The organism is Micromonospora sp. CNZ303 (assembly GCF_004345505.1).
Window position 1 is genome coordinate 115,344 of record NZ_SLVT01000003.1, and the last position, 56,409, is coordinate 171,752.

General features: G+C 72.7%; 55 protein-coding genes and 2 pseudogenes (2 of these 57 running past the window's edge). 42 read left to right on the forward strand and 15 right to left on the reverse strand.

Annotation, left to right across the window (positions count from 1 at the left end; translation table 11 throughout):
• A protein-coding gene (smc, locus tag EV374_RS06645) for a chromosome segregation protein SMC (protein ID WP_132232654.1) crosses the window boundary here: on the forward strand, positions 1-845 show its end. The gene continues 2,767 nt to the left of window position 1, outside the view; 845 of the gene's 3,612 nt are visible here — the last part of the coding sequence; its start codon lies off the left edge, out of view; it ends in the stop codon at positions 843-845.
• A complete protein-coding gene (locus EV374_RS06650) occupies positions 845-1,465 on the forward strand; it encodes an HAD-IA family hydrolase (protein ID WP_132232656.1) in 621 nt (206 codons plus the stop codon). The genes smc and EV374_RS06650 overlap by 1 nt, the downstream gene beginning before the upstream one ends.
• Positions 1,466-1,492: 27 nt before the next feature.
• Here EV374_RS06650 and EV374_RS06655 read toward each other — a convergent pair whose 3' ends face one another.
• From EV374_RS06655 to EV374_RS06665, 3 genes are all read right to left on the reverse strand, one after another.
• Positions 1,493-2,014: a DinB family protein gene (locus tag EV374_RS06655; protein WP_132232658.1), complete on the reverse strand. Its 522-nt coding sequence runs from the start codon at positions 2,012-2,014 to the stop codon at positions 1,493-1,495.
• A gap of 226 nt (positions 2,015-2,240) precedes the next feature.
• A complete protein-coding gene (locus tag EV374_RS33255) occupies positions 2,241-3,737 on the reverse strand; it encodes a peptidoglycan recognition protein family protein (protein ID WP_486485613.1) in 1,497 nt (498 codons plus the stop codon).
• 505 nt (positions 3,738-4,242) lie between these two features.
• A complete protein-coding gene (locus EV374_RS06665) occupies positions 4,243-5,955 on the reverse strand; it encodes an alkaline phosphatase D family protein (RefSeq protein ID WP_132232660.1) in 1,713 nt (570 codons plus the stop codon).
• 150 nt (positions 5,956-6,105) lie between these two features.
• On the opposite strand from EV374_RS06665, the gene ftsY reads away from it, so the two are divergent.
• The 8 genes from ftsY (at position 6,106) to EV374_RS06705 (ending at position 15,610) form a co-directional block, all read left to right on the forward strand.
• On the forward strand, positions 6,106-7,293 hold the full coding sequence (gene ftsY, locus EV374_RS06670) for a signal recognition particle-docking protein FtsY (protein ID WP_132232662.1): 1,188 nt from the start codon (positions 6,106-6,108) through the stop codon (positions 7,291-7,293).
• 7 nt (positions 7,294-7,300) lie between these two features.
• A complete protein-coding gene (locus EV374_RS06675; RefSeq protein WP_192581443.1) occupies positions 7,301-8,164 on the forward strand; it encodes an aminoglycoside phosphotransferase family protein in 864 nt (287 codons plus the stop codon).
• A 193-nt stretch (positions 8,165-8,357) separates the two neighbouring features.
• Positions 8,358-9,809: an ammonium transporter gene (locus tag EV374_RS06680; protein ID WP_486485614.1), complete on the forward strand. Its 1,452-nt coding sequence runs from the start codon at positions 8,358-8,360 to the stop codon at positions 9,807-9,809.
• A 25-nt stretch (positions 9,810-9,834) separates the two neighbouring features.
• On the forward strand, positions 9,835-10,173 hold the full coding sequence (locus EV374_RS06685; RefSeq protein WP_176733926.1) for a P-II family nitrogen regulator: 339 nt from the start codon (positions 9,835-9,837) through the stop codon (positions 10,171-10,173).
• 16 nt (positions 10,174-10,189) lie between these two features.
• On the forward strand, positions 10,190-12,499 hold the full coding sequence (locus EV374_RS06690) for a [protein-PII] uridylyltransferase (RefSeq protein ID WP_132232664.1): 2,310 nt from the start codon (positions 10,190-10,192) through the stop codon (positions 12,497-12,499).
• A 177-nt stretch (positions 12,500-12,676) separates the two neighbouring features.
• A complete protein-coding gene (ffh, locus tag EV374_RS06695) occupies positions 12,677-14,236 on the forward strand; it encodes a signal recognition particle protein (RefSeq protein ID WP_132232666.1) in 1,560 nt (519 codons plus the stop codon).
• A gap of 24 nt (positions 14,237-14,260) precedes the next feature.
• Complete coding sequence (locus tag EV374_RS06700) at positions 14,261-14,461, forward strand: hypothetical protein (protein ID WP_486485615.1); 201 nt, start codon at positions 14,261-14,263, stop codon at positions 14,459-14,461.
• 69 nt (positions 14,462-14,530) lie between these two features.
• Positions 14,531-15,610 (forward strand): amidohydrolase family protein, encoded by a 1,080-nt coding sequence (locus tag EV374_RS06705; protein WP_132232668.1) that lies wholly within the window; start codon positions 14,531-14,533, stop codon positions 15,608-15,610.
• 94 nt (positions 15,611-15,704) lie between these two features.
• Here the strand turns inward: EV374_RS06705 and EV374_RS06710 are convergent, their stop codons facing one another.
• The gene (locus tag EV374_RS06710; RefSeq protein ID WP_132232670.1) at positions 15,705-16,307 is read right to left on the reverse strand and encodes a TetR family transcriptional regulator; all 603 of its coding nucleotides are present in this window, start codon (positions 16,305-16,307) and stop codon (positions 15,705-15,707) included.
• A 103-nt stretch (positions 16,308-16,410) separates the two neighbouring features.
• Here EV374_RS06710 and proS point away from each other — a divergent pair, with 103 nt between their 5' ends.
• The 12 genes and pseudogenes from proS (at position 16,411) to EV374_RS06770 (ending at position 24,987) form a co-directional block, all read left to right on the forward strand.
• Positions 16,411-17,817 carry a proline--tRNA ligase gene (proS, locus tag EV374_RS06715; RefSeq protein ID WP_132232672.1) on the forward strand — a complete coding sequence of 469 codons (1,407 nt, stop codon included), beginning with the start codon at positions 16,411-16,413 and terminating at the stop codon, positions 17,815-17,817.
• 151 nt (positions 17,818-17,968) lie between these two features.
• The gene (locus EV374_RS06720) at positions 17,969-18,616 is read left to right on the forward strand and encodes a ribonuclease FAU-1 family protein (protein WP_132232674.1); all 648 of its coding nucleotides are present in this window, start codon (positions 17,969-17,971) and stop codon (positions 18,614-18,616) included.
• 310 nt (positions 18,617-18,926) lie between these two features.
• A complete protein-coding gene (gene rpsP, locus EV374_RS06725; RefSeq protein WP_132232676.1) occupies positions 18,927-19,409 on the forward strand; it encodes a 30S ribosomal protein S16 in 483 nt (160 codons plus the stop codon).
• Positions 19,384-19,644, forward strand: a complete 261-nt coding sequence (locus EV374_RS06730) for an RNA-binding protein (protein ID WP_172862164.1) — start codon at positions 19,384-19,386, stop codon at positions 19,642-19,644. The genes rpsP and EV374_RS06730 overlap by 26 nt, the downstream gene beginning before the upstream one ends.
• Entirely contained in the window at positions 19,644-20,336 is a 693-nt protein-coding gene (rimM, locus tag EV374_RS06735; protein ID WP_132232678.1) for a ribosome maturation factor RimM, read from the forward strand. The genes EV374_RS06730 and rimM overlap by 1 nt, the downstream gene beginning before the upstream one ends.
• Before the next feature lie 20 nt (positions 20,337-20,356).
• Positions 20,357-21,130 (forward strand): tRNA (guanosine(37)-N1)-methyltransferase TrmD, encoded by a 774-nt coding sequence (gene trmD / locus EV374_RS06740; protein ID WP_132232680.1) that lies wholly within the window; start codon positions 20,357-20,359, stop codon positions 21,128-21,130.
• A gap of 142 nt (positions 21,131-21,272) precedes the next feature.
• Positions 21,273-21,629 (forward strand): 50S ribosomal protein L19, encoded by a 357-nt coding sequence (gene rplS / locus EV374_RS06745; protein WP_089001547.1) that lies wholly within the window; start codon positions 21,273-21,275, stop codon positions 21,627-21,629.
• A 184-nt stretch (positions 21,630-21,813) separates the two neighbouring features.
• Positions 21,814-22,688, forward strand: a pseudogene (gene lepB, locus EV374_RS06750) (signal peptidase I).
• A 9-nt stretch (positions 22,689-22,697) separates the two neighbouring features.
• Complete coding sequence (gene lepB / locus EV374_RS06755) at positions 22,698-23,318, forward strand: signal peptidase I (protein ID WP_132232684.1); 621 nt, start codon at positions 22,698-22,700, stop codon at positions 23,316-23,318.
• A gap of 48 nt (positions 23,319-23,366) precedes the next feature.
• On the forward strand, positions 23,367-23,861 hold the full coding sequence (locus tag EV374_RS06760) for an NUDIX hydrolase (protein WP_132232686.1): 495 nt from the start codon (positions 23,367-23,369) through the stop codon (positions 23,859-23,861).
• Positions 23,855-24,667, forward strand: coding sequence for a ribonuclease HII (locus tag EV374_RS06765; RefSeq protein WP_132232688.1), 813 nt, complete (start codon positions 23,855-23,857; stop codon positions 24,665-24,667). The genes EV374_RS06760 and EV374_RS06765 overlap by 7 nt, the downstream gene beginning before the upstream one ends.
• Complete coding sequence (locus EV374_RS06770) at positions 24,664-24,987, forward strand: DUF2469 domain-containing protein (protein WP_007075222.1); 324 nt, start codon at positions 24,664-24,666, stop codon at positions 24,985-24,987. Before EV374_RS06765 ends, EV374_RS06770 begins: the two co-directional genes overlap by 4 nt.
• A gap of 132 nt (positions 24,988-25,119) precedes the next feature.
• Here the strand turns inward: EV374_RS06770 and EV374_RS06775 are convergent, their stop codons facing one another.
• Positions 25,120-26,226 (reverse strand): sulfite oxidase, encoded by a 1,107-nt coding sequence (locus EV374_RS06775; RefSeq protein WP_132232690.1) that lies wholly within the window; start codon positions 26,224-26,226, stop codon positions 25,120-25,122.
• Positions 26,227-26,431: 205 nt separating this feature from the next.
• Here EV374_RS06775 and EV374_RS06780 point away from each other — a divergent pair, with 205 nt between their 5' ends.
• On the forward strand, positions 26,432-27,187 hold the full coding sequence (locus EV374_RS06780) for a M23 family metallopeptidase (protein ID WP_132232692.1): 756 nt from the start codon (positions 26,432-26,434) through the stop codon (positions 27,185-27,187).
• Here EV374_RS06780 and EV374_RS06785 read toward each other — a convergent pair.
• On the reverse strand, positions 27,075-28,256 hold the full coding sequence (locus EV374_RS06785) for an aminotransferase class V-fold PLP-dependent enzyme (RefSeq protein ID WP_132232694.1): 1,182 nt from the start codon (positions 28,254-28,256) through the stop codon (positions 27,075-27,077). The two genes, EV374_RS06780 and EV374_RS06785, sit on opposite strands and share 113 nt — an antisense overlap.
• Before the next feature lie 132 nt (positions 28,257-28,388).
• Here EV374_RS06785 and EV374_RS06790 point away from each other — a divergent pair, with 132 nt between their 5' ends.
• Positions 28,389-28,973 (forward strand): GNAT family N-acetyltransferase, encoded by a 585-nt coding sequence (locus EV374_RS06790; protein WP_132232696.1) that lies wholly within the window; start codon positions 28,389-28,391, stop codon positions 28,971-28,973.
• Between the two features lie 200 nt (positions 28,974-29,173).
• On the opposite strand, the gene EV374_RS06795 is transcribed toward EV374_RS06790, so the two are convergent.
• A complete protein-coding gene (locus tag EV374_RS06795) occupies positions 29,174-30,238 on the reverse strand; it encodes a tyrosine recombinase XerC (RefSeq protein ID WP_132233220.1) in 1,065 nt (354 codons plus the stop codon).
• Between the two features lie 680 nt (positions 30,239-30,918).
• On the opposite strand from EV374_RS06795, the gene EV374_RS06800 reads away from it, so the two are divergent.
• Positions 30,919-31,254, forward strand: a complete 336-nt coding sequence (locus EV374_RS06800; RefSeq protein WP_132232698.1) for a hypothetical protein — start codon at positions 30,919-30,921, stop codon at positions 31,252-31,254.
• Positions 31,255-31,280: 26 nt separating this feature from the next.
• Here EV374_RS06800 and EV374_RS06805 read toward each other — a convergent pair whose 3' ends face one another.
• Together EV374_RS06805 and EV374_RS06810 are read right to left on the reverse strand one after the other, a co-directional pair.
• On the reverse strand, positions 31,281-32,489 hold the full coding sequence (locus EV374_RS06805; RefSeq protein ID WP_132232700.1) for a DNA-processing protein DprA: 1,209 nt from the start codon (positions 32,487-32,489) through the stop codon (positions 31,281-31,283).
• Positions 32,486-33,190, reverse strand: a pseudogene (locus EV374_RS06810) (ATP-binding protein); the annotation flags it as partial. The pseudogene EV374_RS06810 and the gene EV374_RS06805, both read right to left, overlap by 4 nt.
• Positions 33,191-33,240: 50 nt before the next feature.
• Here EV374_RS06810 and EV374_RS06815 point away from each other — a divergent pair.
• The 6 genes from EV374_RS06815 (at position 33,241) to EV374_RS06840 (ending at position 39,145) form a co-directional block, all read left to right on the forward strand.
• Positions 33,241-34,731 (forward strand): recombinase family protein, encoded by a 1,491-nt coding sequence (locus tag EV374_RS06815; protein WP_132232702.1) that lies wholly within the window; start codon positions 33,241-33,243, stop codon positions 34,729-34,731.
• Positions 34,732-34,961: 230 nt separating this feature from the next.
• Complete coding sequence (locus EV374_RS06820) at positions 34,962-35,219, forward strand: hypothetical protein (protein WP_132232704.1); 258 nt, start codon at positions 34,962-34,964, stop codon at positions 35,217-35,219.
• Positions 35,216-35,866, forward strand: coding sequence for a hypothetical protein (locus EV374_RS06825; RefSeq protein WP_132232706.1), 651 nt, complete (start codon positions 35,216-35,218; stop codon positions 35,864-35,866). Before EV374_RS06820 ends, EV374_RS06825 begins: the two co-directional genes overlap by 4 nt.
• A 58-nt stretch (positions 35,867-35,924) precedes the next feature.
• On the forward strand, positions 35,925-36,173 hold the full coding sequence (locus EV374_RS06830) for a hypothetical protein (protein WP_132232708.1): 249 nt from the start codon (positions 35,925-35,927) through the stop codon (positions 36,171-36,173).
• Positions 36,170-36,388, forward strand: a complete 219-nt coding sequence (locus EV374_RS06835) for a hypothetical protein (RefSeq protein WP_132232710.1) — start codon at positions 36,170-36,172, stop codon at positions 36,386-36,388. Before EV374_RS06830 ends, EV374_RS06835 begins: the two co-directional genes overlap by 4 nt.
• 177 nt (positions 36,389-36,565) lie before the next feature.
• Positions 36,566-39,145, forward strand: coding sequence for a hypothetical protein (locus tag EV374_RS06840; protein WP_132232712.1), 2,580 nt, complete (start codon positions 36,566-36,568; stop codon positions 39,143-39,145).
• Positions 39,146-39,552: 407 nt separating this feature from the next.
• Here the strand turns inward: EV374_RS06840 and EV374_RS06845 are convergent, their stop codons facing one another.
• From EV374_RS06845 to EV374_RS06855, 3 genes are all read right to left on the reverse strand, one after another.
• The gene (locus EV374_RS06845; RefSeq protein WP_132232714.1) at positions 39,553-39,756 is read right to left on the reverse strand and encodes a hypothetical protein; all 204 of its coding nucleotides are present in this window, start codon (positions 39,754-39,756) and stop codon (positions 39,553-39,555) included.
• Between the two features lie 305 nt (positions 39,757-40,061).
• Positions 40,062-40,265: a hypothetical protein gene (locus tag EV374_RS06850; RefSeq protein WP_132232716.1), complete on the reverse strand. Its 204-nt coding sequence runs from the start codon at positions 40,263-40,265 to the stop codon at positions 40,062-40,064.
• Positions 40,266-40,475: 210 nt separating this feature from the next.
• Positions 40,476-40,679: a hypothetical protein gene (locus EV374_RS06855; RefSeq protein WP_132232718.1), complete on the reverse strand. Its 204-nt coding sequence runs from the start codon at positions 40,677-40,679 to the stop codon at positions 40,476-40,478.
• Between the two features lie 972 nt (positions 40,680-41,651).
• Here EV374_RS06855 and EV374_RS06860 point away from each other — a divergent pair.
• From EV374_RS06860 to EV374_RS06875, 4 genes are all read left to right on the forward strand, one after another.
• The gene (locus tag EV374_RS06860; RefSeq protein ID WP_165947722.1) at positions 41,652-43,082 is read left to right on the forward strand and encodes a phage major capsid protein; all 1,431 of its coding nucleotides are present in this window, start codon (positions 41,652-41,654) and stop codon (positions 43,080-43,082) included.
• A gap of 76 nt (positions 43,083-43,158) precedes the next feature.
• On the forward strand, positions 43,159-43,425 hold the full coding sequence (locus EV374_RS06865; protein ID WP_132232722.1) for a hypothetical protein: 267 nt from the start codon (positions 43,159-43,161) through the stop codon (positions 43,423-43,425).
• Between the two features lie 85 nt (positions 43,426-43,510).
• Positions 43,511-46,888 carry a hypothetical protein gene (locus EV374_RS06870; protein WP_132232724.1) on the forward strand — a complete coding sequence of 1,126 codons (3,378 nt, stop codon included), beginning with the start codon at positions 43,511-43,513 and terminating at the stop codon, positions 46,886-46,888.
• Between the two features lie 160 nt (positions 46,889-47,048).
• Complete coding sequence (locus EV374_RS06875) at positions 47,049-47,576, forward strand: hypothetical protein (RefSeq protein ID WP_132232726.1); 528 nt, start codon at positions 47,049-47,051, stop codon at positions 47,574-47,576.
• Positions 47,577-47,661: 85 nt separating this feature from the next.
• Here EV374_RS06875 and EV374_RS06880 read toward each other — a convergent pair whose 3' ends face one another.
• Complete coding sequence (locus EV374_RS06880) at positions 47,662-47,880, reverse strand: helix-turn-helix transcriptional regulator (RefSeq protein WP_486485616.1); 219 nt, start codon at positions 47,878-47,880, stop codon at positions 47,662-47,664.
• A gap of 292 nt (positions 47,881-48,172) precedes the next feature.
• Here EV374_RS06880 and EV374_RS33260 point away from each other — a divergent pair, with 292 nt between their 5' ends.
• Positions 48,173-48,334 carry a hypothetical protein gene (locus EV374_RS33260; RefSeq protein WP_486485617.1) on the forward strand — a complete coding sequence of 54 codons (162 nt, stop codon included), beginning with the start codon at positions 48,173-48,175 and terminating at the stop codon, positions 48,332-48,334.
• A gap of 100 nt (positions 48,335-48,434) precedes the next feature.
• On the opposite strand, the gene EV374_RS33265 is transcribed toward EV374_RS33260, so the two are convergent.
• Together EV374_RS33265 and EV374_RS06895 are read right to left on the reverse strand one after the other, a co-directional pair.
• On the reverse strand, positions 48,435-49,997 hold the full coding sequence (locus tag EV374_RS33265; RefSeq protein WP_486485618.1) for a magnesium chelatase domain-containing protein: 1,563 nt from the start codon (positions 49,995-49,997) through the stop codon (positions 48,435-48,437).
• Between the two features lie 52 nt (positions 49,998-50,049).
• Entirely contained in the window at positions 50,050-50,409 is a 360-nt protein-coding gene (locus tag EV374_RS06895; RefSeq protein WP_121396090.1) for a YraN family protein, read from the reverse strand.
• A gap of 295 nt (positions 50,410-50,704) precedes the next feature.
• On the opposite strand from EV374_RS06895, the gene EV374_RS06900 reads away from it, so the two are divergent.
• The 6 genes from EV374_RS06900 to EV374_RS06925 all read left to right on the forward strand — a co-directional run.
• On the forward strand, positions 50,705-51,970 hold the full coding sequence (locus EV374_RS06900) for a hypothetical protein (RefSeq protein WP_486485619.1): 1,266 nt from the start codon (positions 50,705-50,707) through the stop codon (positions 51,968-51,970).
• A gap of 309 nt (positions 51,971-52,279) precedes the next feature.
• On the forward strand, positions 52,280-53,176 hold the full coding sequence (gene rpsB, locus EV374_RS06905; protein ID WP_132232730.1) for a 30S ribosomal protein S2: 897 nt from the start codon (positions 52,280-52,282) through the stop codon (positions 53,174-53,176).
• 135 nt (positions 53,177-53,311) lie between these two features.
• Entirely contained in the window at positions 53,312-54,142 is an 831-nt protein-coding gene (gene tsf / locus EV374_RS06910) for a translation elongation factor Ts (RefSeq protein WP_132232732.1), read from the forward strand.
• A gap of 162 nt (positions 54,143-54,304) precedes the next feature.
• On the forward strand, positions 54,305-55,072 hold the full coding sequence (gene pyrH / locus EV374_RS06915) for a UMP kinase (protein ID WP_132232734.1): 768 nt from the start codon (positions 54,305-54,307) through the stop codon (positions 55,070-55,072).
• 75 nt (positions 55,073-55,147) lie between these two features.
• Complete coding sequence (gene frr, locus EV374_RS06920) at positions 55,148-55,705, forward strand: ribosome recycling factor (protein ID WP_089001534.1); 558 nt, start codon at positions 55,148-55,150, stop codon at positions 55,703-55,705.
• A gap of 294 nt (positions 55,706-55,999) precedes the next feature.
• Positions 56,000-56,409, forward strand: partial view of a phosphatidate cytidylyltransferase gene (locus tag EV374_RS06925; RefSeq protein ID WP_132232736.1) — the 5' portion only. It continues 775 nt past the right edge of the window; the window shows 410 of its 1,185 coding nt (coding positions 1-410); the start codon lies at positions 56,000-56,002; the stop codon falls past the right edge of the window.

The following is a 56,409-nucleotide window of genomic DNA, read 5'->3' on the forward strand; positions in this document are numbered from 1 at the left end:
TCGAGCAGCTGGAGGCGAAGGCCGCCGAGGACTTCGGGCTGGACGTGGAGACGCTGGTCGCCGAGTACGGCCCGACCCAGCCCGTCCCGCCCACCCAGGCCGACGTGGCGGCGGCCGAACGCGACGGCCTGCCGGTGCCCGAGCCGGTCCGCTACGAGCGGCCCGTGCAGGAGAAGCGGGCCGCCAAGGCGGAACGGGAACTGGCCCTGCTCGGCAAGGTGAACCCGCTCGCCCTGGAGGAGTTCGCCGCGCTGGAGGAGCGCTACAAGTTCCTCTCCGAGCAGCTGGAGGACCTCAAGGCCACCCGCCGCGACCTGCTCACCGTGGTCAAGGACGTCGACGACCGGATCCTGGAGGTCTTCGCCAGCGCGTTCGCCGACACCGCGCGGGAGTTCCAGCAGGTCTTCACCGTGCTCTTCCCCGGTGGCGAGGGGCGGCTCGTGCTGACCGACCCCGACGACCTGCTCACCACCGGCATCGAGGTCGAGGCCCGCCCGCCGGGCAAGAAGATCAAGCGCCTGTCGCTGCTCTCCGGCGGCGAGCGTTCGCTGACGGCGGTGGCGATGCTGGTGGCCATCTTCCGGGCCCGGCCCAGCCCCTTCTACATCATGGACGAGGTCGAGGCGGCGCTCGACGACGTCAACCTGGGGCGGCTGATCACGCTGCTGGCCCAGTTGCGGGAGAAGAGCCAGCTCATCGTCATCACGCACCAGAAGCGGACGATGGAGGTCGCCGACGCCCTGTACGGCGTGACCATGCGCAACGGGGTGACCCAGGTGATCAGCCAGCGGCTCAACCGGGCCGACGGGGACGAGCGGCGTGGCCGCGGCGAGGAGAACGAGTAGTGGGTCGGGAACGGGCGACGGCGCTCCTGGTGGACTTCGACGGCGTCCTGCGCCGGTGGGACCCGGCGGTGGCCGCCGGGGTGGAGCGGGAGTACGGCCTGTCCGACGGCGTACTCACCGAGATCGCCATGCAGTGGGGGCGGCTCCAGCCGGTGCTGACCGGCCGGGTCAGCCACGCCGACTGGATGGCCAGCGTGGCCGACGCGCTTGCCGACTCCGTGGGCGGCCCCGAGCGGGCCCGGGCCGCCGTGGAGCAGTGGCAGCGCTACCGGGGCGAGGTGGACCCGGAGGTGCTCGCCTTCGTCCGCGAGGCGCGGGCCGGCGGCATCCGCGTCGGGCTCGGCACGAACGCCACGGACCTGCTCGACGCCGACCTCGCCGCGCTCGACCTGACGGACGAGTTCGACGTGGTGGTCAACTCGTCCAGGGTCGGGGTGAACAAGCCGGCGAAGGAGTACTTCCAGGCGGCCTGCGCGGCCCTGGAGACCCCGGCGGCCCGGGTGCTCTTCCTCGACGACGAGGACTGGGCGATCCGGGGCGCCCGCGTCGCCGGCCTGTCGGCGCTGCGCTGGAGCGGCCCGGCCGACCTGCGGTACGCGCGGGCCGCCCTGGCGTACTGACCGGTCTCCGTTCCGCCCCGGCGGGGGCTACTCGCCCGTGACGCCGTCGATGCGTTCGCGGATCAGGTCGGCGTGGCCGTTGTGCCGGGCGTACTCCTCGATCATGTGCACGTAGATCCAGCGGAGGTTGAACGTGCGGCGCTTCGGGCCGACCTCGGTGAAGGTCTCGTCGAGCGACCGGCCGGCGGCGGCGGCCCGGGCCAGCGCCACCTCCCGGTGGTAGGTGGCGAAGTCGGCCTCGGCGTCGGCGGTGCTGACGTCGTGGTCGGCGTCCGGGTTGTCGGACGTGAAATAGGGGTAGTCGACCTGCTGGCCGGCGAGGTTCTCCCGGAACCACCAGGCCTCCACCTCGGCCAGGTGCCGGACCAGGCCGAGCAGGGTGAGCCCGGAGGGCTCGACGCTGGGCGTCTTCAGCTGGTCGGCGGTCAGGCCGGCGCACTTGAGCAGCAGGGTCTGCCGGTGGTAGTCCAGCCAGCCCTCCAGCATGGTGCGCTCGTCGCCGACGTAGGGCTCGGGGGTCCGGTTGATCTCCGGTGCTCGCCAGGTCATGCCGGTCATCCTGGCGGGAACCCCCGACAGTCCGCGACCGGATTGTCGGGGGCGGCGGGACGACCAGCGCCTCCGTGAGCCGGGCGGAGCGGACGGGGCGACGGAGGACGGGCGCGTCGGAGTACGGCCGGCGTGGCCGTACTCCGACTGCTCGACGGTGATCTCCCGCGGTCGCTCCAGGTGGAGCGGCCCGGGTGCGGTCAGCCCTCGGGCCGAGGGTGCCTCGTCAGCCTCTTCCGGCGATGGTCACCTGGGCGGAGCCGTCCGGCATTCCGGCGATGCTGACGTTGCTGCCGGCGGCCGTGGTGGGCGTGCCCATCCCGGGCAGGGGCTGGAGCGGGTCCCAGGTGCCGTTGGGGTGGCGGATCTTGTGGTAGACGCCGTTGTCGGCGCCGATCATGAGTATGTGGGCGGAGCCGTCGGGCATGCCGGTGATGGCGACGTCCTTGCCGGCGGCGGGGGCGGTGGTGTGGTAGCCGGTGATGGGCTGGAATCCGGTCCAGGTGCCGTTGGGGTTGCGGATCTGGTGGTAGATGCCGCCGTTGGCGCCGACGATGAGGACCTGGGCGGAGCCGTTGGGCATGCCGGCGATGCTGACGCGGCTGCCGGCGGCCGTGGTGGGCGTGCCCGCGCCGGGCAGGGGCTGGAGCGGGTCCCAGGTGCCGTTGGGGTGGCGGATCCTGTGGTAGACGCCGTTGTCGGCGCCGATCATGAGTATGTGGGCGGAGCCGTCGGGCATGCCGGTGATGGCGACGTCCTTGCCGGCGGCGGGGGCGGTGGTGTGGTAGCCGGTGATGGGCTGGAATCCGGTCCAGGTGCCGTTGGGGTTGCGGATCTGGTGGTAGATGCCGCCGTTGGCGCCGACGATGAGGACCTGGGCGGAGCCGTTCGGCATGCCGGCGATGCTGACGCGGCTGCCGGCGGCCGGGGTGGGGGTGCCCGCGCCGGCGAGGGGTGCGAATCCGGTCCAGGTGCCGTTGGGGTTGCGGATCTGGTGGAAGACGCTGTTGTCAGCCCCGACGATGAGCACCTGGGCGGAGCGGTCCGGCATTCCGGTGATCGCCATGTCACGGGCCCGGCCGGGGTCGGTCGTCCGGTAGCCGGCCAGTGGCTGGAACCCGCTCCACGACCCGCTCGGGAACCGCACCTGGTGGAACATGATGCCGGCTGTCGAGCCGCCGCCCGCCATGGCGGCGGCGACGTCGCGGCGCATCGCGTCCAGGTCGATGAAGGAGGGGTCGATCTTTCCGGTGGTGCTGGTCTCGCGGTGACCCCGGGCGTAGCTGGCGTCGCGGCCCAGTCTGCGCAGGACCGCGGCGGTCGCCGCGACCGACGCGTTGTACTGGGCCTGGGTCATCGCCTGGTTGACACCGTTGTAGTCGATCTCCCAGCCGATCAGCATCGTGTTGCCGCTGCCCGCCGGGATCGGGCCGCTGCCCCGGCTGTTGCCGGCGTGGTTGGCGCGGTTGGCGGAGATCAGGTGGAACACGCCGTGGTAGTCCACGAGCGCGTGGCACAGCGGGCCGGGCAGGTCCGATCGGCCGTTGATGCAGACGCCCAGCGCCGGCGCGGGTCGGCTCGGGCTGGACGTGGCGGCGGTGTGGTGCCACAGCACGCCGATCGGGTCGAACGCGCCGCTGACGCCCCGCGAGCGCCAGTCACCCTCCTCGACGACCGCGACGCCGGCTGCCCGCAGGACGTCGGCGAGCCAGGGGATCCCCATCACGCGCTCCCGAGGTCGGCGAGGCACTCGACGGCGGGAGCGGCGAGCGCCGGCCGGTCGGTCAACGACACCCCTGCCACGACGGCGGGTACGGAGCCGATCAGAGCGCGCCGGCTGACGGTTCGGAGCGGGACGCGAGATGATGCCCGCGTTGTTTCGCGGGTTCTGGTGGTGGCCACGACGGGAGCCTTCCTGCCAGGGCGGCTGGCCTCTCACCTGGTGCGGTGGGGGCCACGGGAACGCATCGCGCCGGAACAGTCGCGGGTCGGCTCGACCGTGCTCGTGCCCCCAGGGCCGGCACGGCGTGCGCAGGCGTCGACGACAATGCCTTCCCGTCGTACGTGACGGGTGTCGTCGAGGTGCCGTTCCGACGAGACACGGATGAATGATCGCGACTGGATGTCTCGATTCGGCATCGACGATTGGGAATTAGTAAATCCGCCCACGTCGAAGCCGGTCAGTTCGGTGGTGGCGGTCCGCGCGGTCGCGGAAGGCTGCGGCGGGGTCAGCCGGCGGGGGTCAGCCGCTGGCGCATGACCTCGCGCAGGTGGCCGTCGCTGGTGGTGCCCTCGATCGTCACCTCGGCCGTCCGGCCGGCGTGCACCAGCGTGGCGACCGCGTTGCCGAAGTACGGCCCGGCCAGCCGCTTCCAGCGCAACGGCGGGCGGCGTACGCCGGCGGTGCGGGCCAGCGCCCGGGTGGCCCCGGACGGCCCGGACGACCAGCCGAGCTTCATCAGCGGGCGCATCCCGGCCGGAACCTGGTTGTGGATGGGCGAGCAGGTGAGCTGGTGCACCGGGGTGACCACGCTCCGGTCGTCGAACCGCGCCCGCGCCACGTACGAGTGGTGCACGTCGCCGGAGAGCACGCTGATCGACGCCGGTGGCGCGTACGCCGGGCCGGCCCCGACGCGCTCGCCGGGGCCGCCGGGGGTGCCGCTGCCGAGGCGGGCGAAGAGCGCGCCGAGCGCGTCGAACGAGCGGCGGAACGCGGCCCAGTGCTCCAGGTCCAGCCCCCGGCGCAGCTTCTCGGCCAGTTGGGCGACCCAGGGCCGCCGCGAGTCGGCCAGCTTCTCGTTCCACGCCTCCACGTGGTGGATGCCCGGCGGCAGCAGCCACGGCAGGGAGGCGCCGACCACCAGGTGGTCGTAGACGCCGTGGGCGCGGTCGAGGAACCACGACCACTCGCCCGGGGGCAGCATCGCCCGCTGGCCCGGCTCCAGCACCCGGCTGCACCGGTTGTCGAGCATGACCAGCCGGGTCCGGCCCAGGTCCAGCGCGTAGCTCCACTGGTACTGCACGGCGCGCCACCCCTCGGTGTCGTGGGCGAGGTCGGCCTCGGTGTCGACCCGCTGCCCGAACTCGCGCAGCACGCCGGTGGCGTCCTCCGCCGCGACGACCTTGGCGTAGACCGGGTCGGCGGCGATCTCGTCGGGGGAGAGGTTGCCCAGGTGCTGGTAGACCCAGTACGAGGCGAGGCCGCTGGTGATCCGCTCCGCCCACCACGGCTGCTCGCGCATGTCGGAGCGCCAGGAGGCCGAGGTGTTCCAGTCGTCGATGACCTCGTGGTCGTCGAAGATCATCACGCTCGGCACGGTGGAGAAGAGCCAGCGGATCTCCGGGTCCCGCCAGGACTCCAGGTAGAGCTTCGTGTACTCGTCGAAGCTGACCACCTGGTCGCCCGGCGCGCCCTTCGGCCGGCGGCGGCGCCGCTTCAGCAGCCGCCGGACCGTGGGCGAGGTCACGTCCGCGTAGACCTGGTCGCCGAGGAGCACCAGCAGGTCGGGCACCTCGGCCGGGTCCGGGTCGGCCATCAGCCGCCGGGCGTACGCGTCGAGGGCGTCCGGGGGCAGCCGACGGGTGGTGGCGTGCTGGGTGGTCTCCCGGCAGGACCCGAAGACCAACCGGACCGGCTGGTCGAGGTCGTCGGCCGCCCTGGTGCGGATCACACTGGGCGGGAAGTTGCTCTTCGGCACCGGCCAGGCGACCTCGTCGTCGATCAGCATCTCGTAGGTGGTGGCGCTGTCGGGGGTGAGCCCCTCCACGACGACGAGGGCGTAGTGGTGGTCGTACGCCGAGAAGGTGGGCGCGGTGCCGCCCGCGCCGTCGGCGGTACGGACGGTGACCACCGCGGGCGCGCTGGTCTCCACCCAGACGGTGGCCGACGTGCCGACCACCCTGCGGAGCAACGGGCCGATGAGCAGGTGTGCCGCGGGCATGGTCGACCTCCAGATGAGCGGACTTCATCTTTACTACCCGGCCGGCGGTCGCACCACTGCTAGCTGTGACCGAGCCTACCGCCGGCCTGCCTGGACGCGGTCGGGAGCGGTGGCTGGGACAGCTCCGCCGGCATCTGACAGGATTCCGGCATGACCGAATACCTCCTCATCGCACTCGCCCTGCTCGGCGTGCTGATCCTTGGCGGCATCGGGCTGGTCGTGCCGCGGCTGCGCCGGCGACCGGAGCCGCCGCTGCCCGAGACGGAGGTCGAGACCCGGGCCGAGGAGGACCTCGCCGGCCCGCCGGTGGAGGCGCCGGAGGCCGAGTTGTCCACCGGAATCCTGGTGGAACTGCCGGTCGTGGAGGCGCCGGCGCCGGTGCTGGAGGTCCCCGAGCCGACCGCCGGGCGGCTGGTCCGGCTGCGCTCGCGGCTGTCCCGCTCGCAGAACGCCTTCGGCAAGGGCCTGCTCGGCCTGCTCAGCCGCGACCACCTCGACGAGGACGCCTGGGAGGAGATCGAGGACAGCCTCATCACCGCCGACGTGGGCATCGACGCCACCCGGGAGATCGTCGACCGGCTGCGCGAGCGGACCCGCGTCCTCGGCACCCGGTCCGCGGGCGAGCTGCGTGCCCTGCTCGCCGCCGAGCTGGTCAACGCGCTCGACCCGACCCTGGACCGGTCCCTGCGGACCGCGCCCAAGGAGGGCGTGCCGGCGGTCGTGCTGGTCGTCGGCGTCAACGGCGCGGGCAAGACCACCACCTGCGGCAAGATCGCCCGGGTGCTCGTCGCCGACGGCCGCAGCGTGCTGCTCGGCGCGGCCGACACCTTCCGGGCCGCCGCCGCGGACCAGCTGGAGACCTGGGGCGGTCGGGTCGGTGCGGAGACGGTGCGGGGGCCCGAGGCGGCCGACCCGGCCAGCGTGGCCTTCGACGCCGTCAAGCGGGGCATCGACACCGGCGTCGACACCGTGCTGATCGACACCGCCGGGCGTCTCCAGAACAAGATCGGCCTGATGGACGAGCTGGGCAAGGTCAAGCGGGTGGTGGAGAAGCACGGCCCGATCGACGAGACACTGCTGATCCTCGACGCCACCACCGGGCAGAACGGGCTGGAGCAGGCCCGGGTCTTCACCGAGGTGGTCAACGTGACCGGTGTCGTGCTCAGCAAGCTCGACGGCACCGCCAAGGGCGGCATCGTGATCGCCGTGCAGCGCAAGCTGGGCATCCCGGTCAAGCTGGTCGGGCTCGGCGAGGGCAAGGACGACCTGGCCCCGTTCGACCCCGCCCAGTTCGTCGACGCGCTGCTCGGTACCGAGCCGCTCGCCCGGGACGCGTAACCTCGCAGTGACGACCGACGATCGCGCCTACGCCGGGTGGCGCGACCCCAGCCACCCGTCGACGGGCCTCGGGAGACCGTACGTGACTTCGCAGGAGATCCCGCTGCACGGCGGGAACGTCAGCACCGTCGTCCGGGTCGGCGACACGGTCCGGCGCAACGCCGGGCCGTGGACGCCCTCGGTGCACGCCCTGCTGCGCCACCTGGAGTACGTCGGGTTCACCGGCGCCCCCCGCGCGCTCGGCATGGACGAGCGCAACCGGGAGGTCCTGTCGTACCTGGAGGGGGAGTGCGGGGAGTACCCGCTGGCCCCGCACTGGGTCACCGACGAGGCGCTGGTGACCGTCGCCACCATGCTGCGCATGTTCCACGACGCCCAGTACGGCTTCGTCCCGCCGCCCGGGGCGGTGTGGCGCTCGTTCGGACCGCCGCCGCCGGACACCGAGGTGATCTGCCACCACGACGCCGCCCCGCACAACGTGATCTGGCGGCCCGACGGGACCCTGGGGCTGATCGACTTCGACCTCGCCTCGCCCGGCGCCCGGATCTACGACGTGGCGTACGCGGCCTGGACCTGGGTGCCGATCTTCTCCGACCGGGACTCGATCACGCTCGGCTGGAAGCACCCCGACCGGCCGCGCCGGCTGCGCCTCTTCGCCGACGCGTACGGGCTCATCCCCCGGGACCGGCACCGGCTGATCCGGACCATCCGCAAGCGGATCGTGGACCACGTGGAGGGCATCCGCCGGATGGCCGCCGCCGGTGAGCCGGCCTTCGTCCGGATCGTGCACAAGGGGCACCTGCGCCGGCCGATGCGGGACCTGCGGCTGCTCGACTACGAGCGCAACGCCCTGGAGTACGCGTTGCGCTGAGCGGTCCGCGCTGTCGGCCGCGCCGGCCGGCGGTGAGCTTCTCTTCACACGTCCGAAACAACCCGTCACCGTTCGGAAATCGACGGGTGACGCTGGGGGAAACAGGGAGCGAGCAGGCTTCCGCCCATCCGGCGTACGGGCGACGCTGCCCCGGAAGCCGTGAAGGAGGGAACTTCACCTTTAGGAGGCCAGCGTGCCTGAGGCACCCACGATCGATTCCGGCAACACCGTGTGGTTGCTGGTGTCGACGGCGCTCGTGCTGCTCATGACGCCCGGACTGGCGCTGTTCTACGGCGGCCTCAACCGGTCCAAGGGTGTACTGAACATGATGATGATGAGCTTCTCGGCGATCGGGCTCATCTCTGTCTTGTGGTGGTTCTACGGTTTCAGCATCGCCTTCGGTGGCGATGTCAACGGGCTCTGGGGCGACCCGGGCGCCTACCTCGGCACCAAGACCTTCCTCGCCGAGACCGACCTCTGGGGCGCGACGGCGGAGAACCCGAGCGGCATCGGCGTCCCGCTCTACGTGTTCATGGCCTTCCAGATGATGTTCGCCGTGATCACCGTCGCGCTGATCAGCGGCGCGATCTCCGACCGGGCGAAGTTCGCCGGCTGGCTGCTCTTCGCGTTCGGCTGGGCGACGCTCGTCTACTTCCCGGTCGCGCACTGGGTGTGGGGCGGCGGCATCATCGGCGGCGACCTGCACGCGCTCGACTTCGCCGGCGGCACCGCGGTGCACATCAACGCCGGCGCGGCGGCCCTGGCCCTGGTGCTGGTGCTGGGCAAGCGGCTCGGCTGGCCCCGGGAGGGCATGAAGCCGCACAACATCCCGCTCGTCGCGCTCGGCGCCGGGCTGCTCTGGTTCGGCTGGTTCGGCTTCAACGCCGGTTCCGAGCTCACCGTCGACTCGGTCGCCGGCCTGGCCTTCATCAACACCCAGCTCGCCACGGCCGCCGCCGTGCTCGGCTGGATCGTCGTCGAATGGATCAAGGACAGGAAGCCGACCCTGGTCGGCGCCTCGTCCGGCGCCATCGCCGGCCTGGTCGCCATCACCCCGGCCTGCGGCTTCATCGCCCCCTGGGCGGCGGTGCTGCTCGGTCTCGTCGCCGGGGCGGTCTGCGCGCTGGCGATCAGCCTCAAGTACAGGCTCGGCTACGACGACTCGCTCGACGTGGTCGGCGTGCACTTCGTCGGCGGCTGGATCGGCTCGCTCTGGCTCGGGCTCTTCGCCACGAACTCGGTCAACGGCGCGATCAGCGACGTGATCGGCGCCTCCGACGGGCTCTTCTACGGCGGCGGGGTGACCCAGCTCGGCCGGCAGGCCCTGGCCGGCCTGATCGTCACCGTCTGGTCCTTCGCGGTGGCCTGGGTGCTCGCCTTCGGCATCGAGAAGACGATCGGCTTCCGCCTGCGGGCCGAGGACGAGGTCGGCGGCATCGACATCGCCGAGCACGCCGAGAGTGGCTACGACCTGTCGCCGGCCGCCGGCAGCGGCGGGGGCAGCGCGTTCGCCATGGCCGGGCTGACCGCCGCCAGGCCGGCGACGGAGCCGGCGACCGCGCCTGCCGCGCCTGCCGAGCCCACCGTGCCTGCCGCGGCTGCCGAGCCGGCCGCCGGGTCCGCCGCCGAGAAGGTCGCCCGTTAACGTTCCTGGGATGGAGGGGTTGGACATGAAGCTGGTGACCGCGGTCATCAAGCCGTACCAGCTGGACGCGGTGAAGGAGGCCCTGCACGCCCTCGGCGTGGCCGGCCTGACCGTCAGCGAGGTCCAGGGCTACGGGCGGCAGAAGGGGCATACCGAGGTCTACCGGGGTGCCGAGTACACGGTCGAGTTCCTGCCCAAGATCCGGGTGGAGGTGCTCACCGACGAGATCGACGTCGACAAGATCGTGGACGCCGTCGTCGGCGCCGCCCGGACCGGCAAGATCGGCGACGGGAAGGTCTGGGTGACCGCCGTCGAGGAGGTCGTCCGGGTCCGCACCGGCGAGCGCGGCCTCGACGCGCTCTGACCGGCCACCCACCGACATGACCTCGTCGACCAGGAAGAACGGGTCGGGACACACCGGCAACGGTGCCGCCGCGCTCCTGGTCGACGAGGTCGTCGGCGTCGACGGCGGCATCGGGGCGACGGCGCGGGCCGCGCGGGCCGACGCGTACGACCGGTGGCTGCGCGGGCTGCTCCCGCAGCGGCCCGGGGTGGCGCTGGTCGCCGTCGGCGGGCTGGGCCGCCGGCAGTGCGCGCCGCACGGCGACCTCGACCTCGTCCTGCTGCACGCCGGCGTGCCCGGCGTGGACGAGCTGGCCGCCTCGGTCTGGTATCCGGTGTGGGACGCCGGGCTGCGGCTGGACCACTCCGTCCGGACCGTCCCCGAGGCGCTCTCCGTCGCCCAGGACGACGTGAAGGTGGCCCTCGGGCTGCTCGACGCGCGGCTCGTCGCCGGGGACGCCGGGCTCGCGGACACCCTCGTCCGCACCGCCGCCGACCACTGGCGGCGCACCGCCGTACGCCAGCTCCCGGCGCTCCGCGAGATCACCGCCGCCCGCTGGGCCGCCCACGGCGAGCTGGCGTTCCTGCTGGAGGGCGACCTGAAGGAGGCGGCCGGCGGGCTGCGCGACGTGGGCATCCTGCGGGCGATCGCCACCGCCGGGATCACCGACGCGCTGCGCCCCGCCGTCCGCGCCGCGCACCTGCGGCTGCTCGACACCCGGGACGCGCTGCACCGGCAGGCCGGCCGCCGGGTCGACCGGCTGGTCGCCCAGGAACGCGACGGGGTCGCCGCGCTGCTCGGGCTCCGGCAGCCCGTACCCGGTGGAACCGAGCTGGCCGGCGACGGCGACGCGCTTGTGCGCCGGGTGGCCGGCGACGCCCGGACCGTCAGCCACGCCCTCGACGACGCCTTCCGCGCCGCCGACCGGCTCCGCTCCGGCCGCCGCCGGGGTGCCGACGGGCGCCCGCTGCGCCGGCCGGTCGCCCGGGACGTCGTCGAGCACGACGGCGAGCTGGTGCTGGCCCGCACCGCGATCGGGGCACGCCCCGACCCGAGCCTGTCGCTGCGGGTCGCCGCCGCCGCGGCCGTCACCCGGCTGCCGATCGCCAGGGCCACCTGCGAGTGGCTGGCCGCGTACTGCCCGCCGCTGTCGGCGCCGTGGCCGGCCGAGGCCCGGGCCGCGCTGATTACCCTGCTCGGCGCCGGTCCCGGCCTGGTGCCGGCCTGGGAGACCTGCGACCGGTACGGGCTGATCGAGGGCTGGCTGCCCGAGTGGACCCGCCTGCGCAGTCTCCCGCAGCACAACCCCGTGCACCGGTTCACCCTCGACCGGCACCTCGTGCAGACCGCGTACGAGGCCAGCCGGCACACCCGCGAGGTGGACCGCCCCGACCTGCTGCTGCTCGGCGCACTCCTGCACGACGTCGGCAAGGGGCTTCCCGGCGACCACAGCACGGTCGGGGTGCCGCTGGCGGAGGCGGTGGCCGCCCGGATCGGCCTGCCCGCGCCGGAGGTGGCGCTGATCGGCACGCTGGTCCGGCTGCACCTGCTCCTGCCCGACGTGGCCACCCGGCGGGACCTCGCCGACCCGGTCACCATCGCCGGGGTGGCCGAGCGGGTCGGCGACCCGACCACGCTGGACCTGCTGCACGCCCTGGTGCGGGCCGACGCCGCCGCCACCGGCCCGGCCGCCTGGTCGGACTGGAAGGGCCGACTGGTCGCCGAGCTGGTCACCCGGGTACGGACCGCGCTGGACACGGGCGCGCTGCCCGCCCCGCCCGCCCCCGACCCGGCCCTGCTGGCGGGGCCCCTGCCGGTCGTACACCTGACGGCCGACCGGGTGGCGGTGGCCGCGGCGGACCGGCGCGGCCTGCTCGCGACGGTGGCCGGCTGCCTGGCGCTGCACCGGCTGGAGGTGCTCTCCGCCGACGCCTCCACCGTCGACGGCCGGGCCCTGGTCGAGTGCCGCGTGCAGCCCCGGTACGGGCTCGCGCCCGACCCGATCGCCCTCGGCGCCGACCTGCGCCGCGCGGTGAACGGCGACGTCTCGGTCACCCAGCGGCTGCGCGGCCGGGCCCTGGCGGCGCGGTCCGATCCGGCCGCGCCCCGGGTGGTCTGGCACCGCGAGGCGGCCACCGACGCCGTGCTGCTGGAACTGCGTGCCGCCGACGCGGTAGGGCTGCTCTACCGGGTCACCTGCGCCCTCGACGAGGCCGGCGCCCAGGTGCGCGCGGCCCGCATCTCCACCCTCGGCGGCGACGTGGTGGACGCCTTCTACCTCGTCGGCGGCTGGCCGGACGACGCCACCCGGGCCCGTCTGGAGGCCGCGGTGCTGGCCGCCGTGTAGGGAAGGGCCCCCTGTCAACGCCTGAGGTAGAGCAAGGGCCCCCTGTCAACGTCGTAGCCGGGTCAGCTGCGCCCGGGCCGAAGCGGCCGTAGGGCTGGCCGGCTACCCTAGCGGTGGCCGGACACCTCGCCCGGTCGCCGATCTGCCCGCCGGAACACTGACAAACGGGATGTTCGCGTGTTTGACACCTTGAGTGACCGCCTGTCCGGGATCTTCACCAAGCTCCGCGGCAAGGGTCGGCTCACCGACGCCGACATCGACGCCACCGCGCGCGAGATCCGCCTCGCGCTGCTGGAGGCGGACGTCGCGCTGCCGGTGGTCAAGGGCTTCATCGCCAACGTCAAGGAGCGGGCGCGCGGCTCCGAGGTCTCCCAGGCCCTCAACCCGGCGCAGCAGATCATCAAGATCGTCAACGAGGAGCTGATCAACGTCCTCGGCGGCGAGGGGCGGCGGCTCCAGTTCGCCAAGCAGCCGCCGACGGTGATCATGCTCGCCGGCCTCCAGGGTTCCGGCAAGACCACCCTCGCCGGCAAGCTGGCCCGCTGGCTCAAGGCCCAGGGCCACCAGCCGCTGCTGGTCGCCGCCGACCTCCAGCGCCCCAACGCCGTCGGGCAGCTCCAGGTGCTCGGTGGCCGCGCCGGCGTCGAGGTGTACGCCCCCGAGCCCGGCAACGGCACCGGCGACCCGGTGCAGGTGGCGCGCGCCTCGATCGAGCACGCGAAGCGGGCCGCCCGGGACATCGTCATCGTCGACACCGCCGGCCGGCTCGGCATCGACGCCGAGATGATGCAGCAGGCCGCCGACATCCGTGACGCGGTCGAGCCGGACGAGGTCATCTTCGTCATCGACGCCATGGTCGGCCAGGACGCGGTGCGCACCGCCGAGGCGTTCCGCGACGGCGTGGGCATCACCGGCGTGGTCCTCTCCAAGCTCGACGGCGACGCCCGCGGTGGCGCCGCGCTGTCGGTCCGGGAGGTCACCGGGCAGCCGATCCTCTTCGCCTCCACCGGCGAGAAGCTGGAGGACTTCGACGTCTTCCACCCCGACCGGATGGCCAGCCGGATCCTCGGCATGGGCGACGTCCTCACTCTGATCGAGCAGGCCGAGCAGGCCTTCGACACCGATCAGAAGGAGAAGATGACCGCCAAGCTGATGGGCGGCGAGCAGTTCACCCTGGAGGACTTCCTCGACCAGCTCATCGCGGTCCGGCGGATGGGCCCCATCGCCAACGTGCTGGCCATGATGCCGGGCATGGGGCAGATGAAGGACCAGCTCGCCGAGGTCGACGACAAGCACTTCGACCGGGTCACCGCGATCATCCGGTCGATGACCCCCGCCGAGCGCACCAACCCGAAGATCATCAACGGCTCGCGCCGGGCCCGCATCGCCAACGGCTCCGGCGTCACGGTGATGGACGTCAACCAGCTGCTCAACCGCTTCGCCGACGCGCAGAAGATGATGAAGCAGATGGGCGGCATGATGGGCCTGCCGGGCGGCGGCCGGCGCAAGGCGACCAAGTCGCCGAAGAACAAGCGCAAGGGCACCAAGGGCGGCAACCGGCCGCGCGCCGGGGCGGGCGCGGGGATGCCGGGCGGCTTCCCGGGCGGCATGCCGCAGCTCCCGCCGGGCATGGACCCGAACGACCTGGCCGGCGGCCAGGGGCTGCCCCCGGGCTTCAAGCTGCCGAAGATCGACTTCAACAAGCTCGGCAAGGGCGGCGACGGCCGGCCCCACTGACGCGTGTCGCTGACGGCGGGTGACATGATCCTTGCCCAGGGTGTGGTCGACCCGCTGCGCGAGCGGATGACCCTCACGGAATACACGCTCGGCCCCACCGGCGAGTACGAGGCGCTGACCCACACCGAGGACCTCGTCGTCACCGAGCGGCCCTGGAAGGTCTCCGTCGACCTGCCCGCGCTGACGGCACGGCGGGCCGGGCTGCTGGCGCGCGACGAGGGCTGAACGCCGCCGGCCCGCGCGGGGCGGGAAGAATGGCGGCGGACCGCCCCCTTTCGCGCAGACGGAGGACGCATGGCCTGGCACGTACGCGGCGTGGTGCTGCCCGACGACGAGGTCCGTGACCTGTGGCTGGTCGGCGACTGGGTCACCTTCACCCCGGTTGCCGGTGCGGAGACGATCGCCGACGGCGGGTTCGTGCTGCCCGGTCTGATCGACGCGCACTGCCACATCGGCATCGCCCGCGGCGGCGCCCCGATCACCTCGCTCGACCAGGCCCGCGAGCTGGCCCGGGTCGACCGGGACGCGGGGGTCCTCGCCATCCGCGACGCCGGGTCGCCGTACCCGTACCCCGAACTCGACGACGAGCCCGACCTGCCGCGACTGGCCCGCGCCGGCCGGCACGTCGCGCCGCCGAAGCGCTACCTGCGCGACATCGGCGTCGAGGTCGGCGCGGCGGAGGTGGCGGCGACGGTGGCCGCGCAGGCGCGCGCCGGCAACGGCTGGGTGAAGCTGGTCGGCGACTGGATCGACCGGGGCGTCGGCGACCTGGCCCCGGCCTGGGACGCCGACACCATGACGGCCGCCGTCCGGGCCGCGCACGCCGCCGGGGTACGCGCCGCCGTGCACACCTTCTCCGAGTCGGCCGTCGAGATCATGGTGCGCGCCGGGGTGGACTCGGTGGAGCACGGCACGGGCCTCAGCCTGGACCTGATCGACGAGATGGCCCGCCGGGGCACCGCGCTCATCCCCACCATGATCAACATTCGGACCTTCGGCGGGATCGCCGAGCAGGCCCGGGAGAAGTTCCCCGGCTACGCCGAGCACATGATCGCGCTGCGCGACCGCTTCCCCGAGGTGGTCCGCTCGGCGCACGAGGCCGGGGTCCCGATCTACGTGGGCACGGACGCGGGCGGCGGCATCGACCACGGCCTCGCCGCCGAAGAGATGCTGCTGCTGCACGAGCAGGCCGGCATGTCTACCACCGACGTGCTCGCCGCCGCGTCCTGGCGGGCCCGCGAGTGGCTCGGCTTCCCCGGGCTGGTCGAGGGCGGCCTGGCGGACCTCGTCGTCTATTCCGAGGACCCGCGCGCCGACCTGCGCGCCGTGCGCACCCCCGCCCGCATCGTGCTGCGCGGTCGCGTCGTCCGCTGACCCGCCGCGGACGACGCGGTCGGCGGGGGAGACTCCCGGTCGGGCCGGTGGCGCTCCCGACCGGCGGCGCGGCGCTGCCCGGGGCGGCGCCCGGTCAGCCGGTGTGCGCCTGGGTGACCGCGTGCAGGAGCAGGTACACCGCGAGGTCGGCGAGGGCGGCGGCGGTCTGCGCGACGGGGGCGCCCGGCAGGACGATGTGGCTGATCACCAACCGGACGACCGAGTCCGTGGCGAACGCGACGGCGTCGCGGTCGGCGCCCGGCAGCGCGCCGTCGGCCCACTCCAGCAGCACCTCGGTGGCCTCGGTCAGGACCAGCTCCGACCGGGTGGTCAGGTAGGGCAGCAGGTCGTCCGAGCCGCCCCGGGAGCTGGTCAGGACGGCCTTGATCAGCGGGTCGTCGGCCGCCTGCGTGAGAGTGTGCGAGATGGTGGCGTGCGCGGCGGCCCGCACGTCGTCGCCGTGGGCGCGCAGCAGGGCGCGTACGTCGCCGACGAACCGGTCGACCTCCCGCCGGGCGAGCGCCTCGGCCAGCCCCGCCTTGGTGCCGAACTCGTTGTAGACCGTCTGCCGGCTGACCCCCGCCGCGCGCGCGACGGCACCCATCCGGACGCCGTCCCAGCCGGTCGCGATGGTCAATGCCCGGGCGGCCTCGACGATCGCGTCCCGGGAACGGGTGCCGTCCCTCACCTCACCCATGGTGGTCGAATCCTAGCCCGGCCGCACCGACCGGCACGGCGGAGACCGCCGACGTCGCGCCCGATGACGTCGTCCCTTCGGCCGACGCATAGGATGTGCGGTCATGGCACGCGTGCTCACTCCCCGTGCGGAGGACTTTCCCCGCTGGTACCAGGACCTGATCGCCAAGGCGAAGCTGGCCGACAACGGCCCGGTCCGGGGGACCATGGTCATCCGTCCGGCCGGCTACGCCATCTGGGAGCGGATGCAGGCCGAGATGGACGCCCGGATCAAGGCGGCGGGCGCGGAGAACGCGTACTTCCCGCTCTTCATCCCGGAGAGCTACCTCAAGCGCGAGGCCGAGCACGTCGAGGGCTTCTCGCCGGAGCTGGCGGTGGTCACCCACGGCGGTGGCAAGCAGCTCGCCGAGCCGGTCGTGGTGCGGCCCACCAGCGAGACCGTCATCGGCGAGTTCATGGCCAAGTGGATCGACTCCTACCGGGACCTGCCGCTGCTGCTCAACCAGTGGGCCAACGTGGTCCGCTGGGAGCTGCGCCCCCGGATCTTCCTGCGCACCAGCGAGTTCCTCTGGCAGGAGGGGCACACCGCGCACGCGACCCGCTCCGACGCCCGCGCCTACGCCCGCCGGATCCTGCACGAGGCGTACGAGGACCTGATGGTCAACGTGCTCGGCATCCCGGTGGTCGTCGGCCTGAAGACCGCCCGCGAGCGCTTCGCCGGCGCCACCGCCACCTACACCTGCGAAGGCATGATGGGTGACGGCAAGGCCCTCCAGCTCGGCACCAGCCACGAGCTGGGGCAGAACTTCGCCAAGGCCTTCGACATCAGCTACTCCTCGGCCGAGGGCGGCCGGGAGCACGCCTGGACGACCTCCTGGGGCACCTCGACCCGGATGCTCGGCGGCCTGATCATGTGCCACGGCGACGACAACGGGCTGCGCGTGCCGCCGAAGCTGGCGCCCGTGCAGGCGTACGTCATGGTGGTCAAGGACGGCGAGGGTGTCGGCGAGGCGGCGGCCAAGCTGCGCGACGGCCTGCGCGACGTCGGTGTCCGGGTCGCGCTCGACGACCGCGTCGACACGCCGTTCGGCCGCCGGGCCGTCGACGCCGAGCTGCGCGGCTATCCCGTACGCGTCGAGGTCGGCCCCCGCGACCTGGCCGCCGGCAACGCGGTCGTGGTCCGGCGCACCGACGGCTCGAAGTCCCCGACGCCGGTGGCCGACGTGGTGACCGCCGTGCTGGCCGCCCTCGACGCCGACCAGCGGGCCCTGCACGACCAGGCGCTGGCCCACCGGAAGTCCCGCACCGTCGAGGTGTCGACCCTCGCCGAGGCGATCGAGGCGGCGGCCACCGGCTGGGCCATGGTGCCGTGGTCGGCGGTCGGCGTGCAGGGCGAGGCGGAGGCGAACGGCCAGGGCGTCACCGTGCGCTGCCTGCTGCGGGCCGACGGCTCGGTGCCCGACTCCGAGGACGAGCCCGACCTGGTCGCCATCCTGGCCCGCGCCTACTGAGTTCCGTCGGCACCCCGCCTCGTGCTTCGCGGCGGCTCCCTCAGGCGTTAGGAAGGGCACCTTCCTAACGCCTGAGGTGGAGGAAGGGTCCCTTCCTTGCACCTCGGAGCGGTGGGCGGGGGTGGGGGGCGGGGGCCGGTAGGGTCGGTGCGTGAGATTCGAACCTGGGCGGCTGATCGTGCACCGCAACGTGCGCCGGGGCCGGATCGGCTGGGTACGCGCCGCGCGGGTGGTCAGCGACGACGACCGGGGCCTGCTGCTCTGGGTGCCCCGCGACTCCCCGGTCGCGAGCGAGGTCACCGAGGCCGGGCTGGGCATGCGGGCGGTGCCGTTCAGCGAGTGGATCTCCTCGTCGTACCGCCTGGCCACCGGCCGGTGGGACGGCCCCTCCGTGCTCAAGTTCCTGCCCACCGGGGCGGCCCACTCCGTGTGGTGGTTCCGCGACGCGCACGACCGCTTCGCCACCTGGTACGTCAACCTGGAGGAGCCAGGGGTGCGCTGGGACGACGGCACGCTCGCCGGCGTCGACATGGTGGACCAGGACCTCGACGTGGTCGTCCGTCCCGACCTGGGCTGGGAGTGGAAGGACGAGGGGGAGTTCGCCGAGCGGCTCGCCTTCCCCGACCACTACTGGGTGACCGACGCCGATGCGGTCCGCGCCGAGGGGAAGCGGGTGATCGCATTGGCCGAGGCGGGGGAGTTCCCGTTCGACGGCACCTGGTGCGACTTCACCCCGCCGCCCGACTGGACCGTCCCCGACGGGTTGCCGCCCGGCTGGGACCGCCCCCCGGTGCGCTGACCCGGCCCGACCTGCCCGCGCCCCCCGTGGCGCACCGCCCCTCGACCGGCGGGGCCGGCCGCCGGCCGGCGACTGTGCTTTCGGTCACTTCTGCCGCCCGGCGGGTGACCGGGGGCGGTCCGGTGTGAGGGTTCCGCGCCCGATCTGGCAGAATGGCTGGCTGGTATCCGGCGCGTGTCCGGCGCCCTCTAACCCGGGCACGTCGCCAGTCCACCGAGCAGTCTCCGGCCCAACCCCACTGTGCCGGTCGACACTCACCCGTGCACCGCCCGTACCGGGCAGGTGAGATCGCAACAGGAGCGAAACAACTGTGGCCGTAAAGATCCGGCTCCTGCGGATGGGCAAGATCCGCAACCCGCAGTACCGCATCGTCATCGCCGACTCGCGCACCAAGCGCGACGGCCGGGCGATCGAGTTCGTCGGGGTCTACCAGCCGAAGGAAGACCCTTCGGTGATCGAGGTCAAGTCGGAGCGGGTCCAGTACTGGCTGTCCGTCGGCGCCCAGCCGAGCGAGGCGGTGCAGCGGCTGCTGGAGCTGACCGGTGACTGGCAGAAGTTCAAGGGCCTGCCGGCCCCGCCGCCGCTGAAGGTCGCCCCGGAGCGGGTCGACCGCACCGCGGCGTACGAGGCCGAGGCGAAGGCCGCCGCCGGGCTGGCCGAGGCGCCGGCGAAGCCGGCCAAGAAGGCCGCCAAGGCCGAGGCTCCGAAGACCGAGGCTCCGGCCGAGGCTCCGAAGACCGAGGCTCCGGCCGAGGCCCCGGCTGCCGCTGCCGACGCCGGTGAGCAGGCCTGACATGCCTCTGCGTCCGGCGTTGGAGCACCTGGTCAAGGGCATCGTCGACCACCCCGATGACGTACGCGTCCGGATGGTCGACTCCCGTCGGGGCAAGCGGCTGGAAGTCCGCGTGCACCCGGAGGACCTCGGCACGGTGATCGGGCGGTCCGGCCGGACCGCCAAGGCGCTGCGCCAGGTGATCGGCTCCATCGGCGGGCGCGGCGTGCGCGTCGACATCGTCGACTCGTACTGATGCTGCTCGTCGTCGGCAGGGTCGGCAAGCCGCACGGCATCCGCGGTGAGGTCACCGTGGAGGTGCGGACCGACGAGCCCGAAGCGCGGTTCGCCCCCGGCATGGTGCTGCGCACCATGCCGGGGGCGACGCCCCCGGCTGTGCCCAGCAGTCGGGTGCTGCGCACCATGCCGGAGGCGACGCCCCCGGCTGTGCCCAGCAGTCGGGTGCTGCGCACCATGCCGGGGGCGACACCCCGGGCGCGGCACACCGAGCCCGGGGCGCCTCAGCCGTCGCCGGCCGCGCCCGCGCAGGGGGTGGCCTTCCGGGTGCCCGCCGAACTGGTCGTGGAGTCCGCCCGCTGGCACCAGGGGCGGATGCTCGTCGCGTTCGAGGGCATCGGGGACCGGGACGTCGCCGAGGCGCTGCGCGGCACGCTGGTCGCGGTCGACAGCGCCGAGGTCGCCCCGCCGGAGGACCCGGAGGAGTTCCACGACCACCAGCTCGTCGGGCTGGCCGTGGTCACCCCGACCGGCGACCGGCTGGGCGAGGTGGCCCGGATCGACCACGCCCCCTCCTCCGACCTGTTGGTGCTGCGCCGTCCCGAGGGCGGCACCGCGCTCATCCCGTTCGTCAAGGCGATCGTCCCCGAGGTTGACCTCGCCGGCGGTCGCGTCGTCGTCGACCCGCCGGCCGGTCTGCTCGATCTGTAGAACCGCTGGAGCACCCCCGCATGCGCGTCGACATCGTGTCGATCTTTCCGGAGTACTTCGCCCCGCTGGACCTGTCGTTGATCGGCAGGGCCCGGGCGAACGGCACGCTGCGGCTGGCCGTACACGATCTGCGAATCTGGACCCACGACGTGCACCGCACGGTCGACGACACGCCCTACGGCGGCGGGCCCGGCATGGTGATGCGGCCGGAGCCGTGGGGCGAGGCGCTCGACGCCCTCGCCCCGGCGGAGGTGACCGCGCCCCGGCTGGTGGTGCCGGCCCCGACCGGCGCCCCCTTCACCCAGGCGATGGCGCACGAGCTGGCCGCCGAGCCGCACCTGCTCTTCGCCTGCGGCCGGTACGAGGGCATCGACCAGCGGGTGCTCGACCACGCCGCGACCCGGATGCCGGTGACCGAGGTCTCCCTCGGCGACTACGTCCTCTTCGGCGGCGAGGTGGCGGTGCTGGTGATCCTGGAGGCGGTCACCCGGCTGCTGCCCGGCGTGCTCGGCAACGCGGGTTCGCTGGCCGAGGAGTCGCACGCCCACGGGCTGCTGGAGGCCCCCATGTACACGAAGCCGGCGACCTGGCGGGGGCTGGAGGTGCCGGAGGTGCTCCGCTCCGGCGACCACGGCAGGATCGCCCGCTGGCGGCGGGACGAGGCGCTGATCCGCACCGCGACGCGTCGTCCCGACATGCTCGCCGCGGTGGACCCGCAGCGCCTGGACAAACGGGACGTCGCCGCGCTGGACCGGGCCGGGTTTCAGGTGCCGCCGGGGGATGTGGCAAAGTAGGGGGGTTGCCGCAACCGGCCGCGCCGCGGACGGCTGCGAGGATCCTCGACCGGAATCGGGTCACCGACCACCACCCGGGGATCAGAATCACCCACCCGCGCACCGATTGACGGTGCGCCGTGAGCCTCACGAGGACGCAGCGATGAACATCCTGGACGCCCTTGACGCCCAGTCGAAGCGCACCGACCTCCCCGACTTCCGTGCCGGTGACACCGTCAAGGTGCACGCCCGGGTCGTCGAGGGCAACCGGTCCCGTGTCCAGATCTTCCAGGGCGTCGTCATCCGCCGCCAGGGTGACGGTCTGCGCGAGACCTTCTCGGTCCGCAAGATCAGCTTCGGCGTCGGTGTCGAGCGCACCTACCCGATCAACAGCCCGGCGATCGACCGGATCGAGGTCGTGACCCGCGGTGACGTCCGCCGCGCCAAGCTCTACTACCTGCGCGAGCTGCGGGGCAAGAAGGCCAAGATCAAGGAGAAGCGCGAGAAGCAGCCGAGCTGACCTCACGCTCGCCACGCCGCCCGAGCTGCGCGTATGTCGTACCGACCGGACCGCACTACCCTGGTTGCTACGGGCGCAGCCGGGCGACGTCCCGCCACGACGGCGGAGCGACGACCACTACCGCCCGGGGAGCCCCGACAGGGTTCCCGGGCGGTAGTGTCATTTCTGCTGACCGGAGAGTGGCGTGGTGCAGACGCTTGACGAGGACGGCGCCGTCGACCCCTGGCGACGGCGCGCCCGCCGGCCCCGCCGACAGATGCCCCTCTGGCAGGAGCTGCCGCTGCTGCTGGTCGTCGCGTTCTGCCTCGCGGTGCTGATCCGCACCTTCCTGCTCCAGGCGTTCTTCATCCCCTCCGGCTCGATGGAGGACACCCTCCTCGTCGGTGACCGGGTCCTGGTCAACAAGGTCGTCTACGACGTGCGCGACCCGGTGCGGGGCGAGGTCGTCGTCTTCCGGGGCACCGACCGCTGGGCCCCGCAGGTCGCCGAGGGGCCGGAGCCCGGGTTCGCGGGCAAGCTCAGCCGGACCGTCGGCGACCTGGTCGGCGTCAGCCGCCCCGGCGAGAAGGACTTCATCAAGCGGGTCATCGGTCTTCCCGGCGACCGGGTGAAGTGCTGCGACGCCGAGGGGCGGGTGCTGGTCAACGGCACGCCGCTCGACGAGTCGTCGTACGTCCTGCGCGACTCGCCGCTCGACATCCCGCCCAACCCCCGCGAGTGCCGGTCCCGGCGCTTCGACGAGGTCGTGGTCCCGCCCGGGCAGATCTTCGTCATGGGCGACCACCGGATGGTCTCCCAGGACGCCCGCTGCCAGGGCCCGGTGCCGATCGAGAACGTGGTGGGCCGGGCGTTCACCGTGGTCTGGCCGTCGTCGCGCTGGAGCGCCCTGTCGGTGCCCGCGACCTTCGACGACGTCGCCGACCCGCCGGCCGCCTCCACCGGCGCCCCGCCGCCGGTCCGCCCCACGCCGGACGGCGATCTGGTGCTGTTCGCCCCGACCGCTGTCGCGCTCGCCGTTCTCGCGCGTTCCGGACGGTGGCGTCGGGCCGGGCAACGTAGGCTCGTGCCGTGATTGACGAGCAGACCGACAAGCCGCGCAGTTCCTTCTGGAAGGAGCTGCCCATCCTCCTGGGTGTGGCGATCCTGGTCGCGGTACTGGTGCGCGCCTTCGTGCTGCAGACCTTCTTCATCCCCTCTCCGTCGATGGAGAACACCCTCCAGATCGACGATCGGGTGCTGGTCAACAAGCTGGTCTACGACTTCCGGTCCCCGCACCGGGGCGAGGTGATCGTCTTCAAGGCCCCCATGGAGTGGAGCGCCAACCCCGACGGCGAGGACTTCATCAAGCGCGTCATCGGCGTCGGCGGCGACCACGTGGTCTGCTGCGACGCGCAGGACCGGCTGGTGATCAACGGCAAGTCGCTGGACGAGCCCTACATCTACCCCGGCGACAAGACCGCCGAGGAGTTCGACATCACCGTCCCGAAGGGCCGGCTCTGGGTGATGGGCGACCACCGCGAGGCGTCGGGCGACTCGCTGGAGCACTGGCAGCAGTCCGGTCAGGACATCACCGTCGCCACGATTCCCGAGGGCGAGGTCGTGGGGCGGGCCTTTACCGTCTTCTGGCCCGTCGGCCGGGCCACCTGGCTGAGCGTCCCGAAGCCGTACGAGGCCATCCCCGAACCGTAGGGGCCGCCGGGCGTGTGCGTTGTCGGCGGCGTCTGGCAGGCTGGTGCGGTGACCGTCTACACCCCCCGGCGTGCGGCGCGCGTCCTGCTCGTCGACGCGGCGGGTCGGGTGCTGCTCTTCTGCGGCTCCGACCCGGCCCGTCCCGAGCACGGGCGCTGGTGGTTCACCCCCGGCGGCGGCCTGGACGAGGGGGAGAGCTACCCCGAGTGCGCGGCGCGGGAACTGGCCGAGGAGACCGGGCTGCGGCTGCCGGCCCCGGCGTTCGGGGCGCCCGTGCACCGCGACGTGACGGAGTTCCCCTTCGACGGCGTGTGGTACCGGCAGGAGCAGGAGTTCTTCCTGGTGCGGGTGGCTGGCCACGAGGTCGACACCGCCGGCTTCAGCGAGATCGAGCGGGCCACCGTCGCCGCCCACCGGTGGTGGTCGCCGGACGAGCTGACCGCCAGCGGCGAGCGGTACTACCCGCCGGACCTGACGACGGTGCTGGCCCGGGCGCTGGCCGCCGCGCCCGCGCCCACGGCCGGGCAGGACGCGCCGTGCTGACGCCCCCGCGCACGGTGGTGCGCCGCGAGGGCGGGCTCTACGCGCTGGAGCGCGCGTTGCAGCGGCGCGGCTTCCGGCACGTCGCCGGGGCCGACGAGGCGGGTCGCGGCGCCTGCGCCGGGCCGCTGGTCGCCGCCGCCGCGATCCTGCCCGAGGGCCGCCGCGGCGAGATCGACGGGCTGGCCGACTCCAAGCTGCTCACCCCCGCCAGCCGGGAGCGGATCCACGACGAGGTCGTGGCCCGCGCGCTGGCGTACGCCGTGGTGGTGATCCCTGCCGAGGAGGTCGACGAGCGGGGCCTGCACGTGAGCAACCTGGCCGCGATGCGTCGCGCGCTGGCGTCGCTGACGACCCGCCCCGACTACGTGCTGACCGACGGCTTCGGCGTGGACGGCCTCGACGTGCCCGGGCTGGCCGTGTGGAAGGGCGACCGGGTGGCCGCCTGCGTCGCGGCGGCGAGCGTACTCGCCAAGGTCACCCGGGACCGGATGATGGTCGAGCTCGACGGGGCGTTCCCGGGCTACGGGTTCGCCGAGCACAAGGGTTACATCACCGCGGAACACACCGCGGCGCTGCGGGACCGGGGGCCGTGCCGGGAGCACCGGTTCTCGTACGTCAACGTGGCGACGGTGTCCGGTCGCGACGGCGCCCCACCCCGGGCGCGTCGGCCGGCGGACGCGAGGCGGGACGAGCCGATGGAGCGCTCCTGCCCGCCAGGGGGTACCGTCGGCGTGGCGTTGGGCGAGCAGCCTCGGCCTCCGGCGTCGGTGGGGGAAGATGTGGTCATGGAAGGCGGAGTGCGATGAGCGCGGAAGACCTCGAGAAGTACGAGACCGAGATGGAGCTCCAGCTCTACCGGGAGTACCGCGACATCGTCCGCCAGTTCTCCTACGTGGTGGAGACGGAGCGCCGGTTCTACCTGGCCAACCAGGTCGACCTGCACGTGCGCAACTCCGACGGCGAGGTCTACTTCGAGGTGGAGATGCACGACGCCTGGGTGTGGGACATGTACCGTCCCGCCCGGTTCGTGAAGAACGTCCGGGTGATGACCTTCAAGGACGTCAACGTCGAGGAGCTGGAGAAGCCCGACATCTCGCTGCCCGCCGACTCCGGCTTCGGCGGCTGACCCACCTCCGCCGCCCGCCCGGCTGACCCACCGCTCCGCCGCCCGCCCGACGGTCCCACCGTCGGCCGCACGGCCCCGTCGGCGCCCCCACCGCCGCGCGGCCGTCGCCCCGCTCCTCCCCGGCAGCCCGGTTCACCCCGCCAGCACCACGACCTCGACCCGCTGGACGAGGTTGTTGGCGAAGCCGCCCCGGTTCCACGGCTGCTCGACCGGCTGACTGCGCCCCGAGGCGTCGGTGGCGCGGGCCCCGAGAACGTGCCGCCCCGGCTCCGCCGCCCACTCGCAGCGCCACCGGCGCCAGGCGAACTCCCCGCCGACCTGCTCGTCCAGGATGGCCGGTCGCCAGCTGGCCCCGTCGTCGGTGGTCACCTCCACCGAGACGACCGGGGCGTGGCCCGACCAGGCGCGACCGTCCAGCGTGCACGGACCGGGCCGCAGCACCCGGGTGCGGGACATGAAGTCGGGGAAACCGGGCGGCCGGACCAGCGCCCGCGGCTCGATCCGGGTCACCGGCACCCCGGGGTCGTCCGCGTCCCGCCGCAGCCGGTAGGCGACCGCGTTCTGGTAGCCGTCGAACGGCTCGGTGCGCACGTCGATCGCGCGCAGCCACTTGACGTGCGCCATGCCGTACCAGCCGGGCACGATCAGCCGCAACGGGGCGCCGTGCTGCGGCAGCAGCGGAGCGCCGTTCATCTCGTACGCCAGCAGCACCTCCTCGCGCAGCGCGTCGGCGGCCGGCAGTGCCCGCTGGTAGTCCTGCTCGACGCCGCGTTCCACACCGTGGTCGGCGCCCGTGAAGACCACGTCCACGGCGTCGGCGGCGATCCCCGCCTCGCGCAGCAGCGGCGCCAGCGGGGTGCCGGTCCACTCCGCGTTGCCGACCGCCTCGACCAGCCATGGCTGGCTCACCGGCCGGGGATGCAGCAGGGCGCGCCCGTTGCCGGCGCACTCCATCGTGACCCGGCGGGTGACCCGGGGCCGCTCGCGCAGCGCCGCGAGGTCGAGGGTCAGCGGCCGGTCCACCGCGCCGGCCACCGTCAGCGCGTGCGCGTCCGGGTCGAGGTCAGGGATGTCGTAGTGGATGAGCAGGTAGTGCAGGCCGGCCGGGGTCACGTCGTAGCGCAGCGCCTCCAGGGGGATGCCGTGGTTGCGGGCGGCGAGCTGCAACTCCTCGGCGGTGATGCCCTCGCCGGGTTCCGCCACGCGGGAGGGCCCGCTGGCATCGTGCACAGTGGTCATCAAGGACCTCCCCGGCCGGACGGCGGCGGCTCCGCCGTGTGCCCGTCCCAGCCTAGGGCCTCGCCGGCACTGCCGGGCACGCCCAGGAACCAGCGCGCCTAGCAGACCGCCCGGCCCTCCGGGGGCCGTCCACAGGACGACCGTCGTCCACAGGCGAGGGTTGCCGGGGTGGCGGGGACGGGCGGGTGCCGCGCAGGCTGCGCCCATGCGACCTGCCGCCCGTACCGCCGTCGCGCTCTGCGCTGCCCTGCTGTCCCTCGGACCCGCCGCGCCCGCCGCCGGGCCGGTCCCGGCGGCGGGGCGACCGTTCGTCGCGGCGGCACCGCCCGGGGGCGCGCCGCCAGGGTTCGTGCCGGCCGTGGTCATGACGCCTGTGGTCATGACGGCCGTGGTCGCATCGCCCAGGGGCGCGCCGGCCGGTGCCGTGCGGTTCCGGTGGCCGCTCGACGGCGTCCCGCGCCCGGTGCGCCGGTTCGACCCGCCGCCCCGGCCCTGGCTGCCCGGGCACCGGGGCGTCGACCTGGCCGCCGTGCCGGGCGCGACCGTGCGGGCCGCCGGCGCCGGCACGGTGCTCTTCGCCGGTCTGGTCGCCGGCCGTCCCGTCGTCACCGTCGGGCACGCCGACGGGCTGCGGACCACCCACGAGCCGGTGTCGCCGGCGGTCCGGCCCGGCGAGACCCTGGCGGCAGGGGCGCCGCTGGGCACCCTCCTGTCGGGCCACCCGGGCTGCCCCGCTCCTGCCTGCCTGCACTGGGGGCTGCGGCGCGGCGCCGAGTACCTGGATCCGCTGGCCCTGCTCGGTCTGGGACCCGTGCGGCTGCTGCCGCTCGACGGGGACGACCCCGCCCTCAGCGCTGGGCGAACAGCGGAGGCAGCCGCACCGCGAGCCGCTCGTACTCGTCGGGGGTGTTGTAGACCTGGGCACAGAGCCGCAGCCAGCCGCGCCCGTTCCAGGCCATGACGGCGACCTCGGTGGCGAGCCGCTCGGCGATCCGTTCCCGCAGCGCCCGTGCCGCGTCGAGCGTGGTGCCCAGGCCCGCCGGCAGCGGCACGATCCGCATGGCGACCCCCGGCCCGCCGGGGTCCGGCAGGTCGACGGGGGCCACCCCGAGCGCGTCCCCCAGCAGCCGCTGGCCGTACGCCGCCAGCGCGGCGTTGTGCCCGCGTACCCGGTCCACGCCGAGGCTGCGCAGCGTGAACAGGCCCACCGGCGCGGCCAGCCAGCCCGTGTAGTCCTGCGTCGCCGCCCACTCCACGCGGCCGGGGAACCCGGACTCCTGCTCCCAGGAGACGACCAGCGGTTCGATCCGTTCCCGCCACGGCGGGGCGACCGCCAGTACGGCGGTGCCGCGCGGCGCGTACGCCCACTTGTGCAGGTTGCCCACCCAGAAGTCGGCGCCGACGTCGCCCACCGGTGCCGGAAGCATGCCCGGGGCGTGTGCGGCGTCGACGAGGACCGGTATCCCGTGCTCCCGGGCCACGCCGACGATCGCGGCGACGGGGAAGAGCCGGGCGGTGGCCGAGGTGAGCTGGTCCACGACGAGCAGCCGGGTCCGGCCGGGGCGCAGCCCGGCGCGGACGATCTGGACGATCTCCTCGCCCGAGGCGGTCAACGGGACGGGCAGGGTCCGCTCGACCGCCCCCGTCCGCCGGCACTCCCGGGCGATGGCGAGGCCGACCGCGCCGTAGCCGTGGTCGGTGGTGAGCACCTCGTCGCCCGGACGCAGGCCGAGCGACTGGAGCACCACCGCCACGCCGGTGGTGGCGTTCGGGACGAGGGCGGTGCCGTCCGGGTCGGCGCCCAGGAAGCCGGCCAGGTGCCGGCGGGTGTGGGCGATCCGGTCGACCAGGCCCTGCGTGAAGAAGCGCAGCGGGTTGGCCTCCATCTCGTCGCGCAGCCGCTGCTGGGCCCGCTGCACGGCGATCGGTACCGCGCCGAACGAACCGTGGTTCAGGTGGCTGACCGCCGGATCGAGCGAGAAGAGCAGGCGGGCTGCCGCGATCGGCCCGGGCGGCTGCGGGAGGCTCACCCGGTGATCGTAGCGACCGGTCGATCCATCGCCGCCGGTCCGCCGGGTACGGTCCGTCGGGTGCCCGCCCGGGACGCGGTTTCCTCGAGCCCGTGCCGGTCGACCGTCCTCGATCCCGGAGAATCGCTGGTCATGGACGTCGAACTGCGCTGGCCGACCGCCGCCGACCGGCAGCTGCGCGCCGAGGTGCACCGGGTGCTGCACGCCGTGGCCGAGCGGGGCGGCGCGATCGGGTACGCGGTCCCGCCCGGCCGCGCCGAGACCGACGCCTGGCTGGACGGGGTGCTCTGTCTCGTCGAGGCCGGCGACGCCGCGCTGGTCCTCGCCGTGCTCGACGACCGGGTGGTGGGCACCGGGTCGTGGCGGCGCGGTCCGAAGCCGATCTTCACCCACTACGCCGACCTGGAGAAGATCACCGCACACCCCGCCGCCCGTGGCCGCGGCATCGGTCGGCTCGTCACCGGCGCGCTGATCGACGACGCCCGCAAGGCCGGCGTCGAGACCCTCGCGCTGGGAGTGCGCGGCAACAACCACGGTGCCATCGAGCTGTACGAGCGCCTCGGCTTCCGCGAGTGGGGTCGGCTGCCGAACGTCATCGAGGTGGGCGACGAACGCTACGACGACGTGCGGATGTGCCTGGACCTCGGGCGCGAGCCGCACGTCGTGCTCCGGGGCTCGGCCCCCGACGGGCCGGGCTCGTCGCCGCGCCGGACCTGAGCACCGACCCTGCCTGCCCGGCGCCCGGGCCCGGCTGCCACGCCCGGGCTGCTCGGATCCCGGCTGCTCGGGTCCGGGCCGCTCGGGTCCGGGCCGCTCGTGCACCCTTGCTCGGGTTCCGGCTGCGTGTCTGGGCCGCTCGTACCTGGGCTGTTCGGGTCCGGGCCGCTCGGGTCCGGGGTGACCTGCGACGGCGGGACTCAGGCGCGTGGGTGGGCCTGGCGGTAGGCGGCGCGGAGCCGCTCCACGGACACGTGGGTGTAGATCTGGGTGCTCGCCAGGGACGAGTGCCCTAGCAGTTCCTGCACCGCCCGCAGGTCGGCGCCGCCCTCCAGCAGGTGGGTGGCCGCCGAGTGGCGCAGCCCGTGCGGGCTGATCGGGGGCAGGCCGGCGGCCTCCGCGTACCCGCCGACGATCCGCCGTGCCGTCGTCGGGTTGAGCCGTCCGCCGCGGGCGCCGAGCAGCAGCGCGTCGCGGGAGTGCGGTGCGGCCAGCGCCGGCCGGCCGTGGCGCAGCCACTCGTCGAGCGCCCGCTGCGCCGGCACCCCGTACGGCACGGCCCGTTCCCGGCCACCCTTGCCGAACACCCGCACAACCCGTCGCGCGTGGTCGACGTCGGCGACGTCGAGGCCGCACGCCTCGCTGATCCGCACCCCCGTGCCGTAGAGCAGCTCCAGCAGCGCCCGGTCCCGCAGCAGTACCGCCTCGGCGACCTTATCGGCCGCAGGGGGAGGACCTGACGACTTCGGCGACGCCGGCCCGGGCCCGTCGTCGGCGGGCGACGCCGGTCGGGAACCCACCCCGTCGGGCGATGCTGACCGGGAGCCCTCGTCGGGTGACGGCGGTCGGGAGTCGCCCTCGGCGGGGGGTGGTGGCACGGCCGGGACGAACCGGCCCGGCGCTTCGACCAGGGCGGCCGCCTGGTCGGCACGCAGCACGGTCGGCAGGTCCCGGTGGGCGCGCGGGCTGGACAGGGCGCCGGCCACGTCGGCGGGGAGCAGCCCGCAGCGGTGGGCCCACGCGCTGAACGTCCGCGTCGAGGCCGCCCGGCGGGCGAGCGACGTCCGTGCGGCCCCCATCGTCCGCTGCTTCGCCAGCCAACTACGTAGCACGGCGAGGTCCAGCTCCGGCAGTTCGGCGCAGCCCATCCGGTGGGCGTGGTCCAACAGCGACACCACGTCACCGACGTACGCCCGAACGGTGTGGGCGGACCGGTTGCGCACGGCGGCCAGGTACCCGGCGAAGTCGTCCACCGCCTCGCGCATCGCCGGTGGGAGCGCCTCGTGGGTCGCCCGGGTGCCGTTCGCCTCCCGGCTCACCGCGGTCCCCTCGCCGCCACCCGCCGGGCGCCCGGTGCGCTCCGCGTGCGCGTCCCTGTCACGCCGGACCGAGCTGCGGGTGCTGCCTGGTCGGGCCGAGCTGCGAACGCCGCCTGGTCGGGCCGAGCTGCGGGCGCCGCGTGGCCGGGCCGAGCTGCGAACGCCGCGCGGCCGGGCCGAACTGCGCACGCCGCCTGGTCGACCCGCACGGGAGGCGGCACCCCTCGGTACAGCTGGGTGCGGATCGAGGCCGTGGTGGCGATGGGCGGCGGATCCTCGGGCGGCACGGGACCAGCCTACGGTCGCCCGACGCCACCGGCAGGCCACCGGGCCGGGGCACGGCACTGGTTGCCCGACGCCACCTCGCTGGGCAGGGCACCGGCCGCCGCCATCGGCAGGCCACGGCCGGGCAGCGCACCGGGTGGTGGCCATCGGCTGGGCACCGGCCCGCCCGGGCGCCGAGGCGGTGACCGGCCGTGCCGGCTCGCGGGTGTTCCCGGCGCGGACGCGCGGCCCGGGTGGTGGATTGCGTCGGCCGGTGCGCGCAGACTTGTCGTACCAACGGGTGTGGGCCCTGGCCGTGGTCGCCGTGCGACGGGACCAGGCTCGACGAAGGGGGACCGGACATGGGGGTGGACGTCGTCCTCTACCGGGCGGTCGGGGTGGGCTCCGACCGGCGTCGCCTCGTGCCGGCCGAGGTGCTGCCCGATCCCGACGACGTACTGCTGAACCTCGTCCGGCGCGTCCGTGGCGCCGGGCGTACCCCTCTGCTCGACCGGGTGGATCCGGTCGGCGAGCTGGTGGTCCCTGCCGGCCAGGCGCCGCAGCTCCTCGCCGAGGTGCGCTGCCTCGCCGAGGTGGCCCGGTCGACGCCGGAGCTGACGCACGTGCGCCGGCTGGACCGGTTGGCGCGGCGCTGCCGGCAGGACCGCGCGATGGAGATCCGCTTCGAGGGTGACTGACGGCGGTGCACGGCCCGTCCGTCGATTCACGGTCCCCCCGGCGTCGCCGGTCGTCCGGCGGTCGCGTTCCCGGCCGGCGGGGGCGCGAGGGCGTACCCGTCGTCGCGGCGGAGCACCAGGGCCAGTTCCTCGAGCATCGACAGCTTCCGCAGCGCGGTACGGACGGGCACTCCGGCCCGCGCGGCGAGGACGTCCACACCGACCGCGCCCCGGCGGGGCAACGCCTCGACGACGGCCCTCGCGTCGTCGTCGAGCAGGTCGGCCGGCTGCTGCGGGCCGCGCGGTAACGGCGCCAAATCGCCGATCCGTCCGACCTCCTCCAGCACCTGCGCGACGCCGGTCACCAGCCGGGCCTTCGGATACTCCCGCAGCGTCTCGTGCGCGCCGACGGACATCGCCGACGTGACCGGGCCGGGCACCACCATGCTGGGCTTGCCCAGGGCGAGCGCCCGGTGGGTGGTCTGGGTGGCGCCGCTGCGGGCGGCCGCCTCCACCAGCACCGTGCCGAGGGTGCCCGCAGCGATCACCCGGTTGCGGATGAGGAACCGGGGCCGGAGCGGATCGGCTCCCGGCATCCACTCGCTGACCAGCAGCCCGGTGTCGGCGATCCGGTCGAACAACGCCGCGTTGCCCATCGGGTACGGGCGGTCCACGCCGCAGGCGAGCACCGCCACGGTCAGGCCACCGGCGTTGAGCGCGCCCCGGTGGGCCGCGGCGTCGATGCCGAAGGCTCCGCCCGAGACGACGGTCCAGTCCCGGTCGGCCAGCCCGTAGCCGAGTTCCGTGGCGACGTGCGTGCCGTACCCCGTGGCGGCGCGGGCGCCGACGACCGAGACGGAGCGGTCGAACGCCTCTGCGAGCGGCCACGAGCCGCGTACCCAGAAGCAGAGCGGCGGGGCGGTCTCGATGTCCACCCGCCGGTAGGCGCCGGGCAGCCGGAGCCGGCGCAGGTCGCCGACCCGGACCGGCCAGTCGTCGTCGTCGGGAACGACGATCCGGGCGCCGAGGCGGTCCGTGCGGGCCAGCGCCTCGGCCGCGACGGCCCGGGCGTCGCCGGCCGCGCTACGGGCCGCCACGGTGTTCCGCAGCGTCTCCTCCGGCGCGCCCCCGTCGAGCAGGAGGTCGAGCGCCGCCACGGGGCCGAGCCGATCGACCAGCCGGTGCACCGACCAGGTGCCGGGCTCGGCGAGCCAGGTGAGCGCCACCCTGGCCAGGGTCTCCTCGTCGGTGCTCACGTCGCGTCCCCCGTCCTCAGTTGGATGGCCTCCCGGACGTCCTCCCGGTCGGGGCGGTCCCGACCGTCCAGGTCCGCGATCGTCCAGGCCAGGCGGATGATGCGGTCGAAGCCGCGGGCCGACAGCGACCCGGCGTCCAGCCGGACCCGTAGCTCGGCCGTGTCCGGCCCGGGCAACCGCCAGGGCGGTCGGCGCAGGTACGGGCCGGGTATCTCGGCGTTGAGCCGGTGACCGAGCACCGCCCAGCGCGTGGCCGCCGCCTGCCGGGCCGCCGCCACCCGCGCGGCGACGATGGCGGAGGGCTCGCTGTCGACGGTGGCCTGCATCAGCTCGGCCGCGCGGACGGGCGGCAGCTTCACCTGCACGTCGATCCGGTCCAGCAACGGCCCGGAGAGCCGGCTGAGGTAGCGCCGCCGGGACTGCGGCGGGCACTCGCAGTACGCGTCCCCGGCCGGCTTGGCGCACGGGCACGGGTTGGCCGCCAGCACCAGCTGCGTACGGGCCGGGTACTCGGCGCCGCCCCGGCTGCGGACCAGCCGGACCCGGCCGTTCTCCAGCGGTTGGCGCAGCGCCTCCAGCGCGCCCCGGCTGAACTCGGGCGCCTCGTCGAGGAAGAGCACGCCCCGGTGGGCGAGGGATATCGCGCCGGGGCGGGCCAGCCCGGAACCGCCGCCGACCAGCGACGGCACCGTCGCACTCCACCCGTGGGGGGTGCTTCCGGAGCCGACAAACGCCGTGATGGGATGCCCCCATGGTTACCACCGAGACAACGATGCGGCCCTACCTGCGGGTAAGCGACAACCAGCGGGGCAAGTCCGAGTCGGTGCGGGAGCAGCTCGCCGAGCTGGACGAGGACGCCGACGGGCGGGGTTGGCAGCTCGGCGAGGCGTACGCCGACGACGGGATCTCGGCCAGCCAGTACGCCGCGAAGGTCCGGGGCGACTTCACCAAACTCATGGCCGACCTGCGGACGGGCAGCTTCGGGGCCAACATTCTCGGGTTGTGGGAGCTGTCGCGGTTCAGCCGGCAGGTGGACGAGTGGGCCCCCGCGCTGCGGCTGATGGAGGCGGCCAACGTGCAGGTCTGGGTGTCCGACGTGCAGAAGCTGTACGACCCGCGCGACCCGGACGACCGCGCAACCCTGCTGACCGGAGCCGTACGGGCCGAGTACGAGTCGGCGCAGACTAGCCGCCGGGTCAAGCGGACCGTACGCCAGAAGGCCCGAGCGGGCTGGATGCACGGACAGGCCCCGTTCGGGTATCGCCGCGAATACGACCCCGAGACGGGCGCGCTGCTGCGGCAGGTGATCGTGCCCGAGGAGGCCGCAGCCATTCGGACCATCTTCGACCGGTTGGAGGCGGGCGACTCACTGCGCCGCATCACGCTCGACCTGCAGGCGGCGGGGGTGCGGTCCCGGGCTGGCCGCCCGCTGTCCGAGCAGGTCGTACGGGGCATGGCGACTCGCGACACCTACGCCGGTCGTCGCCGGCACTCGACACGGGCAGCCAGGGGCAAAGGCGGGCAGGTCTACGAGGCTGCCTGGCCGGCGATCGTCGAGCCGGCGCAGTTCGACGCGGTGGCGGCCATCCTGAACAACCCCGCCCGGCGGGTGAACCGCGACGGGCAGGGGCGGCATTTCCTGTCAATGATCGCGGTCTGCGACCGGTGCGATGCGCCCATGACCAGCTCCAAGCGCGGGGGCGAGCCACCCCACCTCCGATGCCATGCAAACTGCGGAATCCAGGTGAGCGAGGAGCTGCTAGACCAAGTCGCATTTGACGTCATCGTCGGGTACCTGAGCCGCGATGACGTGTACCAGGAGCTGACCCGCAAGCGGGGCGATGACCCGGAGCTGCGGCGGGTGCAGCAGCGGCTCGCGGAGGTCCGGCGCAACCTGGTCGAGCTGGAGAACGAGCTTGCCGCCGAGCAGATCACCCCGAAGATGGCCGGGGCTGCCGAACGGAAGTGGCTGGCCGAGGCCGAGCAGTTGGAACGCCAGGAGCGGGAGCTGTCCGCCCCGCCTGCGCTGGCCGCCTTCCTCGGTGCCGGGGGCGACATCCGGGCCCGGCTGGAGGCAGCACCGATGCCGGCCCGCCGGGCGGTCGCCCGGGAGGTGCTGTCTCCGGGCCTGGTCGGACAGCTCCGAGTCGGCAGGGCGAAAACCAACCGCTGGTGCGACGAGTGCCGCAAGCCGACGTGCATTCACCGGGTCGCTGACCGTCTGGTTTGGCACCGCATGTGACGCCTGTCACGGCAGATTTAGCCGGCTAGGTCCTGGGGGCCTAGCCGTGTTTTTCTGGGAATGCGGCTGGAACAGGAGCACCGGGACGATCGAGCCCGGCAGCAGCCGCCGGATCGGTGGGCGGGAAACGCCCCGGGCCTTAAGGGCCTCAGTCGGTTGGGGACCGGCGTCCGTGAGCCTAGCCCGCTCGCCCCGAGCACAAGAATCCGCTTCTTGTGCAGGAGGGCCAAATGGCCAAGAACTCGATCCCATGGACGACCGACCGGCGGTACCTGGCCGCAGGTGGGCGACTCGGCAGCCTGAGCAACAACCTCGGTGCCGGTGCCCCCGAAGTCGCGGCGGCCAGAACCGAACTGCGGGTCGTCCGCGCCGAGCTGGCGATCGAAGACCTGATTAACTCGGCCCCCGCCCCGACCCCGGAGCAGGTCGACCGGCTGCGCCGGCTGCTGCCGGCCGTCGGCACCACCGGTCAGGCGGTGGCCGCATGAACACCAACGAGCCGCAGCAGCCGACCGGCGACAGCCTCGGCGACCTGGCCGACACCCTCGGCGGTACCTACATCGACGGCCGGACGGGGCACAGCAACCCGCCGGAGCCGACCCCGATCTACCAGGTCGGCGACCCGCTGCCCGGTCACCCCGCCAAAGACCCGGCGAACCCGCCGGTTGAGGTGACCAAGCTGGCAGGGCAGGACGAGCCGGCAGCCGAGTGCCCCCACCAGTGGCACACCCTCGACACCCCCGCCTCGTGGCTGCCAACCCGAGGGCACGCGATCCTCACCCGGCTGCTGATGCCGCTGGCGCTCGGGCTGGGTGCCCCGGTGGCCGCCCTCGGGACGGCCGAAGACGGCGGCCCGCTGCTGTGCTGCTGCGACAGCCTGAACGTCGCGGAGGCCCTCCGGGCGGGGGCGATCGTCGCGGTCCCGTCGACCACCCACACCGAACACGAGGCCCTGCGGCTGCTCGGGCCCAGCGGCACCCCGGTCGAGACGGTCGCGGTGACCCTGAACGAGCCCGGACAGCCTCCGGTGTTCGTCTTCGGGATCTCCCAGAGCCTGCGGGACGCCCTGGCGATCGGCGCGACCCTCGGCACCATCGGGGAGGTGACCCGCGATGCAGACGGCGGCCAGGCGTAGAACCGGCCCCCGGGGCAAGCGGGGCACCAACCGGGGCCGAGGCCCGGTCGTCCTCGGGATGAAGCGCAGCAGTCACGCCCGGCTCACCCTGGTCCACCTGCTGGCCTACAGCTCCGGCCCCGACGGCTGGGCCGACTACTCGCACCTGCGGGACGCGTGCAAGCGACACGGGATCGCCGAGGGCGAGTTTCAGGCCGAGTTGGGCCGGCTGACCGACGAGGGTGTGGTTTCGATCGCCGAACACAGGACCCCGGGCGGGGTCCGCTTCAACCAGTACCGCATCGAAAGGGAGGTCATTGTCCGATGAGCACGAAGCTGGCAAGTAGGCCGAAGTTCAAGAAGCGCGATCAGGTCGTCGCCGCCGGGGTGCTCGGCGAGGTCATCGACCCGGACGCGGGGACCGTCGGCGGTGAGCTGGTCAGCAGCCGGGTCGAGCGGCTCGTCTCGGTCCTGTGGGCCGGCGAATCGGCCCCGGTCGACGTCCGGGAGTCGCTGCTGACGAAGCGGCGGGCGAAGCGATGAGCCCGGTGGAGCAGCGGGCGGCCGAGGTTCAGCGGGCGGTGTTCGCCCTGCTGGTCCTGGTCCGCCAGGCGATGACCACGGCGACGACCAACCAGCCCAAGTAAACCGGTGGCCCCCTGGGCTCACATCCCCGGGGGCCACCTCATCCCTTGCAACTACGCTAGAAGCGAGTAAATCATGACGTTTGCCATCGCGGCAATCCAGCAGTCCAGCCCCCCGCCGGTCGGACCGGCACTGGACACCGAACAGGTCCTCGGCTGGCTGCGGCGAGTCGTCCCGACCGACACCCCCGGCCTGGTCTGGATCGGCTCCAAGTCGACCAACTTCCGGGGCGAGCGGTTCATGCCGCAGGACACCCCCGCGATGCTGCGGGAGGTCGCCAGGCGGGACCGTGACCCCGGGGTGTTCCTGCGGATGTCCACCATTCGACCCGAGGCCGAGAAGCGCGGGACCGCCGAGGATTCGGTAGCGGTCCTCGGCCTGTGGGCCGACATCGACGTGGAAGGCCCCGGCCACAAGCACGACCCGGCCCGATACGAGGGGCGGCGGCTCCCGCCCGACCAGGCTGCGGCCGAGAAGATCGTCGCGCACCTGCCGGAGCCGACCGTCTGGGTCGCCTCCGGTGGCGGGTTCTACCCGTTCTGGCTGCCCCGACGGCCCTGGGTGCTCGGGCAGGACCTGACCGCCGAGGCGTGGGGGGAGCTGTCGACCGACCTGCAGGCCAGCATCTACGAGGCGGCCAGACAGAACGGCTGGCACTACGGCACCGGTACCGGCGACATCGCCCGGATCCTGCGCATCCCAGGGACCGTGAACCGGAAGGTTGAGGGTGACCCGAGGCCCTGCGAGGTCATCTGGGGTGGCGGCCCGAGCTACACCTACGAGGAGCTGCGGGCCGCGATCCCGGCCCGTCCGAAGGCCCCGACGAGGGCCCCGGGAGGTCCGTCCTTGAGTCGGGTGGCCCCGGTGCCGACCCCGGTGCCCCCGTCCCGTCTCGCAGCTCCGGTGAACGGCTACGAGGACGACGGACCCGGCCCCGCCGACTGGTTCAACCAGAACAACGACCTGTGCGCGCTACTGGAAGCCGACGGGTGGACGTTCGCCTACGAACACCAGGGCAGACGGCACTACGCGAGGCCCGGTAAGAACCCCAAAGACGGGCCGAGCGGCAACGTCATGGACGACGCGGGCCGGCAGGTGCTGTACGTGTTCAGCGAATCGGCGGGCCTGCCGACCGGGCGGGGACTGTCCCCGTTCGACTGGTACGCCTCGCGGCACCACGGCGGTAACAGCCAGGAGGCGGCCCGACAGATCCGGCGGGACCTGATGCCCCGGAAGGCCCCGACGATGGCCCCCGGAGCCACGGGGAGCGCACAGCCGGCCCCGGGCGGGGGTCAGGCCGGGGCGGGGCTGCCGGCGACCGTCCGAACCGCCGAGGAGGCGTTCTGGACCCGTCGCCCCGTGCTGGCCGCCATCCGGCAGTCGGCTCGGGTCCAGCGGGTCGGGCCGTTCGCCGTACTCGGGGCGGTCCTGGCGCAGGTCGCCTGCCGGATCGGGCCGCATGTGGTGCTGCCGCCGACCACGGGCGGAGTCGGCTCGCTGAACGTGTTCATCGGCCTGGTCGGGCCCTCCGGTGCCGGCAAGGACGCCGCGATCGACACGGCTGACGCGATCCTCGGGGTGCCGCAGCTCGGCGCGCGGGTCGAGGCCGCGAGCGGGCAGGGCATCGACGCCGCGTTTACCCACCCGCACCCGAAGGAAGGGCCGATCCAGTTCTGCGACTCGGTGCTGTTTGAGATCTCCGAGATCGACTCGCTCGACGCAGCCGCCAGCATGAACGGTTCGACGACCATGCCGACGCTGCGCAAGGTCTACACCGGCAAGGCCCTCGGCGCGCACTACGCCGCGAAGGACAAGCGCCGTCCCGTCGGCCAGCACCGGTACAGGGCTGCGGTCATCGCCGGCATCCAGCCGGCCAGGGCGGGGGTGCTGCTCGATGATGCCGACGGTGGGACGCCGCAGAGGTGGGTGTGGCTGCCGACCAACGACCCGGACCGGTACCGGGGGCGGTTCGCGATGCCGGAGCAGGTCATCCCGATCGGCTGGACCGACTACGAGATCTATAGCGCGCAGGGGTTGCAGCCCGACAACGAGCCGATTCAGCCGAAGGAGCGGATCGAGATCGAGATCTGCGAAACCGCCCGACAGGCCACCTTGGCAATCCGCGAGGCCACCCTCTCGACGGGCCTGGTCGAGCAGGCGAACAGCCTCCAGGGGCATGCGAACTTCACCCGGTTGAAGATCGCCGCGCTGCTCGGGTTCCTCGAACAGCGCCGAGGCCCGGCCGAAGTCACCGAAGAAGACTGGGAAATCGCCGGTCTGCTCATGACCGTCAGCGAGCACACCCGAGGCATCTGCCAGCAGGTGTTGGCCGACAAGAACCGGCAGACCTCGGTAGCTCGGGGCAGGGCTCGGGCCCGGCAGGCGGAGGCCGAGGCCGAGGAGGCGGCCAGCATCGCCGACGAGCGACAGCAGCGAATCGAGGAGCTGACCGGTAAGGCGGTCGAGCGGTTGAAGGCTGCGGGCGGTGCCGAGATGTCGCCCCGGGAGCTGCTCAAAGGCTGCATGGACGGGGCGACCCGGGCCCGGCTCGGTGACGAGGTGCTCGCCCAGGTGATCGAGGCCGACGGGGTAGAGCAGGGCCCGGAGGTCAGCGCCGGGGGCCGGAAGATCCGAAAGCTGAGGTGGCGCGGGTAGGCCGAGAGGTCGGCCCAGGGATGCCGGTCGGGGTGTGAGCCTCGGCCGGCACCGCCGTATCTGGAGGCGGCCAGCACGACCGGTCATCGGGGAGCGGGGAGCACGGACAGTTAGCGGGGAGCGGGGAGCGGGGAGAAGGGTATCCCTGTGGGGGGTCGTAGCGGAGGAGCCCCGTGGGGGGCGTCTCGTTCATAATTCTTACTTTTTGTAACTATCGAGGTCCCCCCGGCTATACGAGGGGTGACAACAGCGGGGGAGACAGGCCCACCCCACGGGGACCCCCTCGTCTCCCCGCTCCCCGCTCCCCGCTAACGAGGAGTGATCGCCGGTCGTGCCTGGCCGCCGACGACAGGCATCGGCACCGGGCGACCCCAGCCCCCGCCAGGGATCGCCCAGAGTCCGAGGCGTCAGGCGTCGCGCCGCATCAGGTAGTTGAGGGCTCCGAAGATGAGGGGAGCCGAGCCGGCAAATGCCACAGCCCCCGCGATCAGGGACTTTCCAAAACTCGGGTCCATTGACCAAGAGATCCAACTGGCGACAGTCGCGACCTGGCTCGACCCGAGGGTCACCACGGCGAGGCACAGCAGACGGGTGGGGAAATCACTTCCCATTGCGGGGCATCCTCCTTCGGACACAGCGATCCATTTTGGATCTACTGCGGAGGTTCCCGCCTGCTGCGCAGGCTGTCAGCCGTCAGACTGACTTGTCAAGCTGGGCTCACGCACCGTCGGTCCGCCGGCTGCTGGGCGGTGTGTGGTAGCCCTGCCCCTGCCTGGGGCCGCGCGGGCGTTGTTGCGTTGTGTCGTCCGCCCGACAGAACCTGAATCGCCCGGGGGCGTCGTGCTTGGCCGCCGACGACGGGCCCCAACTCCGGGCGACCCCAGCCCCCGCCAGGGATCGCCCGGATACCGAGGTGTCAGGCGTCGTTTCGCATCAAGTAGTTGAGTGCCCCGAAGAACAGCGGGGCCGAGCCGGCGAACGCTCCAGCTCCCACGATCAGGGACTTACCAAAGCTCGGGTCCATCGCCCAAGTGATCCAACTGGCAACCGTCGCGACCTGACTCGACCCGAGGGCGACAACGGCCAGGCACAGCAGACGAACCGGGAAACTCATCTCCACATCCCACCTCTCACTAGACAGACTCCACCGCCGGTAGGCGGGACCCGTTGTTGTGAGGGGGCTATGAAGTTGTCTCTCCACTGTGGCTCGCCGCAGGCTGACCATCAAGATTCTGTGACGGCGGTCACATGTTTGGGTCGGGGCGGGATGTCCGGCTGTCGGCTCCGGGCGACCCCAGCCCCCGCCAGGGATCGCCCGGAGTCCGAGGCATCAGGCGTCGCGACCGGTGAGGAACCTGATCGCCGTGAGGACCAAGAGGGCGCAGCCGGCGAAGGACGCCCCGCCCGCGAGGAGGGCCTGGCCGATGTTCGGCTCGATGGCCCAGGAGATCCAACTGGTGACCGTGCCCGTCAGGCTGGCCGCCAGGACGGCGACGGCCAAGCACAGCAGGCGAATGATGGCGTCGTTACTCAACCCAACCTCCACTAGACACACTCCACCCATTAGGGCTGGCTTGGGCTGGTGAGGCCCGGTGTTGCTGTGGTTGGTTGGTTCATTCAATGTCAACGCTGGATTTCGACCTCGCAACTAAATGTGACGGCGGACACTGACTTTTTGTTGATCATGGGACCCCATTGGTGTCGGTGCCTGGTTGGCCGCCCGATGGTCTTCGGGCGGCTTCCTTCGCCCTCTCCGTGGCCCGGGGTGCGTAGGTGCCCGGGAGCCCACACGAGGCCCACGACGGGCACGGGAGGCGTGCGGACGAGGCCAGCGGGCGAGGGCCCCGAGCTGTGACCGCTTTTTGGGGCCGCAGGTAAAGGAAGACCCCGCCATTCGTCCGCTCTTCTCTCCCTCCTCGCCTATCGGAGGAATAGGGGGGAGAGAGATGTCGGTTTGATGCCGCCATTGAATCGCATGGTCCGATGGTGGGATGGAGAGGGACAACGGCCGCAGATGCCGGCATTGCGGGCGGCTCCGTTCACCGGCAGCAGCCCGAATCGAGACCGAGCGCGAGGCGGCCGAGCGGCGTAGGAGCTTCAAGCAGCCGAAGAGGCGGCAGGAGCACGCGGCCCGGGGGGTTGAGGCTGCCCGTTTGAAGGCGGAGGGCCTCACCTGGGCCCAGGTGGCGGACCGGCTCAAGTTCGTGAGCCCGTCGGCGGCCAGCCGGGCAGCCGAACGACACGGGAGGCCCGAGGATATCGGCCGGTGGACCCGATGACGTAACGGCAGCCACATCGGCATTCTGTCGCGCCAAATCGCGTGATGGAATGGGAATGTAGCGCGGGGCGTGGCCGGCTGGCCGCCGCTCAATCGCGGACGGGGGCTGAACATTCGTCTCCGTTCCGGCCCGGCACCGGTTGGGTTTCACCGACCGCCCGCCACCCGGCTTTCTGTCGAGTCTTAAAGACTCCGGGGAGCCTCGGGGTCGGAGTGGGAGTAAGTGCAATGGACCGCGAGCAGATCCGCGCCCGGCAGATGGAGATCGTCGACCAGTTGCAGGCGATCCTCAGTCGCGCCGAGGGCCGCGACCTGAGCGAGGCCGAGGCGGCGGAGTTCGACCGACTCGACCAGGAGTCGCGCGACAACGAGGCGAAGCTTCGGGGCCACAACAGCGAGGCCGAGGAGCGTGCGGCCCGTCGCAGCCGGGCCGAGCAGTCCCGGGCGCAGTGGGGTAGCACCAACACCGGGGCCCCGCAGGCGGACTCGTTCGACCTGAACCTGACCCGGGCGGACGACCGGACGGTTCTGGACCACGCGCGTCGGCTGGTCGGCGAGCAGCGCAACGAGGCGACCGCCCACCTGGGCCCAGAGCAGCGCGCCCGGGTCGAGAAGCTGCTGCGGACGTCGAACGAGTCCACCAACGGTGCGGACCTGGCCCGGTCGGTCATCGCGACTTCCCGGCCCGAGTACCGCTCGGCGTTCATGAAGTTCGTCGCTGGCCGCCAGGACGAGATGACCGACCCGGAGCGTCGGGCGGTGTCCGAGGTGCGGGCCCTCTCGATCGGCACTGGTTCGGCCGGTGGCTACGCCGTCCCGGTGAGCATCGACCCGACGATCATCATGACCGCCCAGGGCTCCTCGAACCCGATCGCCCGGCTGGCCCGGGTCGAGACGATCACCACCGACAAGTGGAAGGGCCTCAGCTCGGCCGGGATGTCGTGGAAGTGGGACGCCGAGGCGGCCCCGTCCGACGACGACTCGCCGACCCTCGCGCAGCCCGAGATCGACACCCACCGGGCCGACGGGTTCATCCCGTACTCGATTGAGGTCGAGATGGACTGGCCGTCGTTCGTCGAGTCGATGGTGGAGCTGTTCGAGGAGGGCTACAACGAGCTTCTCGCTTCGGCCCTCACCGTCGGCACCGGGGCGAACACCCCGACCGGTCTGATCCCCGCCTTGGTGGCCGCTGGTGGCGCGACGGTCCGCCAGGTGGCGACCTCGGCGACCCTGGCCCCCGCCGACATCTACGGGCTGTGGGGCAGCCTCCCGGAGCGGGCCCGCAACCGGAACACCACGGCGTGGATGTCCTCGGTGTCGGTCGAGAACTCGATCCGGCAGTTCGGCACCACCGACCCGAACTTCACCGAGAACATCACGGTCGAGGGCGTGTCGCGGCTGTTCGGCAAGGAGTACGCGAAGAACGACTTCATGGCGGTCATGCCGGCGGCGGGCAACACGAACCCGCTGCTGGTCGCGGGTGACTTCAAGAAGTACATCGTCGCCCAGCGTATGGGCATGACGGTCGAGAGAATCCAGATGCTGTTCGACCCGGCGACCAACCGGCCGACCGGCCAGCGGGGCATGGTTGCCTACGCCCGGGTCGGTGCCGGTGTGGTCGACGCGGGTGCCTTCCGCCTCCTGGTCAACAAGGTCTGACGACCCCTGCGCCTGTGGTGGCTGCCTTGACGGGCGGCCACCACGGGCCGGGTGACTTTGGAGGGAGGTCCCGAAGGTGAACGAGATCGAAGCGCGGGCACTCGCTCGGCATGTTCGGCTGATGCGGCTGTCGATGGACACGACCGGCTACTACCGCGACGAGTACACCGAGGGTCGGCGTTGTGCCGGCCCTGGCTGCCAAATCGAGGTGTACGCCCACGACATCGCCGAAGGCCGCCGGGCCGACATCTACTGCACCAACTGCAAGCCCGCTCGGCTGTGCTCGCCCGACCAACTGCGGTCGAAGCTGCACGACCTGCGCCAGCGGCTCGGCCGCAAGTAAAACCACCCCGCCCCGGGGTTCCGCTGACTCCTCGTCGGGGGTCGGGACCTCGGGGCGGGGTTCACCCCCGACGAGGAGTAAAACGATGGCGTTCCCGCTGGACCCGTTGCCGCTGACGACTGAGCTGTTCATCGGCGGGGGCGTCGGTTGGGTGGACATCGCCGAAGACGTGCGGCTGTCCTCGGCCAGCTCCGGGGGTGGCGTCTCGATCACCCGGGGTCGGTCGGCGGAGGGCACGCGGGCGGACCCGGGCCGGCTGACTCTCACCCTGGACAACAGGTCGGGTCGGTACTCGCCGCGTAACCCCAGGGGTGAGTGGTTCGGCCTGTTCGGCCGCAACACCCCGATTCGGGTTGGCGTCGACCTCGCCGCGGACTCATTTACCCGAACCGTAGGCGCCGGGTGGGGTTCAACCGAAGACGGGCGGCCCTGGACGAGGTCCGGGGGCACCGCCGCAGACTTCACCGTCGACGGCAGCCAGGCCAAGCACCTGCACCCGACCGGCGGCATCGTCCGCTCGACGTCGCTCGACCGTGATTGGCTGGACGTCGAGCAGGTCACCGAGGCGTCGATTCCGGCGGTGGCTACCGGGGCCTCGATCGTGGTCGGTCACGTGGCCCGGCTCCAGGTGGGGGCGGGGCACTACTACTGGCTGCGGATGGAGTTCGACGTTGCCGGGAAGCTCTCGGCGAAGATCTCGAAGTACACCGGCGCATGGACCGACCTTGCGGCGGCCAGCTCGATCCCGGGCCTGACCTACACCGCCGGGCAGTCGTACACGCTGCGATCAAGCGTCGTGGGGAGCCGCCTGTCGGTCCGGATCTGGCCGACAGGCACGGTCGAGCCGATCGACTGGACCCTCACGGTGGTTGACCGTTCGATCGCCGCTGCGGGGCGAGCTGGCCTGGCCTCGTGGGTGGTTGGCGGCAACACGAACACCAACCCCGAGGTCCGGTTCGACAACTACCGCGCGATCAACCGCCGTTTCTTCGGCGAGGTAGCCGCCTGGCCGGTTAAGTGGGATGTCGGCGGGTTCGACCGGTGGGTGCCGGTCGAGGCGTCGGGCATCCTGCGCCGGCTCAACCAGGGCACCAAATCATCGGACTCCGCGCTATGGCGGGCGTATGCCAACGCGTCGCCCCCTCCCGTCGCTTGGTGGCCGCTGGAGGACGGTCGGTCGGTGGGCCGGGTTGCCTCTGGGTTGTCTGGCGGTCCGGAGATCACTGAACTGGGGCGCGAGTCCGAAGATACGCAGATCGGCGTCGGCGACTACGACGGTCGGATCGTCTGGGGAGTCGAGGGCGGTCAAGGTGCCGCCTCGCTGGCCGGTCTAAAGACCGGCGGCCGACTGCACGGGAGGATTCCGTCGAGCAGCGAGACGAGCTGGACGTTCGAGTTCGTCGCCCGGTATGACGCAGGCACCGCCGACGGCACCATCTCATTCCCGATGACCCTCTGGTCGGGCGGGAGGTGGGAGTGGACGTTCATGGTCAACCCGAACGGCACCATCATGCTCGCTGGCGGCAGCGTCGACGGGTCGGTAGTGGGCGTGAACCTGTCTGGCGCGTACCCGGGTTGGGATGGGAACTTGCACCACATCCGGCTCGATGTCGAGCAGTCTGGGGCGAATAGCTTGCATTACCTTCGGGTCGACGGCGTGTCGGTCGCCTCCGGCACATGGTCAGGCTTCCTCGCCCCGGTGCCGGATGTGGTGCTGCCGAACTACTACCTCGACAGTGGTGACTACGCCCCCTCGATCGGCCACCTGGCTTTGTTCGCCCCACACGCCCCGTACGGCGACACCACCCGGCCCGCCGCCACCCGAGCGTGGGCGGGCGAGCTGGCCCCCGACCGGATCAAACGGCTCTGCGCCGAACAGGGCATTCCCGTCGCGGTCACCGGAGAGGCCAGCGGGGCGACCGCGATGGGCGAGCAGCGTCCCGGCGGCTTCCTCGATCTGATCGAGGAGTGCGCCGAGGCCGACCTTGGGATCCTGTTCGAGCAGCGGGAAGGGCTCGGCCTGATCTACCGACCCCGCCGGACGCTGTACAACCAGACGCCGGTGGCGCTGTCCTACGAGCATTTATCGCCCCCGTTCGATCCGGTGGACGACGACGACGCCACCCGCAACGATGTAACGGTCACCCGAGTGGGCTCGAAGTCGTATCGGGTGATCAAGAGCGAGGGCCCGCTGTCGGCGCTGCCGCCCCCGGTCGGAGTTGGCAGATACGACACTTCGGTTGAGCTGAACCTCGCCAGCGACGACCAGCTCCCGGACCAGGCGGGTTGGCGGCTGCACCTCGGGACGGTCGATGAAGCCCGGTACCCGACCATCTCGGCAAACTTTGCGTCGCACGCCCTGCGCGACAACCCCGGGTTGGCGGCCAGAATGCACGCCCTCGACTCGGGCGACGTCCTGTCCGTGAGCGACCTGCCCGACTGGCTGCCGCCGGGACCCGTAAAGGTCATGGTTCAGGGCTACACCGAGACGCTCGACGCGTTCGCCTGGGACATCACCTGGAACGGCACCCCCGGTTCGGTCTGGGATGTCGGGGTGGTCGGGCAGACCCGGGCGGCTTCCATCGAGGGGGCTACCCGGCTGGCTGCCCCGATCGGTGCCGGCGACACCTCGATGCTGCTCTCGGCCAGCCAGCACAACGGGCCCTGGACGACCAACCCCGCCCACTTCCCGCAGGACCTGTTGGTCGGGGGCGAGCTGGTGACCGTCTCGGCGATCGGGCCGGCAGTGTCGGACCCGTTCACCCGGACCGTCTCCGGGGGTTGGGGCAGCGAGCCGGGCGGGCTGGCCTACGTCAACTCGGGCGGGACCTCGGCGAACTACTCGGCCAACGGGAACCGGGGGCAGATCTCGCTGGAGGCGATTTTGGCGGCCCGGGGGGTGAACCTGCCGATCGGGGTGTCCGACGTCGAACTGCTCGTGGGGGCCTGCGGCGTGTCTGTCGCCCCGACCGGGACGGCCTACGTCGAGCAGGGGTTCAGGCTCCGGCAGAGCACCCCGACCCGGTTTGTCGACCTGCGGCTGTTCCGGCGGCCAGCCACGAACGACGTGACGTTCGCCTTGCGGCAGTACGTCGATGGGGCGGAGGTCGTGACCGCGTTCCCGGTCGTCCCGGGCGCGTCGGCGGGGTCGTCGATTTCGGTCCGGTTGTGGGCCCAGGGCACGAAGCTGTGGGGCAAGGCGTGGGTGACCGGACAGCAGGAGCGCGACGGCTGGGACCTGGAGCTGAACGTGACCCACGTCGAGCCGGGCGACCTGAACGTCCGCGCGTCGCTGGCCGCCGGGGTGACCAACACCCTGCCGTATCTCACGTTCTACGACGACCTGCTGATCAGCCGGCCCCAGAAGGCGGCTATCTCGGCTCGGGCGGTCAACGGGGTGGCCCGGGGGTGGCCTGCCGGCACCGAAGTGCAGATCGCCGACCGCCGGGTTATCGCTCTATAGCTGGCCGGAATCGACCCCGCGCCCCTTATTGGTCCGGGGTCGATTCGTATTGGCAGTGCATAAGCGCGCCCGGACTGCGCGGGGGGATTGTGCCGTTTCGTATCTGCATGGTGGGATTTTCTTACCAGCGAGACAAGCTCCCACCCCAGGAGGAATGGAAATGGCGAACCGCACTAAGCCCGGCAAGCTCGGCCCCTGCCGCTGCTCCATTTTCGAGGTCGGCACCACCACCGACGGACCCGAGGGCACCGAGCCCGAGGTCACCATCGAGACGACCGGCTGCGACCGGCAGACCCCCCGGCTGTTCGCCCAAGGCCACGACGCGAAGCTGGTCAGTTTCCTGGTCCGGGCCGAGATGGCGGGCAAAGAGGTCCGGTACGGGCGGGCCGAGGGGGTCGTGGTCACCTCCGACGCCGTGACCGCCTGCAAGTCGGTCAGCGAGGCCCTTGGGGTGAAGGTCGCCGCGATGCTGGCCAAGGCCCAGGAGCGGGCAGCCAAGAAGGCGACCAGGCAGCCGAAGCCTGCGCCCCGGGTGGCCGCCATCAAGGTCGGCAAGCACGTCTACGCGGGGGCCGAGATCGACCCCGGCACCGGGGCGGCCACCTACAAGACCCGAGCCGGCGAGACGAAGACCGTCGAGGCCGGTAAGTACGCCATCCAGGAGGCCGCCGGTCAGTCGGTCGACTGATTCACGGAAGCCACGAGAGGGCCCGGGGGTGCGACAACACCCGCCGGGCCCTCTCGGTGTCTCCGCTGGCCTCCGAGGGGCCCCGTCAGCCCTGCTCCTCGTCCTCCGCTGGTGGGCGGGGGCGTCTGTGGTCCCGGATGTACGTCTCGACCTCCGAGCGCAGCCACACCGAGCCGGCTTGCAGCGTCTGGAACGGGCGAGGGAAATGCGGCTGCATGATGATCTGCCTGAACCGCGAGCGGCTGACGTTCAGCATGTCCATGATCTCGGCTGGCCCGACGAGCGGGCCCGGCACCTCACCCATGCACACGACGGTAGGCACACGCAGACCTACCCATATTTGCGCGCCTTATACGGCCTGCCTACGTTGACAGGGGGGTAAGGGCCGGGGTGGAGTTATGGCGGCCCCCCGCCTGGTGGAGGCGGAGCCCGGCGGGCGGGGGTGCCATCTGCAACCGACCCCACCCCGGGAGGCCGAAGTGCAACGCCATTCGCCCGTGAAGCCGATCTGGATATGCGCCGCGTGCGCTCACCCGTGGCCCTGCGGCCAGGCTCGGCTCGACCTGCTCGTGGAGTACGACGGGGACCGCCGAACGATGGCGATCGACCTTGCCGATCTGCTCTACGCGGCGACGAACGACCTGACCCGGCTCTACCCGAAACCGCCGGACGGGTTCGAGATGTACGGCCGGTTCCTCGGCTGGATCCGCAGAGGGCAGCCGGGGCTGACACCGAACTACGGCTACTTCGACCAGTAGCCGGCGAGAGTAGGGCCCCCGGGTTGACCGCCGACCCGGGGGCCGCGCCGTATGTGAGGCCAGGGGGTGCCCACCATCGGCGGCAGGGACGGCACGCTCGCTATGCGCCAGCTCGCCTGGGCGGCGCGGCCTGCTGACGCCTGAACAGGCGGCGCTGCTGCCTCGGCGTACGCCGCGCTGACACCCCGGCAAGGGTGCCGTTCAGTTCGTCCCGCATCACCCACTGGAACATTCGTCGAACGTCCGTGAGGATGCCGAGCACTTTCTGGGTGTGCTCCCTCGGGTACAGCATGTCGAGAGATTGCGTCGTGACCCACAGGGCCGTAATCAACCGCTCGGCGGCTTCCATCGCTTGGTCGCTGGCAACCATGCTGAGGTCGGCGGCGTGCTCCTCGATGGTTGCCAGCTTCTTCCTGATCTCCTCCACCAAATCGTCAAGCATGCCGAGCGTGATGTCGTTGATGCCGTCAAGGCTGACGTCGTTCGGCAGTTCGCTGATCCGGGTGTGGCCGAGTTCGAGTAGCTGCTCGCGTACCTGACCGTCCTCCGGCAGGTCATCGAGGTAGTCCTCTAGGTTGCGCTCGACTCGCATGGTCTCGGAAACGAGGAAGCTGGCCAGGCGTCGACGCTCGTCGTGCCACCGCGCGGCCGACTCCAGCCGGTGCCGCCTGGCCTCGCCCCTCAGGGTCAGCGCCTGACTTAGCCCCGTTCCGAGGAGCACTGAGCCGGCCGCGATGCCGGCCGCCGCGAGTTGCGCTGTCGACGGATCCACGGGTCGAATGTAGGGGCCGAACGCCACCGGCCGGGGCACCCACCATGGGCGCACTGCCGGCACCGTCGCCGTGTGGTGCGGTGCCTGGAACGGCGGGCGGCGCAGCAACCGGCCGCCTGGTGGCAGCAGTCCGGCGATGGAGTGCAGCGCGGTGACTTCCAGCGCGGCCTCGTCGTCCAGCTCGGGCAGGATCGACGGGAGGCGCTCGGCGAGCATGGTCTTGCCGGCTCCCGGCGGCCCGACCAGCGCCAGGTGGTGCCCGCCCGCCGCGGCCACCTCCAGTGCCCTCCGGCCCAGCCCCTGCCCGGCGACCTCGGCCAGGTCGGGCCCGTCGCCGGCCGGCGACGGGCCGTCCGGCTCCGGCTCGATCAGGGGCGAGCCGTCGCGGATGAAGCTGACCAGCCGGTGCAGCGTGTCGACCGCCCGGACCCGGACCCCGGGGACGACCGCCGCCTCGGCGGCGTTGCCGACCGGGACGATCACCTTCCCGACGCCGGCCCGGGCGGCCGCGGCGACCATCGGCAGCACACCGCGCACCGGGCGGACCGTGCCGTCGAGGCCCAGCTCGCCCAGGACCACCACGTGTTCCAGGGGCAGCAGCGGCAGCTCGCCGGAGCCGCCCAGCAGGGCCGCCGCGATCGCCAGGTCGAACGCGGAGCCGAACTTCGGCAGGTCGGCCGGCAGCAGGTTGAGGGTGATCCGCCGGTTGGGCCACCGCTGACCGGAGTTGACCACGGCCGCGCGGACCCGGTCCCGGGCCTCGTGCAGGGCGGTGTCCGGCAGCCCCGAGATGACCACCGCCGGCAGGCCGGCGGCCAGGTCGGCCTCGACCTCCACCAGGTGCCCGGTGACGCCCACCAGGCCCACGCAGAGCACCTTCGCGTAGCTCACGGCGCCACCCGCCGTCGCTCGACGCCGGACCCGGTCCGGTCGGGCCCGCCCATCAGAACGCCCCCTTGAGGTGCTCGACCCGGGCGGCGCCGGCGCCGGTCAGGCGTACGGAGACGACGTCGAAGCGCACCTCGTCGGCGGTGGTCCCGGTGTCGGCGAGCCACCGGGCGGCGAGCCCGCGCAGCCGCCGCGCCTTGGCCGGTACGACCGCCTCCGCCGGCGGCCCGAACTCGTCGGTGCGGCGGGTCTTCACCTCGCAGAAGGCGAGCACCGGCCCGTCCCAGGCGATGATGTCGATCTCCCCGGCCGGGCAGCGCCAGTTGCGGGCCACCGGGCGCAGTCCCGCCCCGATCAGGTGCCGGACGGCGCACCTCTCCCCGTACGCGCCGACCGCCTGGTTCCGCTTCGTCATGCCCGGCACGGTGCCCCCGGCGAGCGGGCAACCGCCGCCCCGTGCCCCGGAAACTGTGGACGACGGGCGCACTGTGGACGAACGGACGATCATGCCCTCGTCGTGCTATGTGGTCCGCCTGGGTGGACCGCCGCCACGAGCCACGCGGTTCGGCGCTGAGCTGGGCCGACCCGTCCGTCGCCGTCCCCGCCACCGCCGTCCCCCGACCAGCGGCGCGGGTGACCGGTGCTCCCGGTGGCGCGGATGTCCCGGGGGCGAATGGCGCCCGTGGAGCCGGTCGCATACCGTGCCGGACGTGGACGGACGACGGAACTTTGTCGAAGATCAGGAGTCGCGCTGGTATCCGGCCGACCGCGACCGCGACCGTGACCGTGACCGCGAGAGCGGCTACGGGGAGGCGGACTGGCGCGGTGCGGCCGAGGGCCGGTACCGGGACGACGACCTGAACGCCCCCGAGCAGCGCCGGTCCGCCGAGGACGGCCGCTACGGCGATTCCACGGGGACCCGACGTGGTGAACCAGGACGCTTCGGCACGTCGACGGAGCCCGACTCCGGGCGCTTCGCGGCCGTCGAGCCCGACTCGGGCCGGTTCGGTGCCGTCGAGCCCGACTCCGGACGCTTCGCGGCCGTCGACGCCGACCGGGGCCGCTTCGGCGGGTCGGAGGACTCGGGCCGGTTCGCGGCCACGGGACGGGAGGACCCGGGCCGGTTCGCCGTGCCGGGACCGGAGGATTCCGGCCGGTTCGCCGCCACGGGATCGGAGCCCGGGAGGTTCGGCGAGGCCGATTCGGGGCGCTTCGCGGCGGTGCCGCCGCTCGGGGACGCCCGGTCGGAGACCGAGGGATACCGGGCGAGCCGCTCGCGCCGGGCCGAGGCGGACCCGGAGATCTCCGGGGAGCTGCCCGCCGACCGCCCGGGCCGGCGCGCCGCCCGGGAGTCGAGGGAGACCCGCGACGCGCTGTCGACGTCGGGTGTCGACGCGCTGGGCGGGGCGGGACCCGTCGGGCGGACCGTGGATCCGGCCCGCCCGGCCCCGCTGGGCGGCTACCCGATCGTCGCGCCCGGTCGGGCGGCCGAGGCCGCGAGCCCGGCGGAGACGCCGGTCGACGAGCCCGCCCGGCCGGTCGAGCCCCCGCACCCGCTGGAGATGCCGACCGGGCCGATGCCGCCGATCGCGCCCCGCGGCGACCTCGCGCCGGGGGAGCTGCCGGCGTACCCGCCGGTGGTCGCCCCGCATCCGGGAGCGCCGGCGGGCGACGGGGTCTACCGGACGCGGCGGCCGGCGCTGGCCGCGCTCTTCACCCTGCTGGTCCTGGTGTTCGAGGTGCCCGCGATGCGGGTGCTGCTCAGCGGCGTGACCGGCGACCCGGTCTCGGCCGCCGATGTCGTGGTGGGGATCTTCCTGGTCTGCGGCCTGCCGATCTTCGCGATCGGCCTGTACGGGCTGCGCACCGGCGGGCTGTCGCTCGCGGAGGGGAGCCGGGGCTGGTTGCGTCCGCCGACGGCGTACCTGACCGTGGGCCTGGTGCTCTTCGTCGCCGCCGCCCTCGCGGTCCGCTGACCCTCGACCGTCGGGACCGCCCCGCCTGACGGCTGGCCCCGGCCAGGGCGGGCGCGCCGAGTGCCGGAAATGGGCGTTCCGACCCCTTCCCCGCACCCGAGGCATCGGGGGCGGGGAAGGGGCGTACACTGGTCGACTGGCGACCGCCTCGCGCGGTCGACCTCGCGCGCCCTCTCCACGAGTCGTCGTGGGGCGACGGCCTCCCTGGTCCCGATCTTGGTCGGGCCCGCCATGGCCGCCGACCGGGCGCCAGGACGCCCGGCCGCCTGGCCGGGCGGGACAACCAGGGACCACGAGGAGTACCCCACCATGGCCGTCGTGACCATGCGTCAGCTGCTGGAGAGCGGTGTCCACTTCGGGCACCAGACCCGGCGCTGGAACCCGAAGATGAAGCGCTTCATCTTCACCGAGCGCAACGGTATCTACATCATCGACCTGCGCCAGACCCTCGACTACATCGAGAAGGCCTACTCGTTCGTGCGCGGGACCGTCGCCGAGGGTGGCAGCATCCTCTTCGTCGGCACCAAGAAGCAGGCCCAGGAGGCCATCGCCGAGCAGGCGACCCGGGTCGGTCAGCCCTACGTCAACCACCGCTGGCTCGGCGGCATGCTGACCAACTTCCAGACGGTCTACAAGCGGCTCCAGCGGATGAAGGAGCTGGAGGCCCTGGGTGACCTGAGCGGCACCGCCGCCGGGTACACCAAGAAGGAGACCCTGCAGCTCTCCCGCGAGAAGATCAAGCTGACCCGCACGCTCGGCGGTCTGCGGGACATGCAGAAGCTCCCGGCCGCGATCTGGGTGGTCGACACCAAGAAGGAGCACATCGCCGTCGACGAGGCCCGCAAGCTGGGCATCCCGGTCATCGCGGTGCTCGACACCAACTGCGACCCGGACGAGGTCGACTTCCCGATCCCGGGCAACGACGACGCGATCCGCTCGGCGGAGCTGCTGACCAAGGTCGTGGCCGCCGCCGTCGCCGACGGCCTGATCGCCCGTTCCGGCCGTCGTCGCGGCAGCGACGAGAAGCCGGAGCCGGGCGTCGCCTCCGACGAGCCGCTGGCCGAGTGGGAGCGTGAGCTGCTCGAGGAGCCGAAGAAGGCCGACGAGCAGGCCGAGCAGGCCCCGCAGGCAGAGCAGGCCCCGCAGGCCCCGCAGGCCGAGCAGGCCCAGCCGGTCGAGCAGCCGGCGACCGCCGCCGCGGAGTGACCGCACCGCCGCCTCCCCGCCGCCCGTTCTCCCGGGCGGCGGGGAGCGGCAGGTACGCCGGGCACGTCGCGCCCGGATCCGGGTAACCGGCACCAGGACCAACCCACCCGCAGTCTCAACACCGAAGAGAGAGCCATGTCCAACTTCACCGCCGCGGACGTCAAGAAGCTCCGCGACCTCACCGGCGCCGGCATGATGGACTGCAAGAAGGCGCTGACCGAGGCCGAGGGCGACTTCGACAAGGCCGTCGAGATCCTGCGCGTCAAGGGCGCCAAGGACGTCGGCAAGCGGGCCGGCCGTACGGCCGCCAACGGTCTGATCGCCCACTCCGGCAAGGCGCTGCTCGAGCTCAACTGCGAGACCGACTTCGTCGCCAAGACCGACGCGTTCATCGAGCTGGCCCAGCAGCTGGTGGAGCACGGCGAGCGCAGCGGCGTCGGCACCGCCGAGGAGCTGCTCGCCACCGAGCTGGACGGCAAGACCGTCGCCGACCTGGTGCAGGAGCAGTCCGCCAAGATCGGCGAGAAGCTCGTCCTGAACCGCTTCGCCAAGCTCGACGGCACCACCGCCGTCTACCTGCACCGCAAGAGCCAGGACCTGCCCCCGGCGGTCGGCGTGCTGGTGCAGTACACCAGCACGGCCGGCGACGAGGCGTCCGACTCGGACGCCCGGGGCGTGGCGATGCAGATCGCCGCGATGCGGCCGAAGTACCTCACCCGGGACGAGGTGCCGGCCGACGTCGTCGAGTCCGAGCGGCGCATCGCCGAGCAGACCGCCCGCGAGGAGAACAAGCCCGAGGCGGCCCTGCCGAAGATCGTCGAGGGTCGGGTGAACGCGTTCTTCAAGGACTACGTCCTGCTCGAGCAGGCGTCGGTCGCCGACAACAAGAAGTCGGTGAAGCAGCTGCTGGCCGATGCCGGCATCGAGGTCACCCGCTTCGTGCGGTTCGAGGTCGGCCAGGCCTGAGCCGCCCCCGGGCGCTTCCGCGCCCCGCGGGCAGGGAAACGTCGACGAGGAGGCCGCCGGTGTACGTGACAGGCACCGCGGCCTCCTCGTCACATAGGGTCGGCTACGGCAGTTTCGCGGTACGCGGCGTACGGGACGTGCGCATGGGGAAGGGCGGGGCGGATGACGCAGGTTGTGAGTGACCGGAGTCTGGCGGCGGACGATCCGACGGCGCCACCCCCCGGTCGGGCCCGCCGGGTGGTGCTGAAGCTCTCCGGTGAGGTGTTCGGCGGGGGCGCGATCGGGGTGGACCCGGACGTCGTGCAGGCCATCGCCCGGCAGATCGCCACCGTGGTCCGCCGCGGCGTGCAGGTCTCGGTGGTGGTCGGCGGCGGCAACTTCTTCCGGGGCGCGGAGTTGCAGAAGCGCGGCATGGACCGGGCCCGGGCCGACTACATGGGCATGCTCGGCACCGTGATGAACTGCCTCGCGTTGCAGGACTTCCTGGAGAAGGAGGGCATCGAGACGCGCGTGCAGAGCGCGATCACGATGGCCCAGGTCGCCGAGCCGTACATCCCGCTGCGCGCCATCCGGCACCTGGAGAAGGGCCGCGTGGTGATCTTCGGCGCGGGCGCCGGGATGCCCTACTTCTCCACCGACACCGTGGCCGCCCAGCGGGCCCTGGAGATCCGCGCCGACGTGGTGCTGATGAGCAAGAACGGCGTGGACGGTGTCTACACCGCCGACCCGCGGGTCGACCCGACCGCCAGCAAGTTCGACGCGATCACCTTCTCCGAGGTGCTGCGGCGCAACCTGCGGGTCGCCGACGCCGCCGCGTTCAGCCTGTGCATGGAGAACGGCCTGCCGATGCTGGTCTTCGGCGCGCAGGGCGACGACACCATCATCCGGGCCGTGGGTGGCGACAAGATCGGCACCCTGATCACCGCCTGAGCGGCCCGACCCGACCTCAGCGGTCCCTCCGACACGACAAGCCCACGACGAGCACAGAAGGAGGCGAGGAGACCGGTGATCGACGACACCCTCCTCGAGGCCGAGGAGAAGATGGAGCGTGCGATCGAGCACGCCAAGGAGGAGTTCGGCGCGATCCGCACCGGTCGCGCCAACGCCGCCATGTTCTCCAAGATCATCATTGACTACTACGGCAGCCCCACGCCGTTGCCCCAGATGGCGTCCATCGGGGTCCCCGAGCCGCGCATGGTGATCATCAAGCCGTACGACAACTCGCAGATCAACGCCATGGAGAAGGCGATCCGCGACTCCGACCTCGGCGCCAACCCGAACAACGAGGGCAACCAGCTCCGCATCCTGCTCCCGCAGATGACCGAGGAGCGCCGCCGAGAGATGATCAAGGTCGCCCGGCACAAGGGTGAGGAGGCCAAGGTGGCCATCCGCAACATCCGCCGCAAGGGCAAGGAGGAGCTGGACCGGCTCGTCAAGGACGGCGAGGTCGGCGAGGACGACGGCCGCCGCGCCGAGAAGGAACTCGACGACCTGACCCAGCGCTTCGTCGCCGCCGTCGACGACCTGGTCAAGCACAAGGAGAACGAGCTTCTCGAGGTGTGAACCGCGCGCCGGCACTCCGCCGGCGGCGACGACGTCGTGGCACCGGCGCTCCACCGCCCGATCTCCGGCGGCGGGCCCGGTGCCACCGTCGTCGGCGGGCCGGCACGGGGCCGGTCGGACGTGAGGGATCGGCGGGTGCAGTAGGCTCGGCAGGATTCCCGGCACCCTGCGGTGAACGGTGGGAATCGGCCGGCCGTCGGGCGGGTCAACCGGACGGAACAGTCGCGCGGGTAGGGGAATGGTTGTGGTTGTGCGTCATCTGGTGGATCTCGTACCGGTCCCGCTCGGTGCGTGATGGCCCACCTCGATCCCCACGGCAGCGCCGAGCCCCGCGGCTGGGACCGCCCCGACGCCCCCGCCCCGGCGCCCGCCCTCCCCTGGCCGGAGCCCGAGATCGATCCGGGTCGGTGGGACCGCCGTCCCGACGCGTACGCCGAAGTGCCGGCCCGCTCCCGCCCGCACGCCGACGTGGCGGCGGCCGGTGAACCGGCGGCGGTGAACGGCCACCGCGACCGTCCCGACGACTCCGAGTACCCGACCACCCAGCTCGAACCGGTCCGGGACGTCGAGCCGGAGCCGGAGCCCGCGCCGCCCCTGGGCCGCCGGCAGCGCGGTCGGCGCCGGGCCGGCGCCGACCGGCCCCCGACCCAGCAGCCCGTCCCGAGCCGGGCCGGGCGCAACCTGCCGGCGGCCATCGCCGTCGG

What these genes read in the sequence shown, in the direction of transcription:
- EV374_RS06655 (WP_132232658.1), bottom strand. Translation starts at nt 2,014, where the DNA reads ATGACCTGGCGAGCACCGGAGATCAACCGGACCCCCGAGCCCTACGTC.
- EV374_RS33255 (WP_486485613.1), bottom strand. Translation starts at nt 3,737, where the DNA reads ATGGGGATCCCCTGGCTCGCCGACGTCCTGCGGGCAGCCGGCGTCGCG.
- EV374_RS06665 (WP_132232660.1), bottom strand. Translation starts at nt 5,955, where the DNA reads ATGCCCGCGGCACACCTGCTCATCGGCCCGTTGCTCCGCAGGGTGGTC.
- ftsY (WP_132232662.1), top strand. Translation starts at nt 6,106, where the DNA reads ATGACCGAATACCTCCTCATCGCACTCGCCCTGCTCGGCGTGCTGATC.
- EV374_RS06685 (WP_176733926.1), top strand. Translation starts at nt 9,835, where the DNA reads ATGAAGCTGGTGACCGCGGTCATCAAGCCGTACCAGCTGGACGCGGTG.
- EV374_RS06690 (WP_132232664.1), top strand. Translation starts at nt 10,190, where the DNA reads ATGACCTCGTCGACCAGGAAGAACGGGTCGGGACACACCGGCAACGGT.
- EV374_RS06700 (WP_486485615.1), top strand. Translation starts at nt 14,261, where the DNA reads ATGATCCTTGCCCAGGGTGTGGTCGACCCGCTGCGCGAGCGGATGACC.
- EV374_RS06705 (WP_132232668.1), top strand. Translation starts at nt 14,531, where the DNA reads ATGGCCTGGCACGTACGCGGCGTGGTGCTGCCCGACGACGAGGTCCGT.
- EV374_RS06710 (WP_132232670.1), bottom strand. Translation starts at nt 16,307, where the DNA reads ATGGGTGAGGTGAGGGACGGCACCCGTTCCCGGGACGCGATCGTCGAG.
- proS (WP_132232672.1), top strand. Translation starts at nt 16,411, where the DNA reads ATGGCACGCGTGCTCACTCCCCGTGCGGAGGACTTTCCCCGCTGGTAC.
- rimM (WP_132232678.1), top strand. Translation starts at nt 19,644, where the DNA reads ATGCTGCTCGTCGTCGGCAGGGTCGGCAAGCCGCACGGCATCCGCGGT.
- trmD (WP_132232680.1), top strand. Translation starts at nt 20,357, where the DNA reads ATGCGCGTCGACATCGTGTCGATCTTTCCGGAGTACTTCGCCCCGCTG.
- rplS (WP_089001547.1), top strand. Translation starts at nt 21,273, where the DNA reads ATGAACATCCTGGACGCCCTTGACGCCCAGTCGAAGCGCACCGACCTC.
- EV374_RS06770 (WP_007075222.1), top strand. Translation starts at nt 24,664, where the DNA reads ATGAGCGCGGAAGACCTCGAGAAGTACGAGACCGAGATGGAGCTCCAG.
- EV374_RS06775 (WP_132232690.1), bottom strand. Translation starts at nt 26,226, where the DNA reads ATGACCACTGTGCACGATGCCAGCGGGCCCTCCCGCGTGGCGGAACCC.
- EV374_RS06780 (WP_132232692.1), top strand. Translation starts at nt 26,432, where the DNA reads ATGCGACCTGCCGCCCGTACCGCCGTCGCGCTCTGCGCTGCCCTGCTG.
- EV374_RS06790 (WP_132232696.1), top strand. Translation starts at nt 28,389, where the DNA reads ATGGACGTCGAACTGCGCTGGCCGACCGCCGCCGACCGGCAGCTGCGC.
- EV374_RS06795 (WP_132233220.1), bottom strand. Translation starts at nt 30,238, where the DNA reads ATGCGCGAGGCGGTGGACGACTTCGCCGGGTACCTGGCCGCCGTGCGC.
- EV374_RS06800 (WP_132232698.1), top strand. Translation starts at nt 30,919, where the DNA reads ATGGGGGTGGACGTCGTCCTCTACCGGGCGGTCGGGGTGGGCTCCGAC.
- EV374_RS06815 (WP_132232702.1), top strand. Translation starts at nt 33,241, where the DNA reads ATGGTTACCACCGAGACAACGATGCGGCCCTACCTGCGGGTAAGCGAC.
- EV374_RS06820 (WP_132232704.1), top strand. Translation starts at nt 34,962, where the DNA reads ATGGCCAAGAACTCGATCCCATGGACGACCGACCGGCGGTACCTGGCC.
- EV374_RS06825 (WP_132232706.1), top strand. Translation starts at nt 35,216, where the DNA reads ATGAACACCAACGAGCCGCAGCAGCCGACCGGCGACAGCCTCGGCGAC.
- EV374_RS06830 (WP_132232708.1), top strand. Translation starts at nt 35,925, where the DNA reads ATGAAGCGCAGCAGTCACGCCCGGCTCACCCTGGTCCACCTGCTGGCC.
- EV374_RS06835 (WP_132232710.1), top strand. Translation starts at nt 36,170, where the DNA reads ATGAGCACGAAGCTGGCAAGTAGGCCGAAGTTCAAGAAGCGCGATCAG.
- EV374_RS06840 (WP_132232712.1), top strand. Translation starts at nt 36,566, where the DNA reads ATGACGTTTGCCATCGCGGCAATCCAGCAGTCCAGCCCCCCGCCGGTC.
- EV374_RS06845 (WP_132232714.1), bottom strand. Translation starts at nt 39,756, where the DNA reads ATGGGAAGTGATTTCCCCACCCGTCTGCTGTGCCTCGCCGTGGTGACC.
- EV374_RS06860 (WP_165947722.1), top strand. Translation starts at nt 41,652, where the DNA reads ATGGACCGCGAGCAGATCCGCGCCCGGCAGATGGAGATCGTCGACCAG.
- EV374_RS06870 (WP_132232724.1), top strand. Translation starts at nt 43,511, where the DNA reads ATGGCGTTCCCGCTGGACCCGTTGCCGCTGACGACTGAGCTGTTCATC.
- EV374_RS06875 (WP_132232726.1), top strand. Translation starts at nt 47,049, where the DNA reads ATGGCGAACCGCACTAAGCCCGGCAAGCTCGGCCCCTGCCGCTGCTCC.
- EV374_RS06880 (WP_486485616.1), bottom strand. Translation starts at nt 47,880, where the DNA reads ATGGGTGAGGTGCCGGGCCCGCTCGTCGGGCCAGCCGAGATCATGGAC.
- EV374_RS33260 (WP_486485617.1), top strand. Translation starts at nt 48,173, where the DNA reads ATGGCGATCGACCTTGCCGATCTGCTCTACGCGGCGACGAACGACCTG.
- EV374_RS06895 (WP_121396090.1), bottom strand. Translation starts at nt 50,409, where the DNA reads ATGACGAAGCGGAACCAGGCGGTCGGCGCGTACGGGGAGAGGTGCGCC.
- rpsB (WP_132232730.1), top strand. Translation starts at nt 52,280, where the DNA reads ATGGCCGTCGTGACCATGCGTCAGCTGCTGGAGAGCGGTGTCCACTTC.
- tsf (WP_132232732.1), top strand. Translation starts at nt 53,312, where the DNA reads ATGTCCAACTTCACCGCCGCGGACGTCAAGAAGCTCCGCGACCTCACC.
- pyrH (WP_132232734.1), top strand. Translation starts at nt 54,305, where the DNA reads ATGACGCAGGTTGTGAGTGACCGGAGTCTGGCGGCGGACGATCCGACG.